The following is a 55,189-nucleotide window of genomic DNA, read 5'->3' as shown; positions in this document are numbered from 1 at the left end:
GCCGTGGTTGTCCTTCAGCTCGAAATCCGGGGCCTTGGTGCCGACCTCGATCGCCATGAAAACGCGTCCCTTCGCTACGTCACCGGGCTGGGCTGTCCGGGTGGCCCCCACCCTACGCAGAGGGCGCGGGCGCCTGCGCGGCACCCGTGGAAGCCTCCCGCCGGCGTCCGGGTCGAGCCCGACGGGAGCGGGCCCGGGCGTACGAAGGCCCCCGGCCGGCGCGGTGCCTGTCGGGGGCCTTCAGGGTCGATGGGGGTCAGCGCTTGGCTTTGGCCGCTTTCGGCGTCCCGAGCCGGCTTCCCGACCAGTCCTTGCCCGCGTTGACGCTCTTGGTCTGGGCGAGACCGGCGGTCTGGGCGGCCTCGTTGATGTCGCTCGGCTCGACGTATCCGTCACGGCCGGTCTTCGGCGTCATCAGCCAGACCACACCGCCGTCCTCGAGCAGACCGATGGCATCCACCAGCGCGTCCGTAAGGTCGCCGTCCTCGTCACGGAACCAGAGCAGGACGACGTCCGCGACGTCGTCGTATTCCTCGTCGACGAGTTCCTGGCCGATAGTGGCCTCAATGCCCTCACGGAGCTCCAGCTCGACGTCGTCGTCGTAGCCGATCTCCTGGACCACCTGTCCGGGCTCGAACCCCAGGCGTGCCGCCGGGTTGGTCCGCTCCTCCGCGTGGTCCGCGGTCGCGCTCACGGGTTGCCTCCTGATCATGTTTCGGAAAATGCTTCAGCCACGCGCGTGCGCGGGGCGTTGGCCGTAGTCCACACGGGAGCGGCGGATCGCGCAAGTACCCAGCGTGCGAGACCGCCTAAACGGTGACGTTTCATGCCACGTCGCCGCCCTGTCGGCGGCCCCCTGCGGGAGCCCGCGTCCTCCTCCGTTCCCTTTACGTCCTTGGACAGCTTATGCCGTTTCGGTCCGGCATTCGGAGCCGAGCAGCGTTTGGGAACACTTGGACGCCTTGGGCGTATGGTTGCGGTTCGGCCCAGACCATCCTGCCTGCCCCATCCTGTCCGACACCCTCTGCCTGCACCGATACCCAATCAGCGGCCGTCCATCCGCCTCGGCGCGGACGGGTCGGGCGCGTCGGCGGTTACCTCTCGGTAGAGATGACGTACGCGTGCCGGCGGTACACGATGGGGATGCGTACACATGCTCATGCCCGGGGGCAGACTCCCGTGACAGGCCCCGAAGCGCAGCACCGAACAGCGAAGGAACAGCGTGGCTTCCGGATCAGATCGCAACCCGATCATCATTGGCGGCCTTCCGAGTCAGGTCCCGGATTTCGATCCCGAAGAGACCCAGGAATGGCTCGACTCCCTCGACGCCGCCGTCGACGAGCGAGGCCGTGAACGGGCCCGTTACCTCATGCTCCGGCTCATCGAGCGCGCGCGCGAGAAGCGTGTCGCCGTGCCGGAGATGCGCAGCACGGACTACGTGAACACGATCGCCACGAAGGACGAGCCGTTCTTCCCCGGCGACGAGGAGATCGAACGCAAGATCCTCAACGCGACCCGCTGGAACGCGGCCGTGATGGTCTCGCGCGCCCAGCGTCCGGGGATCGGCGTGGGCGGGCACATCGCCACGTTCGCCTCCTCCGCCTCGCTGTACGACGTGGGTTTCAACCACTTCTTCCGCGGCAAGGACGACGGTCTGGGCGGTGACCAGATCTTCTTCCAGGGGCACGCCTCCCCCGGGATCTACGCCCGCGCGTTCCTGCTGGACCGGCTGAGTGAGGCGCAGCTCGACGCGTTCCGCCAGGAGAAGTCGAAGGCGCCGAACGGGCTGTCCAGCTACCCGCACCCGCGGCTGATGCCGGACTTCTGGGAGTTCCCGACGGTGTCGATGGGTCTCGGCCCGCTCGGCGCGATCTACCAGGCGCGGATGAACCGCTACATGGAGGCGCGCGGCCTCGCCGACACGTCGAACTCGCATGTCTGGGCCTACCTCGGCGACGGCGAGATGGACGAGCCGGAGTCGCTGGGCCAGCTGTCCATCGCCGCCCGTGAGGGCCTGGACAACCTGACCTTCGTCGTCAACTGCAACCTCCAGCGCCTCGACGGCCCGGTGCGCGGCAACGGCAAGGTCATCCAGGAGCTGGAGTCGCAGTTCCGGGGCGCCGGCTGGAACGTGATCAAGCTGGTCTGGGACCGCTCCTGGGACCCGCTGCTGGCGCAGGACCGCACTGGCATCCTGGTCAACAGGCTGAACACGACGCCGGACGGGCAGTTCCAGACGTACGCGACGGAGACGGGCGCGTACATCCGGGAGCACTTCTTCGGGGACGATCCGCGGCTGCGCGAGATGGTCAAGGACATGACCGACCAGCAGATCCTGCACCTGGGGCGCGGCGGTCACGACCACCGCAAGGTCTACGCGGCGTACGCGGCGGCCAAGGCCCACAAGGGCCAGCCGACGGTGATCCTGGCGCAGACGGTCAAGGGCTGGACCCTCGGGCCGAACTTCGAGGGTCGCAACGCGACCCACCAGATGAAGAAGCTGACCGCCGAGGACCTGAAGCGGTTCCGGGACCGGCTGCACATCCCGATCGCGGACAAGGAACTGGAGGACGGCAACCCGCCGTACTACCACCCGGGCCGCGACTCGGAGGAGATCCAGTACATGCACGACCGCCGCAAGGGCCTGGGCGGTTACGTCCCGACCCGTGTGGTGCGCGCGAAGCCGCTGAACCTGCCCGAGGACAAGACGTACGCGGCGGCGAAGAAGGGTTCGGGTCAGCAGTCGATCGCCACCACCATGGCGTTCGTCCGCATCCTGAAGGACCTCATGCGGGACAAGGAGATCGGCAAGCGTTTCGTGCTGATCGCGCCCGACGAGTACCGCACCTTCGGTATGGACGCGTTCTTCCCGAGCGCGAAGATCTACAACCCGCTCGGTCAGCAGTACGAGTCGGTGGACCGCGATCTGCTGCTCGCGTACAAGGAGTCGCCGACCGGGCAGATGCTGCACGACGGCATCTCGGAGGCGGGCTGCACGGCCTCGCTGATCGCCGCGGGTTCGGCGTACGCGACGCACGGCGAGCCGCTGATCCCGGTGTACGTCTTCTACTCGATGTTCGGGTTCCAGCGCACCGGTGACCAGTTCTGGCAGATGGCCGACCAGCTCGCGCGCGGCTTCGTGCTGGGCGCCACCGCCGGCCGTACGACGCTGACCGGTGAGGGCCTTCAGCACGCCGACGGGCACTCGCAGCTGCTGGCCTCGACCAACCCGGGCTGTGTGGCGTACGACCCGGCGTTCGGGTACGAGATCGCGCACATCGTCAAGGACGGTCTGCGCCGGATGTACGGCGGGACGCCCGAGGAGAACGAGGACGTCTTCTACTACCTCACCGTCTACAACGAGCCGATCCAGCACCCGGCCGAGCCCGCCGATGTGGACGTCGAGGGCATCCTGAAGGGCGTCTACCGCTACAGCAGTGGCGAGAAGGGCCAGATCCCGGCCCAGATCATGGCGTCCGGTGTGGCGGTCCCCTGGGCCGTCGAGGCGCAGCGCATCCTCGCCGACGAGTGGAACGTGAGGGCGGACGTCTGGTCGGCGACCTCCTGGAACGAGCTGCGGCGCGAGGCCGTGGACGTGGAGCGGTACAACCTGCTGCACCCGGAGGAGGAGCAGCGCGTGCCGTATGTGACGCGCAAGCTGTCCGGGGCCGAGGGGCCGTTCGTGGCGGTGTCGGACTGGATGCGGTCGGTGCCGGACCAGATCGCGCGCTGGGTGCCCGGGGCGTACCAGTCGCTGGGTGCGGACGGGTTCGGTTTCGCGGACACGCGGGGTGCGGCCCGGCGGTTCTTCCACATCGACGCGCAGTCGATCGTGCTCGCGGTGCTCACCGAGCTGGCGAAGGACGGGAAGGTCGACCGTTCGGTGCTGAAGACGGCCGTCGACCGCTACGACCTGCTGGAGGTGGCCTCGGCCGATCCGGGGGCCGCGGGCGGCGACGCGTAGGACGTGAGGACCGGTGCGGGGCGGCGGGGCCCGGAAGGGCGCCGCCGCCCTGCGGCGTGTCCGGACGCTCAGTTCTCCCAGACCTTGAAGGCGCGTACCTGGTACGGGGAGCGGGGCAGCCAGGTGCCGCCGCCTGGGTACGTCTCGAACTCGCCGGTCTCCGCGCACTCGGCCGACTGGTAGGTGGTGACGGGCCGGCCGGTGCGGTTGGCCAGTGCCTGGGCGGTGGTGCCGGTCTTCAGCGGCACACAGCTCTCGATGTCGAGGATGGACAGCTCGTGGGTCTGCCGGGCGCCGGTGAAGTCGGGCTTCGCCCAGAGGCAGAGCTGCCCGCTCGCGCAGTCCCCGAGCCTGACGGGCGCGGCCTGGGCGGGTGCGGGCGGGAACAGGGCGGTGGCGGCCAGGGCAGCCGCGACAACGGTCGTACGCATGTGAAATGAACCCCCGTGGTGTGGACCTTCTGGTGTGGATCACCACTGATGCGGATCGCCCACTGCGATGTGGATCGCCGCTGATGTGGATCGCCGCTGTGGATCTTCCACCGACACCCTGAGTCGTCACGGAGCGTTACGGGAAGAGGTCGGGGGCCTGGATCACCCTGATAGGGGACAGCCCCGCCGGAACGTTCCGGCGGGGCTGTTGTACGCGCTGTGTTGACGCCCGGGTGACGCCCGGGGCGCCGGGGTCAGATGTGACCGGCGCCCGCGCTCGCCTCCGCGTTCTCGCCGCGCTTGGTCAGCGTGGCGACGAGGGCGGCGATCACCGCGACGATGCCGGCGACCATGAACGCCGTGCTCATGCCGGAGACGAACGTGTCGTGGGCGACGCCCGCGATCTTGCCCGCGATCTCCGGCGGGGTCTCCTTGGTGACGGGCGGCATGCCGACCTTGACCGCGGAGGACGCCTGGCCCAGCTGCTCGGGAGAGAGCGGCGGAAGCTTCGCCGCCTTCCAGTTGTCCGTCAGCTCGGCGTCGACGCGCGAGGCCATGATCGCGCCGAGCACCGCCGTACCGAGGCTGCCACCGACCTGCATGGCGGCCTGCTGGAGGCCGCCGGCGACGCCGGAGAGCTCCATCGGGGCGTTGCCGACGATGACCTCGGTGGCGCCGACCATGACGGGGGCGAGGCCCAGGCCGAGCAGGGCGAACCAGACCGACATGGTCAGCGTGCTCGTGCCGACCGTCAGCTGGGACATGCCGAACATGGCGACGGCGGTGCAGACCATGCCGCCCACCAGCGGGACGCGCGGGCCGAACTTGGTGATCAGGGCGCCCGCCACCGGCGAGGCGACGATCATCATCGCGGTCAGCGGCAGCAGGTGCAGACCCGCGTCGACGGCCTTCATGCCGTGCACGTTCTGCAGGTAGAAGGTGACGAAGAACAGACCGCCCATGAAGGCGAAGGCCATCAGCACCATCAGGACCGCGCCGGCGGACAGCGGCACCGAGCGGAACATCGCCAGCGGGACCAGCGGCTCCTTGACGCGCTGCTCGACCAGCGCGAACGCGAGGAACAGGACGACCGCGCCGACCAGGAAGCCGATCGTCTGGATGTCGCCCCAGCCCCACTCGGCGCCCTTGATCAGGGCCCAGATCAGGCAGAACATCGCACCGGACAGCAGCACGATGCCGGCGAAGTCGAAGGAGCGCGGGGCGTTCTCGGCGCGGTGGTCCTTGAGGATCAGGATGCCGAGCACCAGGGCGAGCACGCCGACCGGCACGTTGATGAAGAAGACGGACTGCCAGCTGACGTGCTCCACGAGCACACCACCCAGGATCGGGCCGCCCGCGGTCGAGGCGCCGATCACCATGCCCCAGATGCCGATCGCCATGTTCAGCTTCTCGGCCGGGAAGGTGGCGCGCAGCAGGCCGAGCGCGGCCGGCATGAGCAGCGCACCGAAGAGGCCCTGGAGCACCCGGAAGGTGATCACGAGGGCGACGCTGCTGGAGAGCCCGATGGCCCCCGATGCCGCGGCGAAGCCGACGACGCCTATGAGGAAGGTCTGCCGGTGGCCGAAGCGGTCACCGAGCTTGCCCGCGGTGATCAGGGAGACCGCGAGGGCGAGCATGTAGCCGTTGGTGATCCACTGGACGTCGGCGAGCGAGGCGCCGAGGTCCTGCTGGATGGCGGGGTTGGCGATCGCGACGATCGTGCCGTCGAGCGCGACCATCATCACGCCGATGGCCACGGAGAACAGCGTCAGCCAGGGGTGGCCGCGCAGCCCCTTGGCAGGTGCGGGACCGGGGCCCTGAGGGTCCCGCGGAGCCTTTTCGACGGTGGTCTGACTAGTCATACGCCGGAGATTAGTGTCAGTCACTGACAGTTGACAAACCAATTCACAAGTCGGTAACTGTCACGTAGCTCACAGGTAGGCTGAGCTGGACAAAGCAGGGAAAAGAGGACCAGTCCAGTGACCGAAGGGCAGCCGTCCGCGGCGCTCCCGACCGGGCTGCGCGAGCGCAAGAAGCGGCGTACCCGCGACGCGCTGCTCGTCGCCGCCCTCGAACTCTTCACCACCCACGGGTACGAGGAGACCACCGTCGACGAGATCACCGACGCGGTCGAGGTCTCCCAGCGCACCTTCTTCCGCTACTTCGCGGGCAAGGAGGCGGTCGTCTTCGCCGTGCAGGACATGGTGGAGTCGCGCTTCCTCTCCGAACTGCGTCAACGACCCGCCGTCGAAGCCCCCTTCGAGGCCATGCGCCGCGCCGTGCTGTGCGCCTGGCACAGTATCGGAGAGGCCGTCGACGCCCTCGTCCCGGTCGAACTCCACATGCGCGCCTACCAGATGATCGAATCGACGCCGTCGCTGCTCGCCGCCCACCTGCGCCGCAGCATCCACCTGGAGGACCAGGTCGCCGAGCTGATCGCGCGGCGCGAGGGCCTGGACATGGCGAGCGACCCGCGCCCCCGGGTCGCGGTCGCCGCGTTCTCCGGGGTGATGCGGGCGGCCGGCCAACTGTGGGGACAGGGGCGGGACACCAGCGTGGAATCGCTGCGGGCGCTGACCGAGACGTATCTCGACGCGCTCACCCCGGCCCTCTCCGAGACCTGGCGCGCTCCCCAGGCGGCGTCCGACACATCCCCTAACACGCGATGAGCGCGCCGTGACGGATCACCGTACGCAGCGTGAGGCAATTGCCGTGTCCTTCCGCACAGTCGAGTGATGTGCGTCACCCCGCCCGCAAAGCGGCTGTCCGGGTCTCCTAGGGTGGTCCGGAGTGACTTCCTTCGATTCCTCCCCAACGCTCACCGCCTGGCGCGCTCTGCTCGCCCTCGCGGTCGTCTTCGTGATGCTCGCGACGACCGGCTGGACCGCCGTGCACCACCAGCGGTCCGCCGACTCGCGCACGCTCGCGCTCGCCTCCTGGGCCAAGGGATCGATAGCGGGCCACCCGCTGCCGGACGTCGACGCCCCGTCGTACAAGCTGGCGCACTTCTTCGCCACGCTGACGGCCGCGCAGCGCGGCAGCCTCGCCGACACCTACCCGCTGGTGGTGGGGAACCTCAACGGCGCCCCGGTCACCGTGCGTTACCGGGCGAACCGTCGGGCGATCGAAGAGGCGCGCACGGTCGAGCAGCGGCGCGTCCACGACACCAGACTCTCCGCCACCGGCCGCGCCGAGGCGCAGCACCGCATGGAGCGCTTCCGCTCGATGCTGGCCGAGGACCGCCACTTCCTGGCGTTCGACCCGTCGGGGCGCGGGCTCGCCGCCGAGGTGTTCGGCGACCTCGACCGGGCCGACCGCATCTCACTCGTCGTGCCCGGCGTCGACACCAACCTCCTGACCCTTGAGCGCACCGGCAGCAGGACGAACGCCGCGCCCGTCGGCATGGCCAAGTCGCTGTACGCCGCCGAGCGCGCCGCGCGCCCCCGGGTGAGCACCGCCGTGATCGCCTGGGCCGACTACACCACGCCCGTCGGCATCGGCATGGACGCCGCCCTGGGCAACCTCGCCCGGCGCGGGGCGGTCCGGCTCGACGCGCTCGTCCGGGCACTCCCGGGCCCCGCCCCCGTCTCGCTGTTCTGCCACAGCTACGGCTCCGTGCTGTGCGGGGTCGCCGCGGAGAGGCTGCCCGGCCGGGTGGAGGACATCGCGGTGGCCGGCAGCCCCGGCATGCGGGCGGACAACACCGGCCAGCTGCACACCCGGGCCCATGTCTGGGCGATGCGGGACCGCGGTGACTGGATCGAGGACGTCCCGAACCTGGAGTTCGGCGGCCTCGGTCACGGGGCCGACCCGGTGGACCGCGGTTTCGGCGCCCGGGTCGTCTCGGCGGCCGGTGCGGTCGGGCACAGCGGCTATTTCGAGCCGGGCACCGAGAGCCTGGACAACTTCGCCGCGATCGGCGTGGGCGCGTACGCGTCGGTGACCTGCGCACAGGCCGACAGCGCCTGCAACGACGGGGTTTACGCCGATACGACAGCCTGACGCGCGTAGAGAAGACCGCCTCGGCCCCACCGAAGCGGTCGACGCCGAGAGGGGACGGGGCGGGCAAGTGCCGCATACGATGAGGCGCATGGGTGATGTGCTGGCCGGAATTCATGCCACCTGGGAGTTCGACACCGACTCCGTGCTCATCCGCTACGAACGGGGTATCCGCACGCCGAGGCTCCTCCAGAGCCTCCGCGAGCGCCGCGTCCCGCACGCGGCGCTGTCGTCGGTGACGCTCACCCCGGGCAAGCGGGGCACGGTGGTGCTGCGTGCGGTCCCGAGACCCGGTGCCGATCCCCTCCTGGAGGCCGCCGCCGGGCAGCTCAAGGACGGCTGCGACCCGTACCGCCTGGTGCTCCCGGCCGCCCGCGAGACCCTGGCCGAGTACTACGCGGACGAGTTGCGCGCCTGCCTCGGGCCGGACGCGGGCGAGCCGGCCGACCGTTTCCTGGTCGCCGCCCCCGAGGCCCCGATGCAGTTCAAGGCGTACGACGGCCGGGCCGGCTTCGACGGGGAGCGGATCTCCTTCCGCTGGTTCTGGACCGGCGCCTCGTCGGAGAAGTGGAAGGCTGGCGACCAGACGTTCCCGGTGACGGACCTGTACGGGGTCGAGTGGCGCTCGCCGGAGGGCGTGGAGGGCTATCTGCGGCTGCTGCCGAAGGGGTCCGAGTGCGTGGTCCCGGGACCGGACGCGCTCACCGGGCCGGTGACCGGGGCGGGCCTCGGGACCGGGACGGCCCAGAGCGTCCACCCGGTGATATCCCGGCCCGCCCGCGCCGACCAGGACCCGGCGGCCGTGGTCTTCGGCCTCGGCTACGGTCCGGTCCACGAGTCGCTGCCCTTCGCGGCGGCGGTCCTCGAATCCGTACGCAAGAGGCAGTCCGCGCCCCCGGCCGCCACCCCCCTCACCACCGCCGCCGCCCGGCGCGATCCGGCGGACATCGCGGAGCGCATCCACCACCTCGGGGAGCTGCACCGGGCGGGTCTGGTGACCGACGAGGAGTTCAGCGCGAAGAAGGCGCAGCTCCTCGCCGAGCTGTAGCCGCCCGTGGCCGCGCCCATACCCGCCCCTCCGTCCGCTCCCGCCACCGGCCCCGCCGCGTACCCGCCGACGACGCCGACGGCCATACCGGGCCCGGGGGCCAGGCGCCCCATTGCGGGGCCACGAAAAAGGTAACGGGGCGTGGCCGCCGCCCGTCTACGGTGACTCCCATCGCTGCCAGAGCATTTCCAGGCCCAGCACAATCGCGCACAGCACCGCGACGGACCCGGGTACGGCCACGAACGCCACATGGATCACGCTGTTCTCGTCCGGAAGGAAAAGGTCCACCCAGCCCAGCGTCAGGGCCAGAGCGGTGGCGATGCCACCGACTCGTGAGGCCCATTCGAAAAGGCGTGCGTGCCACGGCTTCGACGCCCCGGAATCCCTTGAGCGCACGTCGATACTGAAGAAAATCAGCAGAACAGCCAGGAACGAGATCAGGCTGACCATCTCGGCTGACGGCATCGTACGCATGGCGCGACCTTAACCCGGCCACTCACATTCGGGACGAAAGGCGTATTCGGGGCAAGGTCGCCAAGGGTCGGCCGGTGGGCGGGGAGCCGCCTACTCGCGCGCCGCCGACGTCGAGCTCATGTCCGGGTAGCGGTCCCCCGCCACCCGGCCGGCGATCGGTTCCAGCAGGGCCAGCTCGTCGGCGGTCAGGGTGAGCCGGGTCGCGCCGACGTTCTCCAGGAGCCGGCTGCTCCTGCGGGTGCCCGGGATCGGGACGACGGGGGTGCCGTGGACCTGGGCGCGCTGCTGCACCCAGGCCAGCGCCACCTGCGCGGCCGAGGCCCCGTGGGCGGCGGCGATCTTGTGGACCGGCTCCAGGAGCGCCGCGTTCCTCCGCGCGTTGTCCCCGTTGAAGCGCGGCTGGTAGGTGCGGATGTCGCCCTGCGACAGCTCCTTGCCGGCGTCCGCGAACGAGCCGGTCAGGAAGCCCCGGCCGAGCGGCGAGTACGGCACGACGGTCACCCCCAGCTCGACGGCGGCTGGCACGGCGCTGCGCTCCACGTCCCGGCTGAACAGCGACCACTCGGACTGGAGCGCGGCGATCGGGTGCACCGCGTGCGCCTCGCGCAGCTCCGCCCCCGTCACCTCGCTCAGCCCGAGCCGCTTGACCTTGCCCTGCTCCACCAGCTCCGCCATCGCCCCGACCGACTCGGCCAGCGGCACGTTCGGGTCGCGGCGGTGCATGTAGTAGAGGTCGATCACGTCGGTGCCCAGCCGGCGCAGGCTGGCCTCGACGGCCTGCCGGATGTACGCGGGGTCGTTGTTCACGCCCCGGTAGTGCGGGTCGTCGTCCCGGCGCTGGATGGCGAACTTCGTGGCGAGGGTGATCTCGTCCCGGTGCGCCCCGACGAACGGCGCGAGGAACGTCTCGTTGGCGCCGCCGCCGTAGATGTCGGCGGTGTCGAAGAGCGTGACACCCGCCGCCAGCGCCGTTTCCAGCGTCTCGCGGGCGGAAACCTCGTCGGTGTCCCCGTAGAACTCGCTGATGCCCATGCAGCCGAGCCCCTGGACGCCGACCTGGGGGCCGCCCCTGCCGAGCTCCACGGTGGCGATCTTGTTGTCAGTCATGAGGCACTGGGCCTTTCCGGCGCACGGCGGGCGCCCGCATAAAAGTCGATCTTGTAATCCAGCACGGCCAGGGTGTCCTGGAGCTCCGCGATCCGCGTCTTCACGTCGCGGCGGGTCGCCTCCAGCAGTTCCTGCCGTTCCTCGAAGGTGTGGTCGCCCTCGCGTACCAGCTCGGCGTACCGCACCATGTGCGCGACCGGCATCCCCGTCAGCCGCAGCTTCGTGACGAAGGCGAGCCAGTCCAGGTCCCGGTTGGTGAAGCGGCGCTGACCGGTGTGCGACCGGTCCACGTGCGGCATGAGGCCGATCCGCTCGTACCAGCGCAGCGTGTGCGCGGTCAGACCGGTGAACGCCGCCACTTCGCTGATCGTGTACTGGTCCTGCCCTTCGGGGCGCGGATGGGCCGCCGGGCCCGAAGCGCAGGCGTCGGTCCGTGTCGAAGTGGTCTCCATCAGCGTCATGCCCTCCACGCTAGAACGTTGGAGTGCACTCGAAGCAAGCGTGACCGGGTGCGGGTTTCGACGTGGCGGCACCCGGAATCTACTCTCGTACGCATGCAGAGCCTGCCGATGATCGAGAACTGGCCCGTGCCCACCGCGGCGGCCGCCGTCGTACGAGCGGACGGCACGGTCGTCGGTACGCACGGCCCGACCGCGCATCGTTTCCCCCTCGCATCCGTCACCAAACCGCTCGCCGCCTACGCGGCGCTGGTGGCGTACGAGGAGGGCGCCGTAGAGCTGGACGAACCGGCGGGCCCCGAGGGCTCGACCGTCCGCCACCTCCTCGCCCACACCAGCGGCCTCGCCTTCGACGAGCACCGGGTGACGGCCCCGCCCGGCAACCGCCGCCTCTACTCCAACGCGGGCTTCGAGGTCCTGGGCGACCACATCGCCAAGGCCACCGACATCCCGTTCCCGGAATATGTTCGACAGGCGGTCCTCGAACCCCTCGGGATGACCGCCACCACCCTGGACGGCTCCCCCGCCAAGGACGGCGTCTCCACCGTGGACGACCTCGTGCGCTTCGCCGCCGAGGTGCAGGCCCCCCGCCTCCTCGACCCGCGCACCGTGCTCGCCGCGCAGACCGTCGTCCACCCCGGCCTGAAGGGCGTCCTTCCCGGCTACGGGCACCAGAACCCCAACGACTGGGGCCTCGGCTTCGAGATCCGCGACTCCAAGTCCCCGCACTGGACCGGCGCCTCCTCCTCCCCCGCGACCTTCGGCCACTTCGGGCAGTCCGGCACCTTCCTGTGGGTCGACCCGGTCGCGGACGCGGCCTGCGTCGCCCTCACCGACCGGGCCTTCGGCCCGTGGGCGGTCGAGGTGTGGCCGGCGTTCACCGACGCGGTACTGGCAGAGCTGGCGGCGTGACCGCCCCGGCGGCGGCCAGGCACTCGAACCACACCGTCTTGCCGCCGCCGTCCCGCCGCACCTCCACCCCCCAGTCGTCCGTCACCGCCGCGACGAGCATCAGCCCGCGCCCCTCCTCGTCCAGCACATCGCCCTCCACCGCGACGGGCACCTTCGCGCAGTCGTCCGCCACCTCCACGCGGACGCCCGCTCCACCCGGGAGCCGGAAGATGAACGTCTGGCAGCGGCGCCCCGGCACGTGCCGGACCACGTTGCCGATCAGTTCGGTGAGCGCGAGTTCCGCCGCGTCGGACACCGAGGCCAGGCCCCAGCCCTTCAGGTAGAGGCCCAGGATGCGGCGCAGGTGCCGGGCCGAGTGGTCACTCATGGCGAAGTCGGCGCGGTAGACCGGCTCTTCGGAACCGGTTCGGGTGGCAATTACGTGATTCATGTCACCATCCTGCGAGCAACTGACTACGCTCGGCTACGCACGGAACCGAACGCCGCGAGGCGTTGCACCCCGGAGGTCCCTCGTGGCCAACATCCAGACGCTCGACCCCACCGCCTCTCCTCTCGACTACTACGGCTCCGAGCTGCGCCGCCTGCGCGAAGCCGCCCGCCTGAGCCAAGTCCAGCTGGGCGACTGCATCTACTGCACCGGCTCGCTGATCGGCCAGATCGAGACGACGAAGAAGATCCCCACGCGGGACTTCTCCGAGCGGATCGACGCCGCCCTCCGCACGGACGGTCACTTCTCCCGGCTGGTGGGCCTGGTCCTGCGAAGCCAACTGCCGTCCTGGTTCCAGGAGTACGCGGACATGGAGGCGAGGGCCGAGTACATCTCCACGTTCCAGACGCAGTTGATCTACGGCCTGCTCCAGACCGAGGCGTACGCCCGAGCCGTACTGGCCACCGGCATGCCGGACGATCTGGACGGCCTGCTCGCCGCCCGGATGGAGCGCCAACGCATCCTGGAACGCAAGCGTCCGCCGGTGACGTGGGTCGTCCTGGACGAGGCCGCTCTGTACCGTCCGATCGGTGGCCCCGAGGTCATGCGAGCGCAACTGAACCGCCTGTTGGACTTCGCCACCAACCGCTGGACTCGCGTCCAGGTGCTGCCCTTCGCCGCTGGTGCACACGCGAGTCTGGACGGCTCGTTCACCACTTTGCGCTTCGACGATGACCCAGACCTGATCTACACCGAGGACCTCATCTCGGGCCACATGACCGCCGACTCGGACACGGTCAGGGCAGCCTCGCTCCGCTATGCTCACCTGCAGGCTGCCGCGCTCTCCGTGGAGGAATCGGCGGTCCTGATCGCCCGCGTCATGGAGGAGCGTTATGGAGACCGGCCCCGAGCTGAAGGCTTCGCAGTGGCGTAAGTCCAGCTACAGCGGAAGCACCGGCGGCGAGTGCGTCGAGTGCACCGTGACCGGCGCCGCTGCGTGGCGTAAGTCGTCCTACAGCGGCGACAGAGGCGGCGAGTGCGTCGAGGTACAGGACGGCTGCGCCGCCTCCGTGCCCGTTCGTGACAGCAAGGTGCAGGACGGCCCCGTCGTCGTCATCGGTGCCGCCGCCTGGCGCACCTTCGTCGCCGGGCTTTAACAGCTCAAGGGCCCGGGAAGACCGCACAGGTCTCCCGGGCCCTTTGCGTTCCCCCGCACCCCCCGGCGGCGCTACGCTCCCCGGCCATGAGCGACGACATGGTCCGCGCCACCGCGTCCGACGTCCCCGCGCTCGCCGGGGTCCTGGCCAGCGCGTACGCCGAGGACCCGGTCTGGTCGTGGCTGATGCCCCGCGACCGGGACCGGCGGCTGCGGCTGCTGTTCACCGCGCATCTGGCCCAGCAGGTCCCGGCGGGCCGGGTGTGGACGGACGCGGACCGCACGGTGGCGGCGGTCTGGGCGGAGCCCGGCGCGTGGAAGCTGCCGGCGAGCTACCTGCTGCGCAACGCGGGCACGCTGCTGCGGGCGGGGCGGGCCCAACTGCCTCGTACGGGGATGCGGCTGCTCGCGCTGGAGCACCGCCACCCGACTCAACCGGCGCACTGGTACGTGGAGTACATCGGCACCCACGTTGACGCGCGCGGCACCGGGCGCGGGTCGCGGGTGCTGGGCGGGCTGTTGGACCGGGCCGACGCGGACGGGCGGCCGGTGTTCCTGGAGTCGAGCAACAGCCGCAACCTGACGTTCTACCGGCGGCACGGGTTCGAGGTGCGGGAGGAGATGACGTTCCGGGCCGGGCCGCCGATGTGGTCGATGTGGCGCCGGTAGGCCGGCGGCACCTCAGGCGGGCAGCTCCCAGACCAGCACCTCGGCGTTCCCCGCCGCGACCAGTTCGAGCCCGGCCTCGCCGGTGATCCGGGCCGCGTCGCCCGCCGTCAGTTCCTCGCCGCCGACGCGTATCGCGCCGCGCACGGCATGGACGTACACGCGCGGAGCGTCCGGGACGGCCGCGCGCTCGCCCTCCGCGAGCCGCCGCACGTGGAGCATGGCCCCGGCCTCGGGGAGGGCGTACGGGGTGGAGTCGGCGATGCCGGGGACGGTCGTGTACGAGGGCTCGCCGCCGGGCTCCAAGGGGGCCAGCCACATCTGAAGGAACGTCAGCGGGGTTTCGCCGTCGTTGCGTTCGACGTGGCGGACGCCGGAGGCGGCGCTGAGGTGCTGGACGTCCCCGGCGCGTACGACCGTGGCGTGACCGGCCGAGTCGCGGTGGGTCAGCTCGCCCTCGACGACCCAGGTGACGATCTCGGTGTGGCTGTGCGGGTGCTCCTCGAAGCCCGCGCCGGGGGCGAGGCGTTCCTCGTTGCAGGCGAGGATCGGGCCGAAACGGAGGTTGTCGGGGTCGTAGAAGGAGCCGAAGGAGAAGGAGTGCCGGGAGGAGATACCGGCCGCCTCGTCCCCGCCCTCGAACCGGTCGCCCGCGCGGTGTACGGAAATCACCTGTCCACGGTAGCCCCGCCGGGGGCCCGGAGGGAGCCCGCTGCCGGGCGGCACGACCCGCCACCGGCCCCGGCCCTCCGTGCCTCCGTCCGGATAAGGCAGTCTTGTGTCCGTGCCCCGACCCGATCCTGAGCAGCCCGCTGCGAACGCCGCCCATCTCCATGCCGCGACCCTGAAGCGGCTGGAGCAGTCCTCCGGCCGGCTGGCCGCGAACGCGATCGCCCGCATGGACGAGTCGCTGCCGTGGTACCGGGCGATGCCTCCGGAGAACCGGTCGTGGATCGGCCTGGTCGCCCAGGCCGGTATCGCCGCGTTCACCGAGTGGTTCCGGCACCCGGAGACCCCGCAGGCGATCTCGACGGACGTCTTCGGGACGGCCCCGCGCGAGCTGACCCGGGCGATCACGCTGCGGCAGACCGTCGAGATGGTGCGGACGACGATCGAGGTCATGGAGGCCGCGATCGACGAGGTCGCCGCGCCCGGCGACGAGTCGGTGCTGCGCGAGGCGCTGCTCGTCTACGCCCGGGAGATCGCCTTCGCGACCGCCCAGGTGTACGCGCAGGCCGCCGAGGCCCGGGGCGCCTGGGACGCCCGGCTGGAATCACTCGTGGTGAACGCGGTGCTGTCCGGGGAGGCCGACGAGGGTGCGGTGTCCCGGGCCGCCGCGCTCGGCTGGAACTCGCCGGAGCACGTGTGCGTGCTGCTCGGCACGGCCCCGGACGGGGACAGCGAGCTGACCGTGGAGGCGATCCGTCGGGCCGCCCGGCACGCAAAGCTCCAGGTGCTCACGGGGGTGCTCGGCAACCGCCTGGTCGTCATCGCGGGCGGCAGCGACAACCCGCTCCAGGTCGCGAAGGCCCTGATCGGACCGTATGCGGCGGGCCCCGTGGTGGCCGGTCCCGTGGTGGCGGACCTGCTGGCCGCGACCCGGTCCGCGCAGGCGGCGGCCGCCGGGCTCAAGGCGTGCGGTGCCTGGCAGGACGCGCCGAGGCCGGTGCTCGCGGACGATCTCCTGCCGGAGCGCGCGATGGCGGGTGACCCGGCCGCGCGCGAGCAGTTGGTGGAGGAGATCTACAGACCGCTCGAAGAAGCGGGCTCAGCGCTCCTGGAGACTTTGAGTGTGTATCTGGAGCAGGCGAGCAGCCTCGAAGGCGCGGCCAGGATGCTGTTCGTGCATCCCAACACCGTGCGCTACCGGCTCCGACGTGTGACAGACGTCACCGGCTGGTCGCCTTCCGATGTCCGCTCGGCGTTCACTCTGCGAATCGCCCTGATCCTGGGGCGTCTGGCCGACCGGGATGTACAGTCCTAGACTTTTGTCGGACATCAACAATTCCCCCTACGGTTCTTCGTCCCTGTCCCCACGGGTGTTCCGGACCGTTCACAAGAGAGAGTGTGAGGGTGCTCGTACTCGTCGCTCCCGGCCAAGGCGCTCAGACGCCCGGCTTCCTGACTCCCTGGCTCGACCTCCCCGGTGCCACCGACCGCATCGCGGCCTGGTCCGACGCCATCGGGCTCGACCTCGCCCACTACGGCACCAAGGCGGACGCGGAGGAGATCCGCGACACCGCGGTGGCCCAGCCGCTGCTGGTGGCCGCCGGTCTGCTCTCGGCCGCCGCGCTCGACGCGTCGCCGGGTGCCGTCGCGGGCCACAGCGTCGGTGAGATCACCGCCGCCGCTCTCGCCGGAGTCGTCGGCGAGGAGGCCGCGCTCCGCTTCGTACGCACCCGTGGGCTCGGCATGGCCGAGGCCGCCGCGGTCACGGAGACCGGCATGGCGGCGCTGCTCGGCGGCGACCCCGAGGTCACCGTGGCTCACCTGGAAAAGCTCGGGCTGACCCCGGCGAACGTCAACGGGGCCGGTCAGATCGTCGCCGCCGGCACCGCCGAGCAGATCGCCGCGCTCACCGAGGACAGGCCGGAGGGTGTGCGCCGCGTGGTGCCCCTGAAGGTGGCCGGCGCGTTCCACACGCACCACATGGCTCCCGCCGTCGAGCGGCTGCGCGCCGCCGCCGGGGACCTGGACGTGTCCGACCCGACTGTGACGTACATCTCGAACGCCGACGGCAAGACCGTCGCGACCGGCCGCGAGGTCGTCACCCGCCTCGTCGGCCAGGTCGCCAACCCGGTGCGCTGGGACCTGTGCATGGAGACGTTCAAGGAACTCGGCGTCACCGCGCTCATCGAGGTCTGCCCCGGCGGCACGCTCACCGGCCTGGCCAAGCGGGCGCTGCCCGGCGTCCGGACCCTCGCGCTCAAGACCCCCGACGACCTCGACGCGGCCCGCGCGCTCATCGCTGAGCACGCGGGCGCCTAAGGAGCCCGAGAGCATGTCGAAGATCAAGCCCAGCCAGGGCGCGCCGTACGCGCGGATCATGGGTGTCGGCGGCTACCGCCCGACCCGGGTGGTGCCCAACGAGGTCATCCTGGAGACGATCGACTCGTCCGACGAGTGGATTCGCTCCCGCTCCGGCATCGCGACCCGCCACTGGGCCTCCGACGAGGAGACCGTGGCCGCGATGTCCGTCGAGGCGGCGGGCAAGGCCATCGCGGACGCCGGGATCACCCCGGAGCAGATCGGCGGGGTCATCGTCTCCACCGTCTCGCACTTCAAGCAGACCCCGGCCATCGCGACCGAGATCGCCCACAAGGTCGGTGCCGGCAAGCCCGCCGCGTTCGACATCTCGGCCGGCTGTGCGGGCTTCGGCTACGGGCTGACCCTCGCCAAGGGCATGATCGTCGAGGGCTCGGCAGAGTACGTGCTCGTCATCGGCGTGGAGCGGCTGAGCGACCTCACCGACCTGACCGACCGGGCGACGGCGTTCCTGTTCGGCGACGGCGCCGGAGCGGTCATCGTGGGCCCGTCCCAGGTGCCCGCCATAGGCCCGACCGTCTGGGGCTCCGAGGGCGACAAGTCCGAGACGATCAAGCAGACCGTGGCGTGGGACGCCTTCCACGCCGACCGTCCGGAGAAGTTCCCCGCCATCACGCAGGAGGGCCAGGCGGTGTTCCGCTGGGCCGTCTTCGAGATGGCGAAGGTCGCCCAGCAGGCGCTGGACGCGGCCGGGATCGCCCCGGAAGACCTGGACGTCTTCATCCCGCACCAGGCCAACATGCGGATCATCGACTCGATGGTGAAGACCCTGAAGCTGCCGGAGAGCGTCACGGTCGCCCGTGACGTGGAGACCACCGGCAACACCTCCGCCGCCTCGATTCCGCTCGCGATGGAGCGGCTTCTGGCGACCGGTCAGGCGAAGAGCGGCGACACCGCGCTCGTCATCGGCTTCGGGGCGGGTCTCGTCTACGCCGCGACGGTCGTTACTCTCCCCTAGGCACACCGGGTCTTTTCGCCCGGACGCCCGAACCCAGCAGATAAACACCGAAGGAGCGCCGACATGGCCGCCACGCAGGAAGAGATCGTCGAAGGTCTCGCCGAGATCGTCAACGAGATCGCCGGTATTCCGACCGAGGACGTCCAGCTGGACAAGTCCTTCACGGACGACCTGGACGTCGACTCGCTGTCCATGGTCGAGGTCGTCGTCGCCGCCGAGGAGCGCTTCGACGTGAAGATCCCCGACGAGGACGTCAAGAACCTCAAGACCGTCGGCGACGCCGCGGACTACATCCTCAAGCACCAGGCCTGATCCAGCCGGATCGTGTGTCGCCACCCGGCGGTGGCGCCGCTGATTCACGACCCCCTACACGTGGAGAAGATTTTCCAGTGAACTCGACCAATCGCACCGTGGTCGTCACCGGTATCGGCGCAACCACTCCGCTGGGTGGCGATTCCGCATCGACCTGGGAAGGTCTGATGGCCGGACGTTCCGGCGTCAAGCCTCTTGAGGGCGAACGTTTCGCCGAACTGCCTGTTCGGATCGCGGCCCTGGCGGCCGTCGATCCCGCTGACGTCCTGCCCCGTCCGCTCGCCCGCCGTCTGGACCGCTCGGCGCAGTTCGCGCTGATCGCGGCCCGCGAGGCGTGGGCGGACGCGGGTTTCACCGGCAAGGCCGGTGAGGACGAATCGATCCAGCCCGAGCGGCTGGGTTCGGTCATCGCCTCCGGCATCGGTGGCGTGATCACCCTGCTCGACCAGTACGACGTGCTGAAGGAGAAGGGCGTACGCCGCGTCTCCCCGCACACCGTGCCCATGCTCATGCCCAACGGCCCGGCGGCGAACGTGGGTATCGAGGTGAACGCCCAGGCGGGCGTCCACACCCCGGTCTCCGCGTGCGCGTCCGGGGCCGAGGCGATCGGCTACGCCGTCGAGATGATCCGCACCGGCCGTGCCGATGTGGTCCTCGCCGGCGGCACCGAGGCGGCGATCCACCCGCTGCCGATCGCCGCGTTCGCCAACATGATGGCGATGTCCAAGAACAACGACGAGCCGGAGAAGGCGTCCCGGCCGTACGACGTGGCCCGCGACGGCTTCGTCCTCGGCGAGGGTGCCGGTGTCGTCGTCCTGGAGTCCGCGGAACACGCGGCGGCGCGTGGCGCCCGGGTCTACTGCGAGGTGCTGGGCCAGGGGCTTTCCGCCGACGCCCACCACATCGCGCAGCCCGAGCCGACGGGTCGCGGTATCGCCGCGGCGATGCAGAACCTGCTGGACCAGACGGACCTGAAGCCGTCGGAGATCGCCCACCTGAACGCCCACGCGACGTCCACGCCCCAGGGCGACATCGCGGAGGTCAAGGCCCTGCGCAAGGTCCTCGGGGAGGACCTGGACCACGTGGCGATCTCCGCGACGAAGTCGATGACGGGTCACCTGCTGGGTGGCGCGGGCGGCATCGAGACCGTGGCGACGGTCCTGGCGCTGCACCACCGGATGGCTCCGCCGACGATCAACGTCGAGGACCTGGACGAGTCCGTCGACGCGGACATCGTGCGGGGCGAGCCGCGGGCGCTGCCCGAGGGGCCGATCGCGGCGATCAACAACTCGTTCGGGTTCGGTGGGCACAACGTGGTGCTGGCGTTCCGTAGCGTGTGACGCCTTTGTGGCTGTACGTGTGAAGCCCGTACCCCCGTGGGGGGTGCGGGCTTCGTCGTCGTGTTGGGGGCTCCGCCCCCCCGAGCCCCCGCTCCTCGATCGCCGGAGGGGGCTTGATTCCGCCCCGGCGGTCACACCACCTGGTGGAGCCAGCGGACCGGGGCGCCCTCGCCCGCGTGGCGGAAGGACTCCAGTTCGTCGTCCCACGGCTTGCCGAGGAGTTTGGCGATCTCCGACTCCAGGTCGGTTTCGCCGCCCAGCGAGCGGGCCAGCGCCGCCCGGAGGCGGTCCTCGGGGACCAGGATGTCGCCGTGCATGCCGGTGACGGCGTGGAAGATGCCCAGCGTGGGCGTCGAGCTGTAGCGCTCGCCCTCCGCCGCGGGAGACGGCTCCGCCGTCACCTCGAAGCGCAGGAGGTCCCAGCCCCGCAGCGCGGAGGCCAGTTTCGACGCCGTGCCGGGGCGGGCCTGCCAGGAGAATTCGGAGCGCCAGGTGCCCGGCGCGGCCGGCTGTCTGATCCAGTCCAGCTGCACCCGCCCACCGAGGACACCCGCCACCGCCCACTCGACGTGTGGGCAGAGCGCGCGCGGTGCGGAGTGAACGTACAGGACTCCACGTGTCGTCACCGGGACCTCCAGTGTGGGACGAGGTTCGCCTTCCCCAGCGGCCTGTCATCAGTAAACAGCATCGGGAGTTATTCTCCGGAAAAGCGACAGTATGTGACGTGGTGTGATGTTCGGATGCCACCCGAGTGGAGCCGGGCGTCCGAGGGAGCCACTGGTTCGACGGGGAAAAGCTACCGCGCCCCGGGTGCCGAGGTGTGACGTACCGTCGGTCCGGGGCCCTTCTTCGCTCAGTCTTCACGTGGCGGAGCGTCCGGGCACGAACAGGAGGAGACCAGGCAATGCCGGATCGGTCCGTACGGCACCGCTCGCGCACCGCACTGGCCGGGCTGGCGGCCCTGGCGTTCGTCGGTGCGGCGGCGCTGACCGGCTGTGACGCGGGGCACAACGGGACGACGAAGGGGTCGGCGCCGGCCGACCGCCCCGCGTCCCCCGCGGCCGGCCCGGTCTGGAACCCGAGCCCCGGGTCCATCGCGGCGGTCGGGGACTCGATCACGCGCGGGTTCGACGCCTGCTCGGTGCTGGCCGACTGCCCGGAGGTGTCCTGGTCGACGGGCACGGACACCGCGGTGCGCAGCCTCGCGGTGCGGCTGCTCGGGGCCTCGCGCGCGGCCGACCACACCTGGAACCACGCCGAGACGGGGGCCAGGATGTCCCAGCTGCCGGAGCAGATGGCGGCGGCGGCCGCGGAGGACCCGGACCTGGTGACCGTGATGATCGGCGCCAACGACGCCTGCCGGGACTCGGTGCGGGCGATGACCCCGGTGGACGACTTCCGCACGTCGTTCGAGGCGTCGATGCGCCGGCTGCGCAGCGGGGCGCCCAAGGCGCAGGTGTACGTGTCGAGCGTGCCGGACCTGAAGCGGCTGTGGTCGCAGGGGCGCGGCAACCAGCTGGGCAAGCAGATCTGGAAGCTGGGCATCTGCAAGTCGATGCTGAGTGACGCGGACGACATGGGCGCGGCGGCCGTCGCCCGCCGCGCGGCCGTGCAGGAGCGTGTCGTGGCGTACAACGAAGTGCTGCGCGAGGTGTGTGCGAAGGACAGCCGCTGCCGGTACGACGGCGGGGCGGTGTTCGACTACCGGTTCACCGGCAAGCAGCTCAGCCAGTGGGACTGGTTCCACCCCGGCCGCAACGGTCAGGCGAGGCTCGCCGAGATCGCCTACCGCAACGTCACGGCGGCCCGCCCGCCCGCGTAAAGTCGCTGATCATGGAGACGCGTTCGAACACGGTGGTCGGTACGGAACACTTCGGCACCCTCGGGGACGGCACCGCCGTGCACCGCTGGACGCTGGAGCGGGACGGTACGCGGGTGCGCGTCCTGACGTACGGCGGCGTCGTGCAGTCGGCCGAGGTGCCGGACCGGGACGGGGTGCGGGCCGGGATCGCGCTCGGGCTGCCGGACCTCGCCTCGTACCAGGAGTACACGGGCCCCTACTTCGGCGCGCTGGTCGGCCGGTACGCGAACCGGATCGGCGGGGCGGCCTTCGAGCTGGACGGCCGGACCCACCACCTGACGCGCAACGAGGGCCGCAACCACGTGCACGGCGGGGCGCGCGGCTTCGACAAGCGGGTGTGGGACGCCCGCGAGGTCGAGGGCGGCGTCGAGCTGTCCCTCGTCTCGGCGGACGGCGAGGAGGGCTTCCCTGGCCGTATGGAGCTGACGGTGGCGTACATCCTGGACGAGGGCGGTGCGCTGCGCATCGCGTACCGGGCGACGACGGACGCGCCGACCGTGCTGAACCTGACGAACCACACCTACTGGAACCTCGCGGGCGCCGAGAGCGGCAGCGCGCTCGGGCAGCGGCTGCGGATCGCGGCGCAGGCGGTCACCCCGGTGGACGCGGAGTCCCTGCCGACGGGCGAGTTCCTGCCGGTGGAGGGCACCCGGTTCGACTTCCGCGAGCCCCGGCCGGTGACCAAGGAGTACGACCACAACTTCGTGCTGGACGCGCAGGGGCCGGTTCCGGCGGCCGAGTTGTACGACGAGGTGTCGGGGCGCGTCCTGACGGTCACGACGACCGAGCCGGGGCTCCAGCTGTACACGGCGGACCACTTCGACGGCCGGCCGTTCGGCCCGTGCGCCGGGATCGCCCTGGAGACGCAGCACTTCCCGGACTCGCCGAACCGCCCGGAGTTCCCGAGCACGGTGCTGCGGCCGGGCGAGGAGTTCGTGTCGACGACGGTGTACGGGTTCTCGGTGCGCTGAGCCGGCCGCTCAGTCCTCGCGGACCGTCTCGCCGCCGCCTGCGGCGCCCGTGTCCTCCTCGCCCACCAGGCCGCGCGCCAGCAGGGTCGCCCCGGCGACGGCCCCCGGCATCAGGAACACGGCGACGAACGGCAGCATGAAGGCGAGCCCCAGCGGTACGCCGAAGCCGAGGGTCCGCAGGCGGTGGCCGCGCAGCAGGGCGAGGCGGTCCTTCAGCACCATGCCCCGGCGCTGGAGGGCGACGGCGGTCAGCTCCTCGGCGAGGAAGTACCCGGTGACGCAGAAGCCGATGACGGGCACGACGGTCTGCCCGGCGACGGGTACGAAACCGAGGGCGAAGAGCAGGACCGCGTACAGCCCGACCCGCACCAGGACGCGCACGCTGTCGCGGGCGGAGATCCACAGCTCGCGCCGGAGCGGCAGCCCGGACTCGGGGACCGTACCGCCCTCGGTGCGGTCGACCTCCTCGGAAAGCGCCTCGTAGAAGGGCTGTCCGACCAGCAGGGTCACGGCGGTGAAGGTGATGACGGCCAGGAAGAGGCCGAGGACGAAGACCAGCGCCGTCAGGGCGTCGCGCAGCAGGGCCGGCCAGGGCGAGGACCAGTCGTCGGCGAACGGGGTCGCCCACTCCACCAGGTCGTCGGCGCCGTAACCGAGGCCGATGAGGGCGCCCGCGTACAGGACGAGTGTGATCAGGGCGGGCAGCAGCCCTGTGCCGAACCACCTGCCGTGGCCGAACACCCAGCGCTGGCCCTTGAACACATAGCCGAGCCCCGCCCCGAGATCACGCATGGCGTCAGCCTAACGGGATCGGGGGGCGGGGCAGGTCCGGCGAGGAGGAGCGGGTCAGGCGACCGAGAGCTCCACCTTGATGTTGCCGCGCGTGGCGTTCGAGTACGGGCAGACCTGGTGGGCCTTCTCGATGAGCGCCTGCGCGGTCGCCGCGTCGACGTTCGGGATGGTCGCGGTGAGCGCGACCTCCAGGCCGAAGCCGCCGGCCTCGGTCTTGCCGATGGAGACCGCGGCGGTCACCGTCGAGCCGGAGATGTCGGCCTTCTCCTGGCGGGCGACGACGCCCAGCGCGCTCTGGAAGCAGGCGCTGTAACCGGCGGCGAACAGCTGCTCCGGGTTGGTGCCGGCGCCGCTGCCGCCCATCTCCTTCGGCGGGTTGACGACTACGTCGAGCTTGCCGTCGTCCGAGGCGACGCGGCCGTCACGGCCGTTCGTAGCGGTGGCGACGGCGGTGTACGCGACGGCGATGTCCTGAATGCTCATGACTGGGGATTCCTCCTGCTGATGCGCCGCGACTCGCGCCCACGATCGCGACGGCCTGGAACGAGACTAACGGGTGCCGGCGGAGCGGTTCAGCCGAGGGAGACGATCATCTTTCCGGTGTTCTCGCCGCGCAGGAGACCGAGGAAGGCCTCGAAGCCGTTCTCGATGCCCTCGACCACCGTCTCGCGGTACTTCAGCTCGCCCGAGTTCAGCCAGCCGGCCACCTCCTGGACGAACTGCTCCTTGAGGTCGGAGTGGTCGGCGACGAGCATGCCCTGAAGGCGCAGCCGCTTGCCGATGACGAGCGCGAGGTTGCGCGGGGCGGGGGTGGGATCGGTCTCGTTGTACTGGGAGATCATGCCGCAGATGGTGGCGCGGCCGTGCACGTTGAACGAGGAGATCGCGGCTTCCAGGTGCTCGCCGCCGACGTTGTCGAAGTAGACGTCGATGCCGTCGGGGGCGGCCTTGCGCAGCTGCTCGGCGACGGGCCCGTTCTTGTAGTTGAACGCGGCGTCGAAGCCGTACTCCTCGACGAGCAGTTCGACCTTCTCGTCGGAGCCGGCGGAGCCGATGACCCGGGACGCGCCCTTGAGCTTCGCCATCTGCCCGACCTGGCTGCCGACCGCACCGGCGGCGCCGGAGACGAAGACCGCGTCGCCCTCCTTGAAGGACGCCACGTCGAACAGTCCGGCGTAGGCGGTGAGCCCGGTCATGCCGAGCACGCCGAGGTAGGCGGAGAGCGGGGCGAGCGAGGCGTCGACCTTCACCGCGTGCTTGGCGGGCACGCTCGCGTACTCGCGCCAGCCGAGACCGTGCAGGACGTGGTCGCCGGCCTCGAAGCCCTCGGCGTTGGAGGCGACGACCTCACCGACCGCGCCGCCGTCCATCGGCTGGTCCAGCTCGAACGGCGGGGTGTACGACTTCACGTCGTTCATCCGGCCGCGCATGTAGGGGTCGACCGAGAAGTGCAGGTTGCGCACGAGGACCCGGCCCTCGGCGGGGGCGGTGACCGGTGCCTCACGCAGCGCGAAATCCTCGGCCTTCGGCCAGCCGTGCGGACGGGCTACGAGGTGCCATTCACGGCTGGAGTCGGGAAGATTTGCAGACATGGGCTCGGGGTCTCCTCGATGTCGGGGTGATGTCGCGGTCTCGGTGCCGGGGTGGTGGTCCCGGGGTGGCGGTTCCGGGTGGCGGTTCCGGGTGGCGAAAAAACTTCACTACATGAAACAACCATGCGCCTGGATATTTCATGTTGTCAAGCAACTGGGTATCCTGTGTGTCATGGCCTCGCGCATAGATCCCCTGACTCTCGAAGTCATCGAGCTCATCGGCACCGTCGTGGCGCGTTACTACGAGGAGTACGAGCAGGCCGCGGCCGCGCACAGCCTCACCGGCTCGCAGGCGCGGGTCCTCGGGCTGCTGTCGGTCGAGCCGCTGCCGATGCGCCGGATCGCCCAGAAGCTGAAGTGCGAGCCGTCCAACGTGACCGGCATCGTGGACCGGCTGGAGGCGCGCGGCCTGGTGGAGCGGCGCCCGGACCCGGCCGACCGCCGGGTGAAGCTGGCCGCGCCCACCGAGCGGGGGGCGCGGACCGCGCTGCAACTGCGCGACGCGCTGGACTTCGCCCGCGAGCCGCTGGCCGGCCTGTCGGACGCGGACCGCACGGTCCTGCGGGACCTGTTGCGCCGGATGGTGGGAACGGAGCCGGGGGCCGGACCGGCACCATGGGGCGCATGACCGCTTCCGCCCCCTTCGGGCCCCGCGAGTTCCAGCTCGTCCTGCTGCGCCGGATGGCCGACCACCAGCCCGGCCTGGTGGAGGACGCCCGGCACGAGCTGAGCGCGACGCTCGCCGAGATGCGCGAGGCGAACCGGCGCTGGCAGGCCATGGTCCGGGCGCCCCGGGGGCGGGGCGCGCTGCGCCGATACCGTTCGGTGCTCGGCGAGCCCGAGACGACCGGGCGCCGGACCATCGGTGATCTGGAGTTCGACGTGCTGCTGTGGCCGGTGCCGCTCTGGCCGCAACTGCGGTTCGAGGTGATGGTGGCGCCGGGCGGGGCGGTGTGGAACGAGTGGCTGGTCCGGGCGCCGGGCGCGGCGGCCCCCGCGCTGCGGACGGTGGCGGACCTGACGCCCTGGTCGTGCACGGTGGACGAGGTGGCGCGGGCCTTCGCGCCGGCCCGCCCGATGGAGGGCAGCGCGCCGACCCGCTGGGCGCTGGCGGTCAGGGACGGGGCGGATGCGTATGTCGCCGAGTTCACGTGGGGGCTGCTCCAGCGGGTGCTGGCGGGGGGCGTGGGGGGCGTGGGGGGCTGAGTGCGGGCGCGCGGGCCTGCCGGGGCGTCCTCAATCGCCGGACAGGCTTGAACTTGCCGTTCGGGCGTCCTCAATCGCCGGACGGGCTTGATGTGGCGGACGGGCTTGAGGGAGCGGACGGGCTTGATGTGGCGGACGGGCTTGAAGGAGCGGACGGGCTTGATGTGGCGGACGGGCTTGAACTTGCCGTTCGGGCATCCTCAATCGCCGGACGGGCTTGAGAGGGCCGGGGCGGGTGTTGACGTGCCGGCGGGCGGACGTCTGCGGTGGGGGCGGAGGTGTCGTCGGGTGGTCCCTCCGACGGCGCACCCCAGCGGGCGTGGTGGCCCCTGACGGCGCACGATGCGAGGAGAGCCGGCTGCCCGTCGGTCCCCCTCAACGCTCTCGGGAGAACCTGCCGTGACCGTCAGCCTTGAGCAGTTGCGCCGTTGCCATTTCGCCGTCGACCTCGGGGCCGCCCGCACCCGGGTGTACGTCAAGGGGCCCGGCCTCGTCGTGGACGAGCCGAGCGTCGCCGCCGTCAACACCCGTACCGGCTCGCTCATCGCCGTCGGCACCCTCGCCGAACAGATGACGGGCCGCACCCCCGCCTACATCCGAGTGGCCCGGCCCGTCTCCGGCGGAACCGTCGTGGACATCGAGATGGCCCAGCGCATGCTGCGCCACCTGCTCGGTGAGAAGCTGCGCCGCCAACTACGCCGCAAGCCCTGGCTGCGCGCCGCCGCCAGCATCCCGCACGAGAGCGACCCGCTCGCCCGCCGGGCCGCCGTGGAGACCCTGGTCGGCCTCGGCGCGCGCCGGGTCGAACTCGTGGACACCCTGATCGCGGCGGCCGTCGGCTGCGGGCTGCCGGTCGAGCAGCCGACCGCGACCATGATCATGGTGTGCGGGGCCGCGACGACGCAGATCGCGGTGCTCTCGCTCGGCTCGATCGTGACGGCGGTACGCCTTCCGATCGGCGGCGACGCGATCGACCACGCGGTGATCCAGCACCTGCGCCAGTTCCACGAGCTGATGCTGCCGAGCCAGTCCGTGCGCCCCCTGCAACTCGCGCTCAGCGGCAACGGGCTGACCACGCAGGGCCCTTCGGTCACCGAGATCCACGGCCGGGACGTGGCGACCGGGCTCGCCCGGACCGTCCAGGTCGACACCGCCGCGATCCGGCAGGCGATCCACCGCCCGCTCACCGCCGTCCTGGACGGCCTGGGCAAGGTCCTGCGGGACTGCCCGCCCGACCTGGTCGCCGACCTCGCGGACCGCGGGATCACGATGGTCGGCGGGAGCGCGCTGCTGCCCGGCCTCGACCAGATGCTGCGCGACGCGACGGGCATGCCGGTGCGCATCGCCGAACGGCCCGACACCTGCTCGGTCCTGGGCATGGGCGCCATGCTGGACGGGAAGATCAGCCCGATGGTCCTCGACCCCCTCGCCGGCTGACCGGCGCGCCGGGAACGGCCGATGACGGACGAGCCGGCGGGCGCGCCGCCGGACCGCGGCCTGCCGGAGTCGCCCCTGCTGCCGCGGCTCCTGGAAGCGGTGCTGAGCGTCGGCTCGGACCTCGAACTGCGGGCCACCCTCCAGCAGATCATCGACACCGCGACCGCCCTGACCGACGCCAGGTACGGGGCGCTGGGCGTGCTGGACCCCGGGCGCGGCACGATCCGCGAGCTGTTCGTCTGCGGGATGAGCGAGGCCGAGCAGGCGGCCATCGGCGACTTCCCCGACGGGCACACGGGCATGCTCGGCGCCCTCGTGGACGAGCCGGGGCCGCTGCGCTCCGACGACCTGACCACCGATCCGCGCGCCACCGGCACCCCGCCCGGCCACCCCGCGATGCGTTCGTTCCTCGGCGCCCCGATCCGGGTCCGCCAGGAGGTCTTCGGCAACATCTACCTCGCCGAGAAGCCCACCGGGCACTTCACCGAGACCGACGCCGGGCTGCTGCGGGTCCTCTCCGCGCAGGCCGGCATCGCGATCGGCAACGCCCGGCTGTACGAGAGCGCCCGGCAGCGGGCACGCTGGATCGAGGGCGCCGCCGCCGTCACCAACACCCTGCTCACCGGCGAGAACCTGTCCGACGCGCTGACGACCGTGGCGGAACGGGCCCGCATCCTCAGCGACGCGGTGGCCGGGGTGATCCTCCAGCCCACCGACGAGGGCGGCATGGAGATCGTCGTCGCCTCCACCCTTGAGGACCCGGCCGGGATCGTGGGCACGGCCATCGCCCCCGGCTCCCCCGTCCTGGTCCAACTGCTGGGCGGCGAGGCCGTGTTCATCGAGGACTCGGCGACCGATCCCCGGATGACGACACCGGTGCGGTCCCGGTTCGGCCCCAGCATGATGCTGCCGTTGCAGAGCGGGGGCCGGCTCATCGGAACCCTCGCCCTGCCCCGGCGGCGCGGCGCCCGCCCGTACACCGACCTGGACCGGCTGCTGGCCGCCCAGTTCGCCTCGCAGGCGGCGCTCGCCCTGGTCCTGGCGGACTCGCAGCACGACCGGGAGCAGCTGGCGGTGTACGAGGACCGCGACCGGATCGCGCGGGACCTGCACGATCTGGTCGTCCAGCGGCTGTTCGCCACCGAGATGATGCTGGAGTCGACGCGCCGCCGGGCCGGTGCCGGGGAGACGAGTGAGCTGCTTTCCACGGCCGTGGACGAGCTGGATTCGACGATCCAGGAGGTGCGGACGGCCATCTTCGCCCTTCAGCAGCCGCCCGCCGAGGCCCCCGCCACCTTCCGGGGCCGGGTGCTGCGGGAGACCGGGGGCGCGGCGGCGGTGCTCGGCTTCCAGCCGTCGGTGCAGTTCACCGGGGCGGTGGACGCGCTCGTGACGGAACCGGTGGGCGGGCGGCTGCTCGCGGCGTTGCGCGGGGCGCTGGCGGCGGCGCACCGGCGGGACGGGGTGTCGGCGATCGAGGTGGAGGTGGACGTGACGGCGGCGCTGCCGGACGGGCGGGGCGCGGTCCGGCTCACGGTCGCGGACGACGGGCGCGAGCCGGACGGTTCGCGGGCGCCGGTGGTGACGTGGCAGGCGCCGCTGTGAGCCGGGCGCGCCGGCGCGTCACGGGCCGGGCGCGGCGGTGAGTCCGGGGCGCCGGCGCGTCACGGGCCGGGCGCGGCCCGGAGTGCGACGCGGGTGTGGGAGTGGGCGACGCCCGCCTCGCGCTTGAGGCGGCGCAGGAGGGTGTCGAGCGCGGCGGTGTCGGCGGCGGCGGCCCGTACGAGGTAGTCGTGGCCGCCCGTCACGTGGACCACCTCGGTGATGCCGGGCAGCGCCAGCACCGCCCGTTCGAACGTCTCGTTGGTGGTGTCCATCCGCAGGGTCACGTCGATGAAGACGACGAGCCCGGTGCGGGTGTCGGCTGCGGGGTCGATGATCACGGTGAAGCCGCGGATGACGCCGTCCTTGCGCAGCCGCCGTACCCGGTCGGCCGCCGCGTTGGCGCTGAGCCCGACCCGTATGCCCAGGTCACGGTACGAGATCCGCGCGTCCTCCTGGAGGACACCGAGGATTTCCCTGTCCAGACGATCCATGCCCCCAATTGTCGCAGCTTCGGCGCGTATGAGAAGTCGGGGGGACGGGCGGACCCCCCCCGTATGGAGCGGGCCGACGGGCTCGCGGCCGGTGCCCGCCCTTGACCGGCCGTGTGGGTACAGCCGTGAAGCAGTCACCCGCACCGGCCGGCGCACCGGCCTCCGGGGCCGCCTGTCGCAACCTCGTGATGGCCACGATCGGCTTCACGCTCACCTTCCGGGCCTGGAACCTGATCGCGCCCATGTCGGCCGATTACAAGGACCGCCTGGGCCTGAACTCGTTCCAGCAGTCCCTGCTGGTCGCCGTGCCGGTGCTGGTCGGCTCGCTGGGCCGTATCCCGGTGGGCGCGCTGACCGACAAGTACGGGGCGCGGCTGGCCGTGGGCTTCCTGCTGGGGCTGGGCGGTACGACGTTCGCGATCGGCATCCCGCTGGTCAACTCCTGGTTCCGGCCCGCCGAGCACGGCGACAACCTGCCGTTCCTCGTGGTCGCCGCCGCGCTCGTGGTGTACGCGGCGCTGGCCGCCCTGCTCGTCGGCGACCGTCCGGGCCGCCAGGTGCCGACCGATTCGACGGCCGGCCGGCCGGCCGGCGGCGGCGAGCAGGCCGCGGGTCACCTGTGAGCTGTCCGCGCTGTACGCGATCGGTTTCGGCGGCATCGTCGCCTTCGGCGTGTAGCTGCCGACGTACCTGAAGGCGTGGTACGCGCTGTCGCCGACCGCCGCCGGGACGAAGGCGGCCGGGTTCGCCCTGGTCACGGTCGTCTTCCGGCCGGTCGGCGGCTGGCTCTCGGACCGCCTGCACCCGGCGCTCGTCACCTCCTTGGCGCTGGGGGTCGCCGCCCTCACGACCATCGTGCAGGCGTTCGACCCGCAGCTGTGGCCGGGCGGCACGATCGCGCTGCTCGTCATGGCGGCCGGCCTGGGCACCGCGAGCGGCAGCGTCTTCGCCCTGGTCTCGCAGGTGACCCCGCAGGCGAAGGTGGGCAGCGTGACCGGGATCATGGGCGCGATGGGCGGGCTCGGCGGGTTCGTGCCGCCCCTGGTCATGGGCGCGATCCACAGCGCGAAGGACTCGTACTCGATCGGCTTCATGCTCCTGTCCGACCTGGCCCTGGCGGGCTGCGTGTACGCGTACGGCCGCATGCGGAACGTCCAGCGGAACGGGTGAGGCAACGGTCACATCCCGGGGGCCCCTGTTCGAACCGGATTCGAGGGACGGGAACGCGGTATCGATCTAGGGTTCCCAGGGTGATGCCACTTCTGCCTGCACTCCAGGACGCGTCCGGTCCGGCGGCCGCCCGAGAGGCCGTCCGGTTCGACGGAGTCTCCCTGACGTACTCACAGTTGGCCCGGGCCACGGACGCGCTCGCGGCCCGGCTCACCGGCGCGGGCCGGGTCGCCGTCTGGGCCACGCCGACCGCGCGGACCGTCGTCGCCGTGGTGGCCGCGCTGCGGGCAGGCGTGCCGGCCGTACCGCTGAACCCGAGGACGGGGGAACGGGAGCTGGCGCACATCGTCGCGGACAGCGCCCCCTCGGCGGTGCTGGCCTCGCCGGAGGACGTGCTCCCGCCCGCCCTGGCCTCCCTGGAACGCGTGGACGTCAGCACGACGGCCGCCGGCCCCGCCCCCACGACACGCCCCGAACCGGACCCCGAGTCCCCCGCCCTCATCGTGTACACCTCCGGCACGACCGGCCCGCCCAAGGGGGCCGTCCTGCCGCGCCGGGCGCTCGCCGCGTCGCTGGACGCGCTGGGGGACGCCTGGCAGTGGACCGCCGACGACGTGCTCGTCCACGCGCTGCCCCTGTTCCACGTGCACGGCCTGATCCTCGGCGTGCTCGGCCCGCTGCGCCGGGGCGGTTCGGTACGCCACCTGGGGCGGTTCTCCACCGAGGGCGTCGCCCGGGAGCTGGGCGCGGGCGGCACGATGCTGTTCGGCGTACCGACCATGTACCACCGGCTCGCGGAGGCGCTGGCGGACCCGGACGCGTCCGCCGGTCTCGCGAAGGCCCTCGCGGGCGCCCGGCTGCTGGTCTCCGGATCGGCCGCCCTGCCGGTCCACGACCACGAACGCATCGCGGCGGCGACCGGCCGCCGGGTCATCGAGCGGTACGGCATGACGGAGACCCTGATGAACACCGGCGTACGGGCCGACGGCGCCCCGCGCCCCGGCACGGTCGGTCCGCCCCTGCGCGGCGTGGAGCTGCGCCTCGTCGAGGAGGACGGCACCCCGCTCGCCGGCCCGGAGTCCATCGGCGAGATCCAGGTGCGCGGCCCGAACCTGTTCACCGGCTATCTCAACCGCCCCGACGCGACGGCCGCCGCGCTCACCGGGGACGGCTGGTTCCGCACCGGCGACATGGCCACGCTCGACCCCGACGGATACGTGCGGATCGTCGGCCGCAAGGCCACCGACCTGATCAAGAGCGGCGGCTACAAGATCGGCGCCGGCGAGATCGAGAACGCGCTGCTCGAACACCCCGGCGTCCGGGAGGCGGCCGTCACCGGCGAACCGGACGCGGACCTGGGCGAGCGGATCGTGGCCTGGGTGGTGCCGGCCGACCCCGCCGCCCCGCCCACCGCCGACGCCCTGGCCGATCACGTGGCGGCCCAGCTCGCCCCGCACAAGCGCCCGCGCACGGTCCGCTACCTGGACGCGCTGCCGCGCAACGACCTGGGCAAGATCATGAAGCGGGCCCTCCATGGCTGAGCGGCTGACGGCACGCGAGGCGATCGCCGCGCTCACCGCCGACTTCACCGAGTCCGCCGCCCCCGCCGGAGACACCGCGGGCGACGGCCCGCTCGGCTGGACCGGCTACGCCGGCTCCCGGGCCCGGGCCACCGCCCGTACCGGCGAGCAGGAGTCCGTCGTCCACGGCACCGCCACGGTCGGCGGGCACAGGTGCGTCCTGATCTCGTTCGAGTTCGGCTTCCTGGGCGGCTCGCTCGGGCAGCGCACCGGAGACCGGCTGGAGGCGGCGTACGAGGAGGCCGTCACCCGGCGGCTGCCGCTCGTCTCGCTGATCGCCACGGGCGGCAGCCGCATGCAGGAAGGCATGATCGCGCTGACCCAGCTGCACCGGGTCGCCCGCGCCTCGGCCCGGCTGCGGGCGGCGGGACCGGCCCAGCTCGCCGTCCTGCGCGACCCCACGACCGGCGGCGGCTGGGCCACGCTGGGGGCGGGCGCCGACGTGATCCTGGCGCTGCCCGGGGCGCAGATCGGGTTCGCCGGTTCCCGGGTGCGCCCGGCGGACGCGGACCCCGCCGCGTACGGGGCCGAGGGCCAGCTCGCGGCCGGTTCCATCGACGCGATCGTCCCGCCCGGGGAGCTGCCGGCCACGGTGGGACGCTGGCTGGGCCTGCTCGCCCACCACGACACCCCGCCCGCGCCCGCCCCGGTCCCGGCCGCGCTCGGCCGTGTCCGGGAAGTCCCGTCCGGCCCGCGGCGTACGACGGGACTCTCCGGACACGACCTGGGGGCGACGGACCTGCCCCGGACGGGCTGGGACGCGGTCCTCCGCGCCAGGGCGGCGGACCGGCCGCGCGCCGGGGCCTACCTGGACGCCTACTTCGACCTGCGCCTCCCGCTGAGCGGCGACCGGTGCGGCGGCACGGACCCGGGGCTGCTCTGCGGATTCGGGCTGCGCGAGGGGCGGCCGGTGGCGTACGTGGCGCAGTGCGGCACCGCGACCCGCCCGGCCGGGTACCGCACGGCGGCCCGGGTGATCAGGCTCGCCGACCGGCTGGGGGCCCCGGTCCTCACGCTGGTCGACACCCCGGGCGCGGCCAACGACGCGGAGGCGGAACGGTCCGGCGCGGGCGCGGCCATCGCGGACGCCTTCGCGGCGATCGCGGCGGCCCGGGTCCCGGTCACGACCCTGGTGATCGGCGAGGGCGGCTCGGGCGGTGCGCTGGCACTGGCCGCGCCGGACAACACGCACGTCACCCCGGACAGCTACTTCTCGGTCATCGCCCCGGAACTGGCCGCCGCGATCCTGAAGCGGGCCCCCGACCAGGTCCGGGCCACGGCCGGCCAACTCCGGCTGCGCCCCCAGGACCTGGTGGACCTGGGCGTGGCCCGCTCGGTGGCCGGTCCGCGGGGTCGACGCGCAGGACAGGCGGAGGATGGCTAGCGTGGACAAGGGGCCACCCGTCACCCGAGGAGATGACCCACAATGCCCGCAGAAGCAGAGGGCACGCCGTGCTGGGCCGACGCCACGGTCGGCGACCTCGCTGAGGCGAAGCGTTTCTACGGTGAGCTGCTGGGCTGGACGTTCGGCGACACGCTGGCGGAGCACGGCGACTACACGCAGGCCTTCGTGGACGAGAAAGCGGTCGCCGCGCTGATGCCCCGGCACTCGGACCGGATGCCGACCGGCTGGACCCTGTACATCGCCTCCCCGGACGCGGCGGCCACCGCGTCCAAGATCCGCGACAACGGCGGCACCGTCCAGGTGGAGCCCATGCGGGTCGGCGACTTCGGCACGATGGTGGTGGCCACCGTCCCGGGCGGGGCGGCCTTCGGCGTATGGCAGCCCGGCAGCCACAAGGGCTTCGAGGCCCGGACGGTGCCCGGTGCGTACAACTGGGCCGAGGTCTTCACCCGCGACCCGGAGAAGGCGGACACCTTCTTCGCGGCGGTCTTCGGGTACGGCGTGAAGCGCATGGTGGACGGCGCGGTCGACTTCACGCTCTACGACCTGGGCGCGGACCCGGTCCTGGGCCGCATGAAGATGACGGACGACTTCCCGCCCCAGGCGCCGCCCTACCTGAACGTGTACTTCACGGTGGCGGACTGCGACGCGGCGGTGGAGAAGGCGAAGTCCCTGGGCGCGACGCTGCGGTTCGGCCCGCTGACCATCCCGTTCGGCAGGTTCGCGACCCTGACGGACCCGGACGGTTCGCCGTTCTCGTTGATCGACAACGGGACGACGGGCGGCGAGATGCCGAAGCTGGAGAAGGTGAAGTGACGTAGCGCGCTCACGTCTCGTCCCCGAGCCCTGCCACCATCGCGTGCGCCTGCGCCGCCGTGTGCGTGAGGCTGATCAGCCAGGTGCGGACGCCCGCCGCTTCCGCCAGCGCCGCCGCGCGGCCCGCGAGATGGAGGGAGGGCTTCCCCTCCGGGGCCCGCCGGACCTCGATATCGGTGAGGGGCGCACCGGCGAGGCCCGTACCCAGCGCCTTCAACACCGCCTCCTTGGCGGCGAACCGGACCGCGTACCGCTCCGCCGGGTCCGTCATGACCTCGCAGTAGGCGCGTTCCGCCCCGGTGAACACCTTGGCCCTGAAAGAGGGCCGGCGGGCGAGGACGTCCCGTATCTCCGCCACGTCCGCCAAGTCCGTTCCTATGCACAGAACCCGCCTGCCGACCAGGCGTTGTGTCCATGCCGCGTGAGGCGCCACTCCGCTCATCCGAGCCCGGGCTCCGCGGGCGGCCAGGCGGTGAGCAGGCCGTGTCCCACCGCCTCGTTGGGGCAGGTCCCGCCGCAGTCGTCGCCGGTCAGCGTCCGCCCCTCCGTCACCGGCAGGCAGGCGTCCGCCAGGTCCGCCGTGGTCAGGGCACGGCCCTTGCCGATGCCCTGCTGCACCGCGAGCGCCACCACCCCGGCGGCGTACGCCGTCGCCCCCGACGTCCCGCTGGACACCAGCCAGCCGTCGTCGGGTGCGGTCCCGTCGTACGCGCTGTTGCGGCGGTCGAACATGCACCCCGGCTGGGTCGGGAACACCACGTAGTCGCCGTTCGGCAGCATTCCGCACGGCCCGGACAGGTCGGGGACCCGTCGGCCGGGGAAGACGTCCGAGCGGTAGCTGGACGCCAGGTCGGCGGCCCGCCTCCGTCCGTCCTGCCCCACATGGACCCCGCCGACCGTGATCGCGCCCGGCGTCGCCACCGACTGGAACATGGCGGTACGCCGGTCCGTGGAGCCGTTCCCGGCGGCGAACAGGACCGTGATCCCGCGCCGCACCGCGTTCGCGACCTCCAGGTGGAGGTGCGGCTCCGCACGCAGGGTGCCCCAGCTGCACGAGATGACGTCCGGCGCCAGCTCCACCGCCCGCTGGAAGGCCGCCAGCGGGAAGGAGAAGCTTTCGCAGGCCATCTTGACCATGGTGAGGTCGGCCCCCGGTGCGACCGCGAGCAGCAGCGCCGACATGGCGGTTCCGTGGCCTCGTTCGTCCACGGCGGGATCGAGGGCGGACAGCGCGGGGACGACCGCCGTGCGGTAGCCGTGGGCGCGGTGGTGCGGGTGGTCGTACAGGCCGGTGTCGACCATCACGACCCGGACCCCGTCGCCCGTGACGCCGGCCGCGTGCGACCGGCCGGCGCCCGAGAGGCGGACCGCGTCCTCGGGCAGCCGCAGGTACCGCGCGTCGCGCGGGAGCGGCGGGGTGGCGCCGGCGCCCAGCTCGAAGCCCGCTCGGGGGGCCCGCACCTCCTCGACCAGTTCGGGGTGGAGCCGGGAGCGGAGCGGGCCGGCTGCGGCGAACTCGTAGCGGACGGTCTCCCGGATGTACTTGTTCCGCACCGGCCGCACCGGGTGGCCGAAGACCTCCGCGAGCAGGGCCGGGGCGCCGGAGACGGTGAGGCCGACCTCGGTCCGTGCCTCGACGGCCAGCCCCTCGCGGGCGTACGCGTCGGCCAGCCGGTCCACCGTGCCGGGGGCCGCAAGGAACTCCTCCGCCCGGTGCCGCAGGAGCAGCGCGGGGTCGTCGCCGAGCGCGAGACCGGTGGCCGAGCGGGGCACGACCGTCAGCACGCCGCACCGCTCGAAGCGGTCCAACTCCGCGCCGTTCACCTGGACTTCGCCTCCTTCCCCGTCGCGTCCGCGATCGCCCGCAGCCGGTCGCGGTCGAGTTTGCCGGACGGCGTCAGGCTCACGTCCCCGTCGGCCAGGAACTCGATGCGGGCCGGCAGCATGTAGTCGGGCAGCCGCAGCGCCAGCTCCCGGCGCAGCTCCTCCTCGCGCAGGCCCGTGCCGCCGTCCGACCGGTCCAGGACGAAGAGCATGATCGCCCGGCCGGTCAGCGGGTGGGCCACCGGGACCGCGCAGCAGTCCGTCACCCCGGCCACGGCCAGCGTCGCCGCCTCCGCCTCGGAGAGGTGGACGAGGTTGCCGTTGATCTTCAGGGCGTCGTCGCGGCGCCCGAGGAAGACGAGGGCGCCGTCCTCCGGCCGCCGGCGCACGTAGTCGCCGGAGCGGTAGTAGCGGCCCCCGGCTCCCCCGGCGCCGGCCGCGAGCGGGACGACGGACCGGGCGGTGCGCTCCGGCTCGCCGCAGTAACCGGCCATCACCTGCGGCCCGCCGATGAGGAGTTCGCCGGTCTCCCCGTCCGCCACCGGCCGCAGTTCGTCGTCCACGACGAGCACGTCGACGGCCGGCAGCGGATGGCCGATGGGCAGGAACTCCTCGCCGTCCTTGCCCGGGGTGTCGGTGAGGAAGAGCGTGGCGCTGTGCGTGGTCTCGGTGGGCCCGTACCCGTGCACGTACCGCAGTCCCGGTACGAGGGCGGAGAACGCCTCCAGGACCGACACCGGGCACGACTCGCCGCCGAACCACAGCCGCCGCAGCGAGCCGAGGTCACGCCGCCCGGCATCGCTGAACCGGCTCACCAGCATCCGGATCACGGACGGCACGAGCAGCGTGTCGGTGATCCGCCACTCCTCGATGGCCCGGGTGACCTGGGTGGGCATGCGCAGCCGGGGCAGCAGATGGACGCTGCCGCCGACCAGGAAGGTCGACCACAGGTCGACCACGGAGGCGTCGAAGAAGAGCGGCGCCACGTTGAGGAAGCGCATGCCGTCCTCGAAGCCGACCGTCTCCTGCACTCCGGTCAGCAGGGCGCACATCGACCGGTGGCTGATCACGACGCCCTTGGGCGAGCCGGTCGAGCCGGAGGTGAACACGACGTACGCGTGGTCCTCGGGGCTCCGGCCGGGCACGTCGGCCGGCCTCGGCTCGGCCTCGGCCGAGGGGTTCCAGCCGGTTCCGGCGTCCCCGGGTGCCGCGCCCACCGTGACCACGGCCCCGGCGGGCGCCCCTTCGACCAGCTCCCGGTAGGCGGGCTGGACCACGGTGGCCGTGGGCGCGCACTTGCCGAGCAGCAGCGCGATCCGGGCCGCCGGCAGCGACTCGTCCAGCGGCACGTAGCGGGCGCCGAGGCGCAGCGCCGCCCACATGACCGCGACGGAGGCCGCGGACTTGTCCATCACCATCGCGACGGTCCCTCCCCGGCCCACGCCGAGCCCGGCGAGGAGGTCGGTCAGGGCCTGGACGCGCCGGGCGAGGGTCCGATACGAGACCTGCTCGCCGGTCTCCAGGTCGACGACGGCCGTGGCCGCGCTGTCCCGTCGCCGTTCCAGCAGTTCGTCGGCGAGCGTGACGTTCATCGTTCCTCCAGCGCGGTCCCGTCGAGGCGGCGGCGGATCGCGTCCAGCAGCTCCGGGAAGGTGTCCATCTGCTGGTCGTACGAGCCGAAGTGGCCCATGCCGTGCATGGCGGTGAACGTGCTCCCGGTCAGCTCGTGCAGTTCCTCGGCGACCTCGAAGGGCACCCAGGGGTCGTCCTTCGAGTGGAACTGCTCGATGAACCGCTGGTTGGCGCGGATCGCCTTCCAGTCCCACGGGGTGTCGAAGAAGCCGCTGCGCCGTTCCAGTTCGAAGCCGCAGTCGTGGTGGTGGCCGGCGACGGCGAAGGTGCCGAGGAGCGGCGCCGTCTCCGCGTACCGGAAAGCGGTCAGCGCGCCGGACGAGTGGCCGACGATGACCGTCCGCTCGTCCGGGCGGATGACGTCGGTGAGGTACGGCAGCCAGTACCTCATCCGGCCCTTGATGGGGTCGGGGAAGGTCTCGGCCACCACCGCGACGCCAAGGGCCTCCAGTTCCCGCTTCAGATACGGGAACCAGATGCCCTCGACGCTCGCTCCGGCGTTCCCGTGGATCAGCACCACGCGCACGTCCGAATGGATCTCAGACAGGGGACACCTCGTCGTTGAGGAGTTCCTCCAGGAGACCGGAGAGTGACCCCAGGGTCGCGAAGTTCTGCGTCGTCAGCAGCTCGGGTTCGAGCTCGATGTCGTAGAACGTCTCGAAGGCCAGGGTCAGTTCGATCATCTGGGTCGAGTTGAGCGACAGACCGCCGTTGAACAGCGGTGTATCGGTCTCGAGTTCGACCAGTTGCTGCGGAAAGATCTGGGCGATCACCGAACGGAGGTCGTCCTCGATCTCCGCCTGGGTCCTGCGGGCGTCCATCGGCGGATCAGCTCTTCTCGGACGTGGCGGGGGTGCTCTCCTCGGAGGTCTCCTCCGCCGTCTTCGGGCGGGTCTGGAGGAAGAGCGGGGTGCGCGGGATGTTCTGCGCGTCCTGGTGGAAGGGGTTGCGCTTGTTCTTCAGCGACAGGTACATCGTGCGCCGGGCGCGGGCCTTCTCCTCGTCCGAGTAGAAGAGGAAGGCGATGTTGCCGGCGTTCTCCCGGCCGACCTCGGTGAGGGTCAGGTCCTCGTCGGTCTCGATCGCGTAGCCGCCCTCGACCAGCCAGTCCACCTCGCGGCGGTACTTCTCGAAGTTGGCGACGTCGGCCTTGCGGACGGTGCCGAAGACCGGGAAGAAGACCATGACCCGGTTCTCGACCTCGTCCTCGGAGCAGATGCGACCCTGCTCGATCGGGATGATGCCTTCCTCGACCTCCCGCATCCACCGCTCGACGTCGGTGTGGTTGCGGTAGCTGCGCTCGCCCATGTAGTTCTCGGCGGCCGGCCCGATGCCGAGGGTGTAGCTGGCGCGGTAGCCGTTGCCGCCGCACGCGTGGTTGAGGCCGATCTCGCCCGCGTCGTCGAGGTGGGTGAAGAAGTTGATCAGGAGCTGCTTGTCGTAGCCGTACCCGGCCAGCCCGTTCTTGATCTGCCGGTACTGCTCCCGCTCGATGGCGCCCGACGGCTTCACCTCGGCGACCTTGCCGGCCCGGATCTGCTGGTCGAGGCGGGTGCCCTCCCACTGGTTGAAGCGGTACGTCTGCACGAAGCTGGGGCGCAGCTCGCCGCAGATGCCCTCCAGGTCCCGGCCGAGCACCTCGTCGTCCTGGCCCGGCAGGTTGTACATGAGGTCCAGGGCGAAGGTGCGGATGCCGGCCTTGCGGATGTTCTCGGCGGTCTGGTGGACCTGCTCGACGCTGGCCTTGATGGTGAGCTTGCGGCGGATGTCCTCGTCGAGGGTCTGCACGCCGAAGGAGATGCGGGTGATGCCGAGCGACTTCAGCATCTCGATGTAGCCGTCCTTGGAGAGCCCGAGCGGGCTGCCCTCCAGGGAGATGCCGTCGACCTCGCTCAGGTCGAACTCGCGGTGGACGGCCTCCAGGATGGTGGCCATCGACTCCTGCTCCAGGGCGGACGGCGTACCGCCGCCGAACTGGACGTACTTGACCTTCGTGCCCTCGAAGTACTTCGAGCGGGCGTTGCGCTGGATCTCCTTGACCATCGCCTGGACGAAGCGCTTCTGCCGCTCGCCCTGGTACTTCGCCGCCGACTCCTTGAAGCAGGCGCAGAAGTTGCAGAACGCCTCGCAGAACGGGATGTGGAAGTAGAGCAGGATGTCGGTCTGCTCCGGGTGGGACTGGCGGTCCAGGAAGGAGAAGTACTCCGCCTTCTTCCCCTCGGAGTCGAGGGCGTCCTGGAAGGCGCAGATCTTCGGGTAGAACCAGGTGACGTTGGTGCGCTTCTCGGGGCTCTCGAACTCGTCCTTCAGATAGAAGTTCGAGTCGAGGCCCAGCATGAAGGGGTTCTCGACGTGGGTCGTCATGACCTAGGCTCCCGCTCTTTGGGTCAGGAAGGCTGGCTGGAGGGCTCGGCGGGGGCCTCGGTGGGCTCGCCCCTGGTGCCCCGGCTCTCGAAGATGACCGGGTACTTGTTGCTCATCTCGCCGTTGATCTCGATCCACTGGAACTTGTCCTCCGGCAGGTCGACGTCCGCCCAGATCGCCTCGGGCGGGCATTCGGCGACGCACGCGTTGCAGTCGATGCATTCCTCGGGGTTGATGTAGAGCATGTCGGGGCCCTCGTGGAAACAGCTCACGGGGCAGACGTCCACACAGTCCGTGTACTTGCAGCCAACGCATTCGTCGGTGACGACGTACGCCATGGTTGTCTCCTCCCTCAGGCGTGGACGGGTGCCACTTCGGTGATCCGCCGCATCCAGCCGAACCGGTCGACGGACTCGCCCCGGTGGATGCCGTCCAGCAGGTCCCGGAAGCGGGCGGTCACCGGGCCGGCCTCCTGGGACGCGAGCCGGTACTCCTCGCCCTGGTGGCCGAGGGAGACGACCGGCGCCACCCCGGCGGCCGTGCCGGTGGCGAAGCACTCGGTGACGGAGCCGTCCGCGATTCCCTTGAGGACCTCGGCGAGCTCCACCGGCCGCTCGGCGACGGCGGTCCCCGCGTCCCGGGCCAGCTTCACGACGGAGTCACGGGTGATCCCGGGCAGGACGGTGCGGTCGAGCGCGGGCGTCGTCAGCACGCCGTCGATCACGAAGAACGCGTTCAGCTCGCCGATCTGCTGGACGAAGCGGCCCTGCGGGCCGTCGAGCCACAGCACGTGGTCGTTGCCGTAGTTGTCGGCTATCTCGCCGGGCACCACGCCCGCCGCCAGCCCGCCCGCCGTGTTCACGTCACCGGTGCCGCCGGGCCAGGCCCGCACGTACCCGTCCAGGGTCATGGCCTTCAGCGGCTTCGCCTCCGCGGCGGCCGGCACCGACCCGAGCACGTAGAAGAGGCAGTCGTCCGCGGGCCCGGCGGCCAGCCCCGTGCCGTCGGCGGCGAGCACCGCCCGCAGCCGCAGCGAAGCGCCCGCCTCCTGTGGCAGCCAGCCCTCGTCCAGCTCGACCATCGCCCGCACCGAGCTCCAGACCCGGTCGAAGTCGACCTGCGGCATCGCGAGCCGGCGGGCCCCGTTGTTCATGCGCTTGATGTGGCTGTCGGGGCGGAACACGGCGACCGTGCCGTCCGCGAGCCGGTACGCGGCGAACTCGTCGACGACCGTCTGGCCGGAGAGCACGGCGGCGGCCGTGGGCCGCAGCGCCGGGATGCCGTCCCGGTCCGCCACGGTCAGCCCCTGCCAGCCGCGCCGCTTGCCGGTCCGCATGAAGAACGCGTGGTCGGTGAGGACGGACCCGGCCGCCCCGCCCGCCTCGGGCCTGGGGCGCGGGCCGGTCGTGGGGGTGACGGTCAGTTCGTTGCTCATGCGCGGGCACCTTCCTTGTCCTGGTGGCCGACGCCGTGGACGTCGGCCCTCACGTCTGCGAGGACCGAGGCGACAAGGCCCTCGACCCGGTCGAGATCGCCCTCGAAGTGGATACGAGCGACCCGGTTGCTGAAAATGTCGCCCGGGTCGAGCACGGTCCCCGGTTCCGCCTCCGGGAGGAGGCCGCGGAACTCGGCCGCCTCGGTGAAGGGCTCGATACCGAGGAGCGTTCCGGCGAAGGTGCCGGGCCGGTCGGTGGTGACGAACGCGAGACCCGCGCTCACCGGCGACAGCGCGCCGGGGTCGTGCGGCACCCCGCGTGCGGCGTCCGCGGTGGCGGCGCACAGGTCCACGCCGGGTCCGGCGAGCACCAGTTCGGGGATGTTGTCGCCGGCGAGCCGGGCACCGACCTCGATCAGGACGGGGCCCCGGTCGCGGTCGATCCGGGTCTCGATGTGGAACGGGCCGACCGTGAGGTCGAAGGCGGCCACGACCTCGCGGGCGAACCGCTCCAGGACCCCGCCGTGCGGCGAGCGCTCCGGCGCGGTGGCGATGTGGCCCATCTCGAAGAAGTCCGGCGGGGCGGAGAGGAACTTGGTGGTGACGCTCGCCAGGTGCGGGCCGTCGGCGTCCACCCAGCCGTCGAGGGAGAACTCGGGGCCCTCCACGTACTCCTCGACCAGGGCCGTCCGGCGCGGGTTCGGGTGGAACTTCACGTCCTCGCCGGGGTCGTGCACGACCGCGCAGGCCCGCGCGTACTCCTCCTGGTCGCGGCAGAGGCTCACCATCAGGCTGCCGCCGCAGTCGACCGGCTTGACCACGACCGGGAACGGCAGCGGGCAGGGGCCCGCCGCCTCGGGGCCGACCACGACCGAGCGCGGGAAGGCCACTGCCCGCTCCTCGCACCGCCGCCGCATGACGTCCTTCTGCCGCACGGCCTCGGCCGCACCCGCGCCGAGCGCGGGCAGCCCGAGGGTGCGGGCCAGCTCGGCGGCCTCCGGTACCGCGTACTCGAAGCCGGCGATCACACCGGTGGGCGCGGCCCCGGTCTCCGCGACGGCCTTCTCGACCAGGCGGAGCAGCCCGGCCACCCCCGCGTCCGGGTGCCAGTCGGCGACGGTCGCGCCGGAGTGCACCTCGGGCGGCAGTAGCTCGGGGAACTGGGTCGGTACGAGGCAGGGGACCTGGGCGGCCACCATCCGGGCGGTGAGCCGGACACCGGCGGACAGGGGCTGGACGACGATCAGCATGCGCTTCCGTCCCCCGCGTCGATGCCGGCGTCGTCCGCGAGGGTCCGGCCGACGTGCAGGGTGAAGATCATCGGGACGGGGCCGAAGTTCTTGATCAGCCGCAGCCCCTCGGCCGCCGCAGCGGGCCCGGTCGTCACGCAGGCGTCGTACTGCCCGGCCGCGCACAGCGCCGCGGCGCGCGAATTGCTGCTGGTCAGCGTGGTGTGACCGAGCCCGGCCACCAGGCTGCTGGGGGCCGGGTGGCTGACGATCGTGGCCATGGCCGGGTGGTCCGGACGCCCGGCCAGGACCATGTCGTGGGTGTCGAGGATGAAGCTGTCGGCCATTTCCAGGCGGTGCAGGTTCTGGAAGACGAGGTCGTGCAGCCGGGGGTAGACGGCGCAGGCGAGGATGGCCTCGGTGCCGTCGAAAGCCATCGCGTCGAGGCCGTCCTCCACCTCGGTGTGGAGCACCACGTTCCCGGCGACGCCCCGCTCCGCGAGCCAGTGGTGGGCGGCCTTCTCCAGGTTGGTGCCCGAAGGGCCCAGGGTGTGGATCACGGTGACTCCGGACAGTGCGGGCCCCCGGTCGCACTTCAAGGCCGTGTTGTCGTCGCTCATGCGCGTCGTCCCCCGTTCTCATCGGCCCGCGTGACGGTCCGAAGCCAGCCATGCGCGTCGGGCGTACGTCCGTGCTGGACGTCAAGCAGGCTGTTCCGTAGCAGCGCGGTCATCGGTCCCCCTTTCCCGTCGCCGACGGCCATGTCCTCGCCGCCGACGCCGAGTCGGCCCACCGGAACGACGACTCCCGCCGTGCCGCAGGCGAACACCTCGGCCAGTTCTCCGGAGCGGAGGCCGGCGCGGACGGCGTCGATCGTGGTGTGCTCCTCCGCGACCGCGATCCCCTGGTCCCTGGCCAGGGTCAGCAGCGAGTCGCGGGTCAGGCCGCGGACGATGGTTCCGTCGCACGGCGGGGTCGTCACCCGTGCCTCCGTCCCGTCACGCCGGACGAGGAAGACGTTCATGGTGCTGAGCTCCTCGATCCGGCTCCGTTCGAGCCCGTCGAGCCACAGCACCTCGTCGTACCCGGCGGCCTGCGCCTCGGTACGGGTGAGGAGGCCGGCGGCGTAGTTCCCGGCGCACTTGGACTCGCCGGTGCCGCCCCGTACGGCACGCACCGTTTCGGTCGACGTGGTCACCGACAGCGGGCGGAAGTCGGCCCCGAAACAGGGGTCGGCGGGGTAGGCCAGGATCACGCACCGGTAGCGCTTCGACGGCCTGAGCCCCAGGTCCGGTTCGGTGGCGATGAGCAGCGGTCTCAGGTAGAGGCTCTGCCCGTAACCGCCCGGCACCCACTGCTCGTCGGCCGCGACCAGGGCGGCACACGCCCGGGCGAACAGCGTGGCGGGCATTTCGGCCATCGCGAGCCGCGCGGCGGACCGTGCCAGGCGTCGACCGTGGTCCTCGGGCCGGAACAGGTGCACCGATCCGTCGACGGCACGGAACGCCTTCAGGCCCTCGAACACCGCCTGCCCGTAGTGGAGTCCGAGCGTGGCCGGGTCCATCACCAGGTCGGACCAGGGCTCGACACGGGGCTCGGACCAGCCGGTGTCGGCATCCCAGTCGACGACGGCGGTGTGCCCGGTGGAGTGACGGCAGAAGCCCGGGTCCTTGAGGATCGCTTCGATCTCCGCAGCGCGGCGCGGCTCAGACATGGACTTCGGTGCCCCACAGGCCGAGCGGCGCGAGGGGCCCGCCGTACCGGTCGGGTTTGCTCTCCGGGCGGCGGAGCAGCGTCCCGAAGAGGAAGTCGACGGCACCGGAGCGATAGGCGGCGTCGTCCTGCGTGGCCTCGATCTCCTCGATCTGGCGCACGAGTTCACGTACCGACTCGACGATGCGGGCCTTCGCTCCGAGGACGCGGCGGCCCTGGTCGTCCTGGGTGAACAGCCCCTGGGAGGCGAGCCAGGTGCCCAGCGCGAAGCCGGTGCCGGCATCGAAGTTGCGCAGCGGCTCGGGCTGCGCCGGGTAGCGGAACAGCCGTTCCAGCAGGATGTACTCGAAGACGATCTCGCCGTACGGGACTTCCTCCTCGAAGCAGGCGATCGCCGACTTCATGTCGACCTTGAGCTCCTCCAGGAGCCCGGGCCGCCACGTCGTCTTGATCGCCAGGTGCTGGTCGAGGGGGCGCGGGCCGGTGTGGTGGAAGTAGTCGTGCAGGTAACCCCAGACACAGCGCGCCTGGTAGGTGTCCTCCGGGTCCACTTCCGCCGAGACGAGCTCGTCCTCGCCCGTGAAGGGCGAGCCGGGACCGCACAGGCGCTCGGTGATGGCCAGGGTGTGGGCGTAGATCTCGGTGTGCCGGTTGAAGAAGAACCACGCGAAGTTCTGGTCGGTGCAGCGCGTGGCGGCCGGGATGTTCTCGGGGAAGAAGACCACGCAGTTGCCCTCCCGCAGGCCGCGGGAGGCGGACAGCAGCCGGGTCGACTGGAAGACGGCCTTGGGGTGGGGGTAGGTGGCCTGGAGAAGGGGTGTGCTGTCCGGGTCCTGGCGGATCACCGAGAACGCCTCGATGTGGACGTCGTGCCGGTCGCTGTTGGGAAGGGTCACGGGCCCCACGAAAGCGGCGGCCTCGCCGTCCTCGGGTGCGGGCACCGCGTCCCGGGTGCTGTCGAATTGCGGCACACCCTCGCAGCCGGCTTCCTGCCAGGCCCTCAAGTTCTCGCAGGTGGCGGCTATTTGCTGCTCCGGCATCAGCCCGTGCAGGTTCTCGACGGCGGTACGGAGGGCGTCGACGGCGAAACGTATCTCCTCGTCGGAGCCGGCCGTCGCCCCGCCGGCCGGCTCTCCGTCGCGACCGCGCGCCCGACTGCGCAGCTCGCGAAGGGAGTTCACTACAGGGATGACGTTTCGCTCGAACTCCAGAAGCGTGGCGACAGTACGCGGCCCCACAGCACCCCCCGTTAGTGGCCCTCGGACGAGTCCCGCAGGAAATGTGCCTGATCGGCGCCTCATCCGAACCATTCGACCGGAAAGCTAGCCCCGGACTCCCGTGCAGGCAAGGGGGGTTCGGATGTTGGTACATCCCCACGTGCTGTCCCCGCTCAGCGGACGGAACCGCGATCCCGGTGTACGGCCTGCGGGCGACTGCCGAGTGCTTATACTCTGGCACCGCCCTGCGAGTGAGCACGTTCGCCCAGCATCTCGGAACGCGGACACGGCCATGGGCCCGTCCTCCGGCTGACCATGACCATGACCATGGAGAGCCTGTTCGACGGGCTCGGTGACATGAATGACGGGGGAGCATGAGCCACGAAGCGAGGGAGAACACGGCCGAGGCGCCCGGGGAGGACGGCGGCAGCGATACGGAAACGCCACCACACGCCTATATGCCGACCCCCCAAGTGGCGCGTTTCGTGGCCGGTCGCGGACTGGCCGCACTCGGCGACCAGTTCCTCCTGTTCGCCATTCCGCTGCTCGCCTACAAATTGACGGGCAGCGCGTCGCAGACCGGCCTGATCTTCCTGGTCGAGTGGCTGCCCCGGGTGATATTCCTGCCCGTGGCCGGGGTGTTCGCGGACCGAATACGCAGCTACCTCCTGTACATGGGCTCGGACTTCGTCCGCTCCGGTCTGGCGCTGACCGCGTTCGCCCTGATGTTCCTCATACCGGACGGGAAGTTCATCACGCTGTGTGTGCTGGCCGCCGGCATGTCGGTGGCGGGCGCACAGTCGTACGTCGCGCTCGAAGCCACACTCCCCCGGTTCGTCCCCATGGACCAGATGGTCCGGGCGCAGTCGATCATCCAGGGGACGGAGCAGACCAGCGAGGTGGCGGGCCCGGTGCTCGCCGCGCTGCTCGCCTCGGCGCTGCCGACCACCAGTCTGCTCGCGGTGATCGGTGTGGTGTACGGGCTGACCACCCTCAACACCCTGTCCCTGCGCCGCTGGCTCCGGGCCGAAGCCCTCGACGGGGACACCACCGAACCCACCACGGTCCGTTCGGTCGCCACCGGCATAGGCGAGGGCGTGACGACCCTGCTCAAGCTGCCCGCGATCCTGGGCCTGGTCGGGCTGACCATGACGGTCAATCTCATGGTCGGTGTCGGCATGGCCACCAGCGCCGCCACCACCGTGGGTGTCTTCCACCAACCGGACGAGTACTACGGGGCGTTGAGCACCGGGGCCGGGATCGTCGGCATCCTGACCTTCTTCGTCGTCCCGAGGCTGACGAAGCGGATGAATCCCTTCGCCGCCCTGATGACGTCCTACTCCCTGATCGGCCTGGGCGGCATCGGAGTGGGCCTGGCGAACACCTTCACCCAGTACGCGGTGAGCTACGCGGTCCTGCTCGGGACCGTCGGATTCTTCAACGTCGTCATACGCACGGAGCGCGTCAGGAGAATTCCGCGCGAGCACTTCGCGAAGACGATCGCCATCATCATTCTCCTGAACCAGTTGTCCCTGCCGGCCGCCGGACTCCTGGTCACCCTCTTCACCACTTCCTTCAGCCCCCAGAGCATCGCCCTGGGTTCCGTCATCGGCTCCGTCTGCGTTGTCGCCCTACTCATACCGCTTCTCGCACGTCTGAGGACCTATCATGCGCATCCTGATCCTGCACCGAGTCACGGACAAAATGATCCGGCACGCGACCGGAATTGACCACGCGGCACACGACGTCACCTACGTCGGCCCGGCGGACCGGCTGGCCACCCTTCCGTCCGACCTCCGCTGCACGCGCATCGAACGCCCGGACACCGGCGACCTCACGGACGAGGTGCTGGCCGCCGTCGACGGGCTCCCCGCCTTCGACATGGTGCTCGCACTCTCCGAGTTCGACCTGATCGCCGGTGCCCGGGTGCGGGCGGCCCTCGGCGTGCCCGGTGACCGGGAGGAGGACATCCTGCCCTGGCGCGACAAGGTGGTCATGAAGTCCATGGTCGCCGCGGCGGGTCTGCGGGTCCCCCGGTTCCTGTCCCTGACCGAAGCGCTCGACGCCGGGCCCGGCGGGCTGCCCTGGTCGGGCGAGACGGTGCTCAAGCCGCTGGACGGCGCGGCGAGCATGAACGTACACATCTACCCGACAGCGGACGCGGCCCTGGCTGCGGTCCGCGAGGCCGGGGTGCCCGAAGGCGCCGAGCAGGACGGCTTCGAGGTCGAGGAGTTCGTCACCGGGCCCATCATCCACGTGGACGGCATGCTGATCGACGGCAAGCCCATGGTGGTCCAGGCCAGCCGCTACGTCGGCACCTGCCTGGGATACGCGCAGGGAACGCCGCTCGGCTCGGTGCAGATCGAGCTGACCCCGGAGCTGAGCCGCTGGACCCTGGACTGCCTCGCCGCCGTCGACATCACCACCAGCCTCTTCCACCTCGAAGGCATCGAGACCCCGGACGGGCTGGTGTTCCTGGAGGTCGGCGCCCGCTTCGGCGGCGCGGACGTGGTCGACACCTTCGAGCTCGCCACCGGAGTGCACCTGCCCTCCCGGTACCTCCAGCTGGTCACCGGCGGTGTGGCCGCCGAGGAGCTGTCCTGGCCCGAGGCCGACGGGTCCCGATACGGCTGGTTCTGCTGGCCGAGCCACAAGCTCGGCGCCGAGCACTGCCGGATCGAGGGCGAAGCGGCGTTCCGCGAGAGCCCGCTCGTCCACCGGTGGAGCCAGCGGTCCGAGGACGAGCCGATCAAGACCGTGCTCAGCTACGCGGACACCGACATCCCGCTGGCCGGCGTCGTCGGCCCCGGCGACTCGGCCGAACTGGACCGCTTCCTCCGTGACGCCTTCTCCTCCATACGCGTCGAACCCGTCACACCGGAGAAGCCCGCCGGCGCGGAGTCGGCCGGCTGACCGCACCGAGGCCCTGCCGGGCGGCTCGCGCCCCCGCAGGGCCTCGGCCGCGAGGACGCCGAACCGGCGTCCTCGCAGGTCGCGATGTTTCCGCTGGTCAGAACCCGAGCCAGTGGTTGAGTGCCAGGCGAGGCACCGCGTTGCGGGCGAGTTCGTGCGCCTGTTCGGGCCACCAGACGCCGGCAGCCGGGTCGACGCTGCCGTACTCGGGGTCGATCGTGCCTCCGGTGTTGCGGGTGCAACTGCCGTCGGACTCGCCGATGGTCTTCACGTACAGGTACGCGTCGACGAGCGGGACGCCGGTGTCGGCGGTCGGGCGAGGGCCCATGCCCCGCCCGGGCGGGTTGCACCAGGTCTCCGGGTCGCCGCTGTACTTGCCCGGCGGCGGGGTCCACACGCCCTTGCCGTTGCGGCTGGTGTCGATCACGAAGTGCGCCAGGTCCTTGCTGGACGGGCTGCCCACGTTCCGGTCGAACCAGGTGTCGGTCCAGTGCCAGGTGGCGGGGTCGGTGGAGGAGACGGCGTTGCCCGGAGCTCCGTCGTTCGGGGCGTCCGGGGAGTAGAACTGACTGGCGCACTGGTCGGCGTGGCCGCGGGACGACTCGGGGCCCTTGGTGGCGAGCCACAGGCACTGCTGGGATACGTACCGAACCCGACCGCGCGGGCGCTGGCCAGCAGCAAGGTCGGCGCGGTGGTGCTGGCCGCTTCCAGTGACGAGACCGGCCTGTTCGCGGACCCGTTCTTCGCCGAGATCATCGTCGGGGTGAGCGCGGCCCTGGACGAGACCGACCTGGAACTGATCCTGGTGCTCGCCAATACGCCGCGCGGCCGGAGCCGCCTGCAGCAGATGGTCCGCTCACGCCGTGCCGACGGCATCATGCTGATAGCGCTGCGCGGCGACGACCCGCTGGGACGGCTGGCCGAGGACGCCGGGATGCCAGTCGTCTTCGGCGGCCTGCCCCTGACCGGGGAGCCCCGCTGGTACGTGGACGCCGACAACAGGGGCGGGGGCAGGCTGGCCGCCGATCACCTCGTGCGCGCAGGGCGGACCGGACCCGTCATGATCACCGGCCAGGTGGACAGCCGGGTCTCGGTTGCCCGCGAGCAGGGCTTCACCGAGGGGCTGACGCTGGCCGGCATCCCCCTGCTGGGCGTTTCCTCCGGTGCGTTCCAGGTGGAGGGCGGCGCGGAGGCGATGGAGCGACTGCTGGACGCGCATCCGCAGGTGGACGCGGTGTTCGCGGCATCGGACGGGATGGCGATCGGTGCGCTCCAGGTGCTGCGTCGCCGGGGGCGGCGGGTGCCCGAGGACGTCTCGGTGATCGGCTTCGACGACCTGGCCGGGGCTCGGCACGCCAATCCGCCGCTGACCACCGTGCGCCAGCCGGTCAGGGCGCTGGGGCACGAGATGGCACGGATGCTGGTCAGCGCGATCGACGGACAGGACCCGAGCCCGCTGATCCTGCCGACCCGGCTGACCGTTCGGGAGTCCGCGCCGTAACCGGCCGCGCCACGCCGAGCACGGCCCGCCGGGCCCCGGGGGAGAGCCGTCCCCCCGCACGCAGCCGGTCCTCGGGGAGACCGGGGACCGGGCGTCCGATGTTCGACTCGGGCGCCGCCTTCAGGCCTGCCCAGGGACGGCGACGCGAAGTTCGATGAGCTGTCGCGTATGCGCGGGCACGTGGTCCTCGGCGAGGCCATCGATGAGGTTTGCCAGCGAAATCGGCTGGTCCAGCACGAGTGCGTCATTGGACAGGAGGAGCGACGGCACCGCAACCGAGGCGGCTTCCTCGTTGAGCTGATCGGCGATGTCGCACAGGATCGCGGCCTGACTCCGGACGTGATCGATCAGGTCGGCCCGGCCTGAGTGCCCGGTGATGATCCGGTCAAGGTTCCAGGTGTCGAGGGAGATCCGGTTGTCGAAGGTGGGCCGCGCGCCGGCGACGACGCCCAGAGCAACCGCTGCGACCGAGGCATCGACGCTGAGGAGATGGGCCAGTATCCGGTCGGCGTTCCATCCTTCGTCGTCCGCGTCGCCGAGGTCCGGAATGGCCGCCACGTCGAGCAACCGTTCGTAGGCGCTGCGAAGTACTGTCGTGTCCATAGCGTGCTTTCCCTTTCAGTCGGGGCGTGCCGCACTCGAATCCCGCTCCGCTGCCTCAGCGACGCGTTTGATGTTCGCCAACCGCCGGTCCCAGTCGGCCGCGAGCGAGGCCATCCACCCCGCAGTCGTGTCCAGCGCCGCGGGCCGCACCACGTACCGCACCTCGCGCCCGATCCGGCTGCCGGAAACCAGCCCGGCGGCGTCCAGGACGGCGAGGTGCTTGACCACCGCCTGCCGCGAGACGGGAAGGTGTTCGGCCAGCGTCGTCGCGGTGGCCTCGCCCTGCGCGGCGAGCAGGTCGAGCAGCTGACGTCGCGTCGGGTCGGCCAGCGCACCGAGGACGCTGTCGACGACCTCGGCGGCGCCGGGACGTTCTTCCGTCACGTGGCGGGCTGTTCGGCGCGCGACTTGAGCGCGTCGAGCTCCAGGGGCCAGCCTCCGCTGTGATCCTTCAGATTCTGACCGCGCAGCTCCTCGGAGCCGGCCAGCGCCGCGAACCCGCTCTCGACGACGCGCAGCCGCGTCCGGTCGCCTTCCGGGGTCAACTTGAACTCCACCAGGGTGCTGTTGTCCACGCGCAGCTCCTCCCCGGGGAACGCGCTGGTCCAGCGGTACGCCAGGTACGTGGGCGGCTCGACCTTCTCCACACGCACCGGGAAGTCGCCGTGCTCGGCGTGCTTCGCGATCATCGACTCACCCTCCCTGGCCACGGTGCCGGGCAGGCTCGCCTTGTCGGCCACCCAGAACCCGGGCTGGGCCACCAGCGACCAGACCCGCTCCAGGGGTGCGGCGATCAGCGTTTCGCGCTCGATCCGGTCCTCGCTCATGAGGGGCTCCTCTGCCGTTGCCATTGACTGCAACCCCACAGTTGCACATCGAAATCCAAGGTGCAACCCACGGGTTGCATCTGGGCGTCACCCTGTGGCCGTTCGCTGTCGGATCAGTGACGCCCGGCGGGGCAGATGCCGCACGTCCGCACCCACCAGGGCGGCGCCGGCCCGCGATCCGGGACGGTCGGGGCCCGCCGATACGGCACGTCGCAAGGCGTCCGCCGCACGCGGAACGCCCCAGAAAACACGTCTCCCCAGGTCAGAACGATTCTGCCTGGGGATACTCGGTGGGACGGGTGGGACTCGAAGCTAAACGAGTGACCCGTCTCACCTGCGGAAACGCCACAGAGGCGGACATTCATATCCCGTTGAGTCCTCTTTCATCCGCCTCGACCCCCGGCAGCGGAGGTTCGGTGCGGTACGTACCGCGCCGCTACGGGGCACTCCCCGCGCCCATAGCGGGAAACAGTCCGCCCGGCACATCCGCCGCAAGGCAGCCAACCGCGCGGCCCACCCGTAGCGCCCCCGACTCCGTTACCGCCTCTCCCCTAGCCTCGCGCTTTCGCGAGCGGGCTCGCCCATGCCTTGATCAAATAAGCGGAGAGTGCTCCTGACCTGCAACGATGGGACTTGTCTAGGGTCCAGTCAGCCGCAGGAAAGAAGCACTCTCCAGGTGAGTAAGCGTATCGGGTCCTACCCGCGTGTCCGTATCGAGGGCGGCGGCCGGGCGGTGGTCTCGCAGGCCGGGGCGTGCTGCTGGTCGAGACGGTCCGCAAGGCCGGCTTGGACACCGCGATATCAGCGTCGGCGGCGCCGTGGCGGAAGGCTCGGGCGGTGCACGATCCGGGCAAGATCCTGCCGGACGTGGCCCTGGCGGTCGCGTTGGGCGGGGACTGCCTTGCGGATGTAGCCATGCTCCGGGCGGAGCCGGCCGTGTTCGGGCCGGTGGCCTCCGATCCGACGGTCTCCCGCCTCATCGACACCCTCGCCGCGGCCGGGCCGAAGGCCCTCACCGCGATCCGGGCCGCGCGGGCCGAAGCCCGCCAACACGTCTGGCGGATGGCCGACCGCGAAGCACCTGACGCGGGCGGGACGGTGACCGTGGACCTCGACGGAGAGCTGGTGATCGCGCACTCCGACAAGGAAGATGCCGCACCCACATGGAAGCGGACCTACGGCCACCACCCGCTGATGGGGTTCGTCGACCACGGGCCGGGCGGCACCGGTGAACCGGTCGCGGCCCTGCTCAGACCGGGCAACGCGGGCTCGAACACGGCGGCCGACCACATCACCGCCACCCAACTCGCCCTGGCCCAGCTGCCGAAGAAATACCGGCGCGGGCACCGGACCCTGATCCGCACCGACTCCGCGGGCGGCACCCACGACTTCCTCGCCTGGCTCGCCCGGCGAGGACGGTGGCTGTCCTACTCGGTCGGCATGACGGTCACCGAGCAAATCCACCAGCACGTGCTGAAGGTTCCGGCATCGGCCTGGACGCCGGCCGTCGAAACGGACGGCGAGATCCGCGACGGCGCCTGGGTCGCCGAACTCACCGGCGACGTCCAGGACGGCTGACCCAAGGGCGTGCGGCTGATCGCCCGCAAGGAACGACCGCACACCGGAGCTCAGTTGCGGCTCACCGACGCGGACGGCATGCGGCTGACGTGCTTCGCCACCAACACTGCGGGACGGCCGATCGCCGAACTCGAACTCCGTCACCGACTGCGGGCCCGGGCCGAGGACCGCATCCGAAATGCCCGGGCCACCGGCCTGCGGAACCTGCCCCTGCACCGCACCGCCCAGAACCGGATCTGGCTGGAGATCGTGCAGATCGCTCTCGACCTGCTGGCCTGGATGCCGATGCTCGCCCTGACCGGCAAGGCCCGCCTCTGGGAACCCCGCCGCCTGCGACTCCGCCTGTTCACCACGGCCGGACAGCTCGTCACCACCGGCCGCCGACGGATCCTCCGGCTGGCCCGGCACTGGCCCTGGACCGGCCACATCACCGCCGCACTCGACCAGCTCTCACTCCTGCCGAACCCCGGCTGACCAGCAACTTTCCGTCCCTACGACAGCAGCTCGACACCCGGAGCAGTGGAACCCGGCGCCACCCGAGACGACACTCGGGCCATCAACCTGCCCACACTCTCAGCCCACGGCACGAAAGCGGTCCACCGACTCCGCCGGCGGACCGTCACGAAACTTCGAGGTTAACGGACAGGTGCTCGGGCCATTCCCGCCCGACGGCATCGGCGTCACGGCGCTCGACGGCTCCAGGCGACAGCTCTTGCTGACCTCCGACTCGGAATTCCCTCTGCGTTTCGTGGACGTGGCGGACGGCTGACCTCGCCCCTTCAAGCGGCATAGGCCCAGGCGTTCAGGGGCTTCCCGTCGACTTCGTGAACGAGGCCTCGGTCGAGGGCGGACAGCCCGCGTGCCAGTCTGCGGAATGAAGTTCGTGCGGCTTCGAAGCGCGAACGCCGGGGCGCTGCTCTGCACGCACCACAGAAGTTGAGCGAGAACCACTTCACGTGAACCAAGCCACGCGGTCGACGTATGGACCTGCGCATGTCCTAGCCTCAATACCAGTGACTTAAGGATCTCGGCTGGTAGGGTGCCTGTTCAGGAGGTGCCGGGATGCCACGCCCTGGACAGGTCAAGCCGGAAACGGACGAGCGGTTGTCGGACCGGATCGCGATCGGATT

54 protein-coding genes and 3 pseudogenes (1 of these 57 cut by a window edge) are annotated in these 55,189 nt (G+C 71.3%); 27 read left to right on the top strand and 30 right to left on the bottom strand.

Translation table 11 applies throughout. From position 1 onward, the window contains the following. Both E6P78_RS24985 and E6P78_RS24980 read right to left on the bottom strand, forming a co-directional pair. Positions 1-57 carry the 5' end (the start) of a peroxiredoxin gene (locus E6P78_RS24985; protein WP_136205884.1) on the bottom strand. The gene continues 402 nt to the left of window position 1, outside the view, so the window shows 57 of its 459 coding nt (coding positions 1-57); it begins with the start codon at positions 55-57; its stop codon lies off the left edge, out of view. A gap of 199 nt (positions 58-256) precedes the next feature. Then, entirely contained in the window at positions 257-694 is a 438-nt protein-coding gene (locus E6P78_RS24980) for a DUF3052 domain-containing protein (RefSeq protein WP_018556445.1), read from the bottom strand. Positions 695-1,222: 528 nt separating this feature from the next. Between E6P78_RS24980 and aceE the strand changes: the two genes are divergently transcribed. Then, on the top strand, positions 1,223-3,964 hold the full coding sequence (gene aceE, locus E6P78_RS24975; protein ID WP_136205883.1) for a pyruvate dehydrogenase (acetyl-transferring), homodimeric type: 2,742 nt from the start codon (positions 1,223-1,225) through the stop codon (positions 3,962-3,964). A gap of 68 nt (positions 3,965-4,032) precedes the next feature. On the opposite strand, the gene E6P78_RS24970 is transcribed toward aceE, so the two are convergent. Together E6P78_RS24970 and E6P78_RS24965 are read right to left on the bottom strand one after the other, a co-directional pair. Beyond that, positions 4,033-4,395 (bottom strand): peptidase inhibitor family I36 protein, encoded by a 363-nt coding sequence (locus tag E6P78_RS24970; protein ID WP_136205882.1) that lies wholly within the window; start codon positions 4,393-4,395, stop codon positions 4,033-4,035. 254 nt (positions 4,396-4,649) lie between these two features. Then, positions 4,650-6,257, bottom strand: coding sequence for an MFS transporter (locus tag E6P78_RS24965; RefSeq protein WP_136205881.1), 1,608 nt, complete (start codon positions 6,255-6,257; stop codon positions 4,650-4,652). Positions 6,258-6,374: 117 nt separating this feature from the next. Between E6P78_RS24965 and E6P78_RS24960 the strand changes: the two genes are divergently transcribed. The 3 genes from E6P78_RS24960 to E6P78_RS24950 all read left to right on the top strand — a co-directional run bounded on the left by E6P78_RS24960 (position 6,375) and on the right by E6P78_RS24950 (position 9,442). Further along, on the top strand, positions 6,375-7,064 hold the full coding sequence (locus tag E6P78_RS24960) for a TetR family transcriptional regulator (protein WP_136205880.1): 690 nt from the start codon (positions 6,375-6,377) through the stop codon (positions 7,062-7,064). A 121-nt stretch (positions 7,065-7,185) separates the two neighbouring features. Next, entirely contained in the window at positions 7,186-8,397 is a 1,212-nt protein-coding gene (locus tag E6P78_RS24955; RefSeq protein WP_136205879.1) for an alpha/beta hydrolase, read from the top strand. A gap of 88 nt (positions 8,398-8,485) precedes the next feature. After that, entirely contained in the window at positions 8,486-9,442 is a 957-nt protein-coding gene (locus E6P78_RS24950) for a DUF4429 domain-containing protein (RefSeq protein WP_136205878.1), read from the top strand. A gap of 156 nt (positions 9,443-9,598) precedes the next feature. On the opposite strand, the gene E6P78_RS24945 is transcribed toward E6P78_RS24950, so the two are convergent. The 3 genes from E6P78_RS24945 to E6P78_RS24935 all read right to left on the bottom strand — a co-directional run bounded on the left by E6P78_RS24945 (position 9,599) and on the right by E6P78_RS24935 (position 11,484). Then, the gene (locus tag E6P78_RS24945; protein WP_136205877.1) at positions 9,599-9,916 is read right to left on the bottom strand and encodes a hypothetical protein; all 318 of its coding nucleotides are present in this window, start codon (positions 9,914-9,916) and stop codon (positions 9,599-9,601) included. Positions 9,917-10,006: 90 nt separating this feature from the next. Next, entirely contained in the window at positions 10,007-11,023 is a 1,017-nt protein-coding gene (locus tag E6P78_RS24940; protein ID WP_136205876.1) for an aldo/keto reductase, read from the bottom strand. Further along, entirely contained in the window at positions 11,020-11,484 is a 465-nt protein-coding gene (locus E6P78_RS24935; RefSeq protein ID WP_136205875.1) for a MerR family transcriptional regulator, read from the bottom strand. Before E6P78_RS24935 ends, E6P78_RS24940 begins: the two co-directional genes overlap by 4 nt. Before the next feature lie 93 nt (positions 11,485-11,577). Here E6P78_RS24935 and E6P78_RS24930 point away from each other — a divergent pair, with 93 nt between their 5' ends. Then, complete coding sequence (locus E6P78_RS24930) at positions 11,578-12,393, top strand: serine hydrolase domain-containing protein (protein WP_136205874.1); 816 nt, start codon at positions 11,578-11,580, stop codon at positions 12,391-12,393. Here E6P78_RS24930 and E6P78_RS24925 read toward each other — a convergent pair. Then, positions 12,359-12,823: an ATP-binding protein gene (locus E6P78_RS24925; RefSeq protein WP_136205873.1), complete on the bottom strand. Its 465-nt coding sequence runs from the start codon at positions 12,821-12,823 to the stop codon at positions 12,359-12,361. The genes E6P78_RS24930 and E6P78_RS24925 overlap by 35 nt on opposite strands. Before the next feature lie 82 nt (positions 12,824-12,905). On the opposite strand from E6P78_RS24925, the gene E6P78_RS24920 reads away from it, so the two are divergent. From E6P78_RS24920 to E6P78_RS24910, 3 genes are all read left to right on the top strand, one after another. Next, positions 12,906-13,754, top strand: coding sequence for a helix-turn-helix transcriptional regulator (locus E6P78_RS24920; protein ID WP_136205872.1), 849 nt, complete (start codon positions 12,906-12,908; stop codon positions 13,752-13,754). Next, a complete protein-coding gene (locus E6P78_RS24915; RefSeq protein WP_136205871.1) occupies positions 13,714-13,977 on the top strand; it encodes a DUF397 domain-containing protein in 264 nt (87 codons plus the stop codon). The genes E6P78_RS24920 and E6P78_RS24915 overlap by 41 nt, the downstream gene beginning before the upstream one ends. A gap of 86 nt (positions 13,978-14,063) precedes the next feature. Beyond that, entirely contained in the window at positions 14,064-14,645 is a 582-nt protein-coding gene (locus tag E6P78_RS24910; RefSeq protein WP_136205870.1) for a GNAT family N-acetyltransferase, read from the top strand. A gap of 12 nt (positions 14,646-14,657) precedes the next feature. Here the strand turns inward: E6P78_RS24910 and E6P78_RS24905 are convergent, their stop codons facing one another. After that, entirely contained in the window at positions 14,658-15,314 is a 657-nt protein-coding gene (locus tag E6P78_RS24905) for a pirin family protein (RefSeq protein ID WP_136205869.1), read from the bottom strand. A gap of 112 nt (positions 15,315-15,426) precedes the next feature. Here E6P78_RS24905 and E6P78_RS24900 point away from each other — a divergent pair, with 112 nt between their 5' ends. From E6P78_RS24900 to fabF, 5 genes are all read left to right on the top strand, one after another. Next, positions 15,427-16,626 carry a helix-turn-helix domain-containing protein gene (locus E6P78_RS24900; protein WP_136205868.1) on the top strand — a complete coding sequence of 400 codons (1,200 nt, stop codon included), beginning with the start codon at positions 15,427-15,429 and terminating at the stop codon, positions 16,624-16,626. Between the two features lie 89 nt (positions 16,627-16,715). Next, complete coding sequence (locus E6P78_RS24895) at positions 16,716-17,630, top strand: ACP S-malonyltransferase (protein WP_136205912.1); 915 nt, start codon at positions 16,716-16,718, stop codon at positions 17,628-17,630. A gap of 13 nt (positions 17,631-17,643) precedes the next feature. Then, complete coding sequence (locus tag E6P78_RS24890) at positions 17,644-18,645, top strand: ketoacyl-ACP synthase III (RefSeq protein ID WP_136205867.1); 1,002 nt, start codon at positions 17,644-17,646, stop codon at positions 18,643-18,645. A gap of 63 nt (positions 18,646-18,708) precedes the next feature. After that, positions 18,709-18,957, top strand: a complete 249-nt coding sequence (locus E6P78_RS24885; protein WP_010987188.1) for an acyl carrier protein — start codon at positions 18,709-18,711, stop codon at positions 18,955-18,957. Between the two features lie 77 nt (positions 18,958-19,034). Continuing rightward, positions 19,035-20,297, top strand: coding sequence for a beta-ketoacyl-ACP synthase II (gene fabF, locus E6P78_RS24880; RefSeq protein WP_136205866.1), 1,263 nt, complete (start codon positions 19,035-19,037; stop codon positions 20,295-20,297). Between the two features lie 131 nt (positions 20,298-20,428). Here the strand turns inward: fabF and E6P78_RS24875 are convergent, their stop codons facing one another. Continuing rightward, positions 20,429-20,923, bottom strand: a complete 495-nt coding sequence (locus E6P78_RS24875) for a DUF3145 domain-containing protein (RefSeq protein WP_136205865.1) — start codon at positions 20,921-20,923, stop codon at positions 20,429-20,431. A gap of 278 nt (positions 20,924-21,201) precedes the next feature. Here E6P78_RS24875 and E6P78_RS24870 point away from each other — a divergent pair, with 278 nt between their 5' ends. After that, positions 21,202-22,119: an SGNH/GDSL hydrolase family protein gene (locus E6P78_RS24870; protein ID WP_136205864.1), complete on the top strand. Its 918-nt coding sequence runs from the start codon at positions 21,202-21,204 to the stop codon at positions 22,117-22,119. 11 nt (positions 22,120-22,130) lie between these two features. Beyond that, entirely contained in the window at positions 22,131-23,129 is a 999-nt protein-coding gene (locus E6P78_RS24865; protein ID WP_136205863.1) for an aldose epimerase family protein, read from the top strand. Positions 23,130-23,138: 9 nt separating this feature from the next. Here E6P78_RS24865 and E6P78_RS24860 read toward each other — a convergent pair whose 3' ends face one another. The 3 genes from E6P78_RS24860 to E6P78_RS24850 form a co-directional block, all read right to left on the bottom strand. Continuing rightward, a complete protein-coding gene (locus E6P78_RS24860; RefSeq protein WP_136205862.1) occupies positions 23,139-23,921 on the bottom strand; it encodes an EI24 domain-containing protein in 783 nt (260 codons plus the stop codon). A 54-nt stretch (positions 23,922-23,975) separates the two neighbouring features. Beyond that, positions 23,976-24,404, bottom strand: a complete 429-nt coding sequence (locus E6P78_RS24855) for an organic hydroperoxide resistance protein (protein ID WP_136205861.1) — start codon at positions 24,402-24,404, stop codon at positions 23,976-23,978. An 89-nt stretch (positions 24,405-24,493) separates the two neighbouring features. Continuing rightward, complete coding sequence (locus tag E6P78_RS24850) at positions 24,494-25,513, bottom strand: NADP-dependent oxidoreductase (protein ID WP_136205860.1); 1,020 nt, start codon at positions 25,511-25,513, stop codon at positions 24,494-24,496. 172 nt (positions 25,514-25,685) lie between these two features. Between E6P78_RS24850 and E6P78_RS24845 the strand changes: the two genes are divergently transcribed. The 4 genes from E6P78_RS24845 (at position 25,686) to E6P78_RS24825 (ending at position 29,761) form a co-directional block, all read left to right on the top strand. Continuing rightward, a complete protein-coding gene (locus E6P78_RS24845; RefSeq protein WP_136205859.1) occupies positions 25,686-26,141 on the top strand; it encodes a MarR family transcriptional regulator in 456 nt (151 codons plus the stop codon). Next, positions 26,129-26,719: a hypothetical protein gene (locus tag E6P78_RS24840; RefSeq protein WP_136205858.1), complete on the top strand. Its 591-nt coding sequence runs from the start codon at positions 26,129-26,131 to the stop codon at positions 26,717-26,719. The genes E6P78_RS24845 and E6P78_RS24840 overlap by 13 nt, the downstream gene beginning before the upstream one ends. Before the next feature lie 399 nt (positions 26,720-27,118). Further along, positions 27,119-28,156, top strand: a complete 1,038-nt coding sequence (locus tag E6P78_RS24830) for a rod shape-determining protein (RefSeq protein ID WP_136205856.1) — start codon at positions 27,119-27,121, stop codon at positions 28,154-28,156. A 21-nt stretch (positions 28,157-28,177) separates the two neighbouring features. Then, positions 28,178-29,761 carry a GAF domain-containing protein gene (locus tag E6P78_RS24825; RefSeq protein ID WP_136205855.1) on the top strand — a complete coding sequence of 528 codons (1,584 nt, stop codon included), beginning with the start codon at positions 28,178-28,180 and terminating at the stop codon, positions 29,759-29,761. A 59-nt stretch (positions 29,762-29,820) separates the two neighbouring features. On the opposite strand, the gene E6P78_RS24820 is transcribed toward E6P78_RS24825, so the two are convergent. Beyond that, the gene (locus tag E6P78_RS24820) at positions 29,821-30,252 is read right to left on the bottom strand and encodes an Lrp/AsnC family transcriptional regulator (protein WP_136205854.1); all 432 of its coding nucleotides are present in this window, start codon (positions 30,250-30,252) and stop codon (positions 29,821-29,823) included. A gap of 113 nt (positions 30,253-30,365) precedes the next feature. Here E6P78_RS24820 and E6P78_RS24815 point away from each other — a divergent pair. From E6P78_RS24815 to E6P78_RS24800, 4 genes and pseudogenes are all read left to right on the top strand, one after another. Continuing rightward, positions 30,366-31,422 (top strand): annotated as a pseudogene (locus tag E6P78_RS24815) (MFS transporter). Between the two features lie 83 nt (positions 31,423-31,505). Further along, on the top strand, positions 31,506-32,963 hold the full coding sequence (locus E6P78_RS24810) for an acyl-CoA synthetase (RefSeq protein ID WP_136205853.1): 1,458 nt from the start codon (positions 31,506-31,508) through the stop codon (positions 32,961-32,963). After that, a complete protein-coding gene (locus E6P78_RS24805; protein WP_136205852.1) occupies positions 32,956-34,386 on the top strand; it encodes a carboxyl transferase domain-containing protein in 1,431 nt (476 codons plus the stop codon). The genes E6P78_RS24810 and E6P78_RS24805 overlap by 8 nt, the downstream gene beginning before the upstream one ends. Positions 34,387-34,428: 42 nt before the next feature. Further along, positions 34,429-35,223, top strand: a complete 795-nt coding sequence (locus E6P78_RS24800) for a VOC family protein (protein ID WP_136205851.1) — start codon at positions 34,429-34,431, stop codon at positions 35,221-35,223. A 10-nt stretch (positions 35,224-35,233) separates the two neighbouring features. On the opposite strand, the gene acpS is transcribed toward E6P78_RS24800, so the two are convergent. From acpS to E6P78_RS24740, 12 genes are read right to left on the bottom strand one after another with little or no spacing between them, the layout of a single operon-like run. Beyond that, a complete protein-coding gene (gene acpS, locus E6P78_RS24795; RefSeq protein ID WP_206307906.1) occupies positions 35,234-35,665 on the bottom strand; it encodes a holo-ACP synthase in 432 nt (143 codons plus the stop codon). Then, positions 35,662-37,047: a S8 family serine peptidase gene (locus tag E6P78_RS24790; protein WP_136205850.1), complete on the bottom strand. Its 1,386-nt coding sequence runs from the start codon at positions 37,045-37,047 to the stop codon at positions 35,662-35,664. The genes acpS and E6P78_RS24790 overlap by 4 nt, the downstream gene beginning before the upstream one ends. Continuing rightward, a complete protein-coding gene (locus tag E6P78_RS24785; protein WP_136205849.1) occupies positions 37,044-38,639 on the bottom strand; it encodes an amino acid adenylation domain-containing protein in 1,596 nt (531 codons plus the stop codon). The genes E6P78_RS24790 and E6P78_RS24785 overlap by 4 nt, the downstream gene beginning before the upstream one ends. Beyond that, positions 38,636-39,205 (bottom strand): alpha/beta hydrolase, encoded by a 570-nt coding sequence (locus E6P78_RS24780; RefSeq protein ID WP_136205848.1) that lies wholly within the window; start codon positions 39,203-39,205, stop codon positions 38,636-38,638. The genes E6P78_RS24785 and E6P78_RS24780 overlap by 4 nt, the downstream gene beginning before the upstream one ends. A gap of 13 nt (positions 39,206-39,218) precedes the next feature. Beyond that, positions 39,219-39,500, bottom strand: coding sequence for an acyl carrier protein (locus E6P78_RS24775; protein WP_136205847.1), 282 nt, complete (start codon positions 39,498-39,500; stop codon positions 39,219-39,221). A gap of 7 nt (positions 39,501-39,507) precedes the next feature. Beyond that, entirely contained in the window at positions 39,508-41,043 is a 1,536-nt protein-coding gene (locus E6P78_RS24770; protein WP_136205846.1) for a radical SAM protein, read from the bottom strand. Between the two features lie 23 nt (positions 41,044-41,066). Continuing rightward, complete coding sequence (locus tag E6P78_RS24765) at positions 41,067-41,381, bottom strand: ferredoxin family protein (RefSeq protein ID WP_136205845.1); 315 nt, start codon at positions 41,379-41,381, stop codon at positions 41,067-41,069. A 14-nt stretch (positions 41,382-41,395) separates the two neighbouring features. Then, positions 41,396-42,478 (bottom strand): aminotransferase class IV, encoded by a 1,083-nt coding sequence (locus E6P78_RS24760; RefSeq protein WP_136205844.1) that lies wholly within the window; start codon positions 42,476-42,478, stop codon positions 41,396-41,398. Next, complete coding sequence (locus E6P78_RS24755) at positions 42,475-43,728, bottom strand: ATP-grasp domain-containing protein (RefSeq protein ID WP_136205843.1); 1,254 nt, start codon at positions 43,726-43,728, stop codon at positions 42,475-42,477. The genes E6P78_RS24760 and E6P78_RS24755 overlap by 4 nt, the downstream gene beginning before the upstream one ends. After that, positions 43,722-44,327, bottom strand: a complete 606-nt coding sequence (locus tag E6P78_RS24750) for a bacilysin biosynthesis protein BacA (protein WP_136205842.1) — start codon at positions 44,325-44,327, stop codon at positions 43,722-43,724. Before E6P78_RS24750 ends, E6P78_RS24755 begins: the two co-directional genes overlap by 7 nt. Further along, a complete protein-coding gene (locus E6P78_RS24745) occupies positions 44,324-45,421 on the bottom strand; it encodes a branched-chain amino acid aminotransferase (protein WP_136205841.1) in 1,098 nt (365 codons plus the stop codon). Before E6P78_RS24745 ends, E6P78_RS24750 begins: the two co-directional genes overlap by 4 nt. Next, positions 45,414-46,601, bottom strand: a complete 1,188-nt coding sequence (locus E6P78_RS24740; RefSeq protein ID WP_240799370.1) for a DUF6421 family protein — start codon at positions 46,599-46,601, stop codon at positions 45,414-45,416. Before E6P78_RS24740 ends, E6P78_RS24745 begins: the two co-directional genes overlap by 8 nt. A 410-nt stretch (positions 46,602-47,011) precedes the next feature. Between E6P78_RS24740 and E6P78_RS24735 the strand changes: the two genes are divergently transcribed. Both E6P78_RS24735 and E6P78_RS24730 read left to right on the top strand, forming a co-directional pair. Beyond that, positions 47,012-48,367: an MFS transporter gene (locus E6P78_RS24735; protein ID WP_240799369.1), complete on the top strand. Its 1,356-nt coding sequence runs from the start codon at positions 47,012-47,014 to the stop codon at positions 48,365-48,367. After that, positions 48,306-49,550 carry an ATP-grasp domain-containing protein gene (locus E6P78_RS24730; RefSeq protein WP_240799368.1) on the top strand — a complete coding sequence of 415 codons (1,245 nt, stop codon included), beginning with the start codon at positions 48,306-48,308 and terminating at the stop codon, positions 49,548-49,550. Before E6P78_RS24735 ends, E6P78_RS24730 begins: the two co-directional genes overlap by 62 nt. 97 nt (positions 49,551-49,647) lie before the next feature. Here the strand turns inward: E6P78_RS24730 and E6P78_RS24725 are convergent. Beyond that, a pseudogene (locus E6P78_RS24725) lies at positions 49,648-50,184 on the bottom strand (glycoside hydrolase family 6 protein); the annotation flags it as partial. On the opposite strand from E6P78_RS24725, the gene E6P78_RS24720 reads away from it, so the two are divergent. Next, positions 50,137-51,051 carry a LacI family DNA-binding transcriptional regulator gene (locus tag E6P78_RS24720; protein ID WP_240799367.1) on the top strand — a complete coding sequence of 305 codons (915 nt, stop codon included), beginning with the start codon at positions 50,137-50,139 and terminating at the stop codon, positions 51,049-51,051. The pseudogene E6P78_RS24725 and the gene E6P78_RS24720 overlap by 48 nt on opposite strands. A 120-nt stretch (positions 51,052-51,171) precedes the next feature. On the opposite strand, the gene E6P78_RS24715 is transcribed toward E6P78_RS24720, so the two are convergent. Genes E6P78_RS24715 through E6P78_RS24705 form a run of 3 tightly spaced genes read right to left on the bottom strand, consistent with a single transcriptional unit; the run spans position 51,172 to position 52,481 of the window. After that, positions 51,172-51,654: a hypothetical protein gene (locus E6P78_RS24715; RefSeq protein WP_136205839.1), complete on the bottom strand. Its 483-nt coding sequence runs from the start codon at positions 51,652-51,654 to the stop codon at positions 51,172-51,174. 15 nt (positions 51,655-51,669) lie between these two features. After that, complete coding sequence (locus tag E6P78_RS24710; protein ID WP_136205838.1) at positions 51,670-52,038, bottom strand: metalloregulator ArsR/SmtB family transcription factor; 369 nt, start codon at positions 52,036-52,038, stop codon at positions 51,670-51,672. Continuing rightward, positions 52,035-52,481 carry an SRPBCC domain-containing protein gene (locus E6P78_RS24705; protein ID WP_136205837.1) on the bottom strand — a complete coding sequence of 149 codons (447 nt, stop codon included), beginning with the start codon at positions 52,479-52,481 and terminating at the stop codon, positions 52,035-52,037. The genes E6P78_RS24710 and E6P78_RS24705 overlap by 4 nt, the downstream gene beginning before the upstream one ends. Before the next feature lie 676 nt (positions 52,482-53,157). Between E6P78_RS24705 and E6P78_RS24700 the strand changes: the two are divergent. Continuing rightward, a pseudogene (locus E6P78_RS24700) lies at positions 53,158-54,533 on the top strand (IS1380 family transposase). Positions 54,534-55,189 lie beyond the last annotated feature (656 nt).

The sequence above is a fragment of the Streptomyces sp. A0958 genome, from assembly GCF_004795035.1.
GTDB lineage: Bacteria > Actinomycetota > Actinomycetes > Streptomycetales > Streptomycetaceae > Streptomyces.
This window is presented reverse-complemented; position numbering and strand designations above follow the sequence as displayed.

Excerpts from the sequence above, each read along its gene's own strand:
- E6P78_RS24765 (WP_136205845.1), bottom strand. The coding sequence starts at position 41,381 with ATGGCGTACGTCGTCACCGACGAATGCGTTGGCTGCAAGTACACGGAC.
- E6P78_RS24820 (WP_136205854.1), bottom strand. The coding sequence starts at position 30,252 with ATGGATCGTCTGGACAGGGAAATCCTCGGTGTCCTCCAGGAGGACGCG.
- E6P78_RS24925 (WP_136205873.1), bottom strand. The coding sequence starts at position 12,823 with ATGAATCACGTAATTGCCACCCGAACCGGTTCCGAAGAGCCGGTCTAC.
- E6P78_RS24705 (WP_136205837.1), bottom strand. The coding sequence starts at position 52,481 with ATGAGCGAGGACCGGATCGAGCGCGAAACGCTGATCGCCGCACCCCTG.
- E6P78_RS24750 (WP_136205842.1), bottom strand. The coding sequence starts at position 44,327 with ATGAGCGACGACAACACGGCCTTGAAGTGCGACCGGGGGCCCGCACTG.
- E6P78_RS24800 (WP_136205851.1), top strand. The coding sequence starts at position 34,429 with ATGCCCGCAGAAGCAGAGGGCACGCCGTGCTGGGCCGACGCCACGGTC.
- E6P78_RS24715 (WP_136205839.1), bottom strand. The coding sequence starts at position 51,654 with ATGGACACGACAGTACTTCGCAGCGCCTACGAACGGTTGCTCGACGTG.
- E6P78_RS24825 (WP_136205855.1), top strand. The coding sequence starts at position 28,178 with ATGACGGACGAGCCGGCGGGCGCGCCGCCGGACCGCGGCCTGCCGGAG.
- E6P78_RS24855 (WP_136205861.1), bottom strand. The coding sequence starts at position 24,404 with ATGAGCATTCAGGACATCGCCGTCGCGTACACCGCCGTCGCCACCGCT.
- E6P78_RS24805 (WP_136205852.1), top strand. The coding sequence starts at position 32,956 with ATGGCTGAGCGGCTGACGGCACGCGAGGCGATCGCCGCGCTCACCGCC.
- E6P78_RS24865 (WP_136205863.1), top strand. The coding sequence starts at position 22,131 with ATGGAGACGCGTTCGAACACGGTGGTCGGTACGGAACACTTCGGCACC.
- E6P78_RS24970 (WP_136205882.1), bottom strand. The coding sequence starts at position 4,395 with ATGCGTACGACCGTTGTCGCGGCTGCCCTGGCCGCCACCGCCCTGTTC.
- acpS (WP_206307906.1), bottom strand. The coding sequence starts at position 35,665 with ATGAGCGGAGTGGCGCCTCACGCGGCATGGACACAACGCCTGGTCGGC.
- E6P78_RS24965 (WP_136205881.1), bottom strand. The coding sequence starts at position 6,257 with ATGACTAGTCAGACCACCGTCGAAAAGGCTCCGCGGGACCCTCAGGGC.
- E6P78_RS24935 (WP_136205875.1), bottom strand. The coding sequence starts at position 11,484 with ATGACGCTGATGGAGACCACTTCGACACGGACCGACGCCTGCGCTTCG.
- E6P78_RS24890 (WP_136205867.1), top strand. The coding sequence starts at position 17,644 with ATGTCGAAGATCAAGCCCAGCCAGGGCGCGCCGTACGCGCGGATCATG.
- E6P78_RS24810 (WP_136205853.1), top strand. The coding sequence starts at position 31,506 with ATGCCACTTCTGCCTGCACTCCAGGACGCGTCCGGTCCGGCGGCCGCC.
- E6P78_RS24730 (WP_240799368.1), top strand. The coding sequence starts at position 48,306 with ATGCGCATCCTGATCCTGCACCGAGTCACGGACAAAATGATCCGGCAC.
- E6P78_RS24760 (WP_136205844.1), bottom strand. The coding sequence starts at position 42,478 with ATGAGCAACGAACTGACCGTCACCCCCACGACCGGCCCGCGCCCCAGG.
- E6P78_RS24745 (WP_136205841.1), bottom strand. The coding sequence starts at position 45,421 with ATGTCTGAGCCGCGCCGCGCTGCGGAGATCGAAGCGATCCTCAAGGAC.
- E6P78_RS24910 (WP_136205870.1), top strand. The coding sequence starts at position 14,064 with ATGAGCGACGACATGGTCCGCGCCACCGCGTCCGACGTCCCCGCGCTC.
- E6P78_RS24915 (WP_136205871.1), top strand. The coding sequence starts at position 13,714 with ATGGAGACCGGCCCCGAGCTGAAGGCTTCGCAGTGGCGTAAGTCCAGC.
- E6P78_RS24735 (WP_240799369.1), top strand. The coding sequence starts at position 47,012 with ATGAGCCACGAAGCGAGGGAGAACACGGCCGAGGCGCCCGGGGAGGAC.
- E6P78_RS24870 (WP_136205864.1), top strand. The coding sequence starts at position 21,202 with ATGCCGGATCGGTCCGTACGGCACCGCTCGCGCACCGCACTGGCCGGG.
- E6P78_RS24755 (WP_136205843.1), bottom strand. The coding sequence starts at position 43,728 with ATGCTGATCGTCGTCCAGCCCCTGTCCGCCGGTGTCCGGCTCACCGCC.
- E6P78_RS24840 (WP_136205858.1), top strand. The coding sequence starts at position 26,129 with ATGGGGCGCATGACCGCTTCCGCCCCCTTCGGGCCCCGCGAGTTCCAG.
- E6P78_RS24860 (WP_136205862.1), bottom strand. The coding sequence starts at position 23,921 with ATGCGTGATCTCGGGGCGGGGCTCGGCTATGTGTTCAAGGGCCAGCGC.
- E6P78_RS24775 (WP_136205847.1), bottom strand. The coding sequence starts at position 39,500 with ATGGACGCCCGCAGGACCCAGGCGGAGATCGAGGACGACCTCCGTTCG.
- E6P78_RS24950 (WP_136205878.1), top strand. The coding sequence starts at position 8,486 with ATGGGTGATGTGCTGGCCGGAATTCATGCCACCTGGGAGTTCGACACC.
- E6P78_RS24785 (WP_136205849.1), bottom strand. The coding sequence starts at position 38,639 with ATGAACGTCACGCTCGCCGACGAACTGCTGGAACGGCGACGGGACAGC.
- E6P78_RS24850 (WP_136205860.1), bottom strand. The coding sequence starts at position 25,513 with ATGTCTGCAAATCTTCCCGACTCCAGCCGTGAATGGCACCTCGTAGCC.
- E6P78_RS24930 (WP_136205874.1), top strand. The coding sequence starts at position 11,578 with ATGCAGAGCCTGCCGATGATCGAGAACTGGCCCGTGCCCACCGCGGCG.
- E6P78_RS24945 (WP_136205877.1), bottom strand. The coding sequence starts at position 9,916 with ATGCGTACGATGCCGTCAGCCGAGATGGTCAGCCTGATCTCGTTCCTG.
- E6P78_RS24845 (WP_136205859.1), top strand. The coding sequence starts at position 25,686 with ATGGCCTCGCGCATAGATCCCCTGACTCTCGAAGTCATCGAGCTCATC.
- E6P78_RS24770 (WP_136205846.1), bottom strand. The coding sequence starts at position 41,043 with ATGACGACCCACGTCGAGAACCCCTTCATGCTGGGCCTCGACTCGAAC.
- E6P78_RS24940 (WP_136205876.1), bottom strand. The coding sequence starts at position 11,023 with ATGACTGACAACAAGATCGCCACCGTGGAGCTCGGCAGGGGCGGCCCC.
- E6P78_RS24885 (WP_010987188.1), top strand. The coding sequence starts at position 18,709 with ATGGCCGCCACGCAGGAAGAGATCGTCGAAGGTCTCGCCGAGATCGTC.